A 57,671-nucleotide genomic window follows, 5' to 3' on the forward strand; every position below is an offset into this window, starting at 1 on the left:
ATCTAAGCGTGAAGCCCCCCTTAAGATGAGATATCCCGTGAGGAATCACATAAGACCCCTTAGAGACGATGAGGTAGATAGGGCAGAGGTGGAAGTGCGGTAACGCATGCAGCTGACTGTCACTAATAGGTCGAAGGCTTATCCAAAAGAAACGGAGAGCTGGTTGCAAAAGCAGCGTGAAGATGTTATAATCGGTATACAGTTTTGAAGGTATCACCTTCTTTAATCAATATTCATTGATTGATGGCCTAGTGGCTCAGTTGGTTAGAGCGCCGCCCTGTCACGGCGGAGGTCACGGGTTCGAGTCCCGTCTGGGTCGTTTTATATGGGATCTTAGCTCAGCTGGGAGAGCATCTGCCTTACAAGCAGAGGGTCACAGGTTCGAGCCCTGTAGGTCCCATTTAAATTCTAAAGCATTTTCAATATGCCGATGTGGCTCAATTGGCAGAGCAGCTGATTTGTAATCAGCAGGTTATCGGTTCGAGTCCGATCATCGGCTTTATGGATGGATTCCCGAGTGGCCAAAGGGGGCAGACTGTAAATCTGTTGGCTTCGCCTTCGAAGGTTCGAATCCTTCTCCATCCATTTAACTTCGGTTAATTAAATAACGCGGGGTGGAGCAGTCTGGAAGCTCGTCGGGCTCATAACCCGAAGGTCATAGGTTCAAATCCTGTCCCCGCTACTAAGATAGTAAATATCTTTTGCCCAGATAGCTCAGTTGGTAGAGCAGCGGACTGAAAATCCGCGTGTCACTGGTTCGATTCCGGTTCTGGGCATTTTCGTCTTTTTGGCGAAGATGGGATACTAGCTCAGTTGGTAGAGCACTTGACTTTTAATCAAGTTGTCGGGGGTTCGAATCCCCCGTGTCTCATTAGATGGGAAAACTCATTGCTTTTAGTGATGAGTTTTTTTATTGTATTCGTATAACTGTCTCACTTAAATTTAGAGGTCAAGCACACAGAAAGTGAGGTTGTTCTTATGAAACAAATCCAAATGAATCAATCTAAAAATTTATCTGTAGATGACGCTTATGATTTATTTATCAGGAAGTGTCGTGTCAAGAATTTATCCCAAGCATCTATTGTGTCATACGAGAATAAGATTCAGCCGTTTGTAGATTACTGTGAAGGTGGTCTTATCGGTGCGGTTACAATCGACACAGTGGATGGATTTACCAATCATCTTAAAACAGAACATAATGTGAATGATGTATCTGTCGTATCTTATTTACGGTCTGTGAGAGCATTTCTATATTATTGTATGGAATGTAACTACATGACCTCGTTCAAAATTCATCTTCCAAAAGCACAGAAGGACATTAAGGAAACTTACTCGAATGAACAGTTGGAGAAATTATTAGCCAAGCCAGACCTCAATAGTTGCTCTTTTACGGAGTTTAAGACATGGGTGTTTGAAAACTATATGCTTGCTACTGGAAATCGTCTCAGTACGGCTCTAAACGTCCATATCAAGGACATTGACTTTGATAATGGAATGATTATGTTGCGTAAGACAAAGAACCGTAGACAGCAGTTAATCCCACTCTCAGCGTCTTTATCTGAGATATTGAGAGAGTATCTTGATATTCGTGGTGGAAATCCTGATGATTTTCTCTTTTGTAATAACTATGGTGAGCAAGCCAGTAACAGAACATGGCAGACATTAGTGTATCGCTACAACATTAAGCATGGTGTCAATGTTACGAGCATCCATTCATTCCGACATACTTTCGCAAAGAACTGGATTCTCTCAGGTGGTGATATTGTAAGATTAAAGACCATCATGGGACACAGTAATATTGCAGTCACGAATGAATACCTTGCTATGTTTGGTCAGGATTTGCAGATGGATTTTGAGAAGTTCAATCCATTAGATAACTTGAAGAACAGAAACAGAGAACAAATTAGAATGTAAAGGAGAATAATGTTTATGAAGAAATGGATCAAGGCAGATAACGGCAGAGTAACACAGGTGATTGAATTTGATGATGGCTCAAAGATGGAACTGCCATTAGATAACAATGGTAACTTGAAATGGTTTGACGACAGCAAATTTGTGAAAAAAACCAAGTGATTTTCTAGGGTGACAACAACCCCCAATAAATCCCTACTGTTGTCCAAATATCGTGACAACGATAGGGATAAAAGTGGGGTAGTTGTGACACATATTAGTAGTAGATAAGAGTTAATAATAAACAAGTGATACCACTCGTTTTCAACGAGATGTTATTCTTTGGGTTTATTATTGTTTTGTTTTGGAAAGGAGAGATACATGAATTATGCGAATGTATTTGGTCGTACACAGAAGCAATTTGATATGACCATGAACAGAGAGAAGATTACAGTTACAGATTTCTTCAATTCAGATACCAAGTATGATGTATTCTTTCGCAGGAATCAGCGTAGTACCACACCGCAAGGTAAGGTTAGATTTTTCTATGCTCAGAGTACACCTATTGATATTGGAACTATTTTTGTATTAAACGGAAGTAATTTTATTGTTACATCTAAAGATGGAATTGAAAGCAATATATATTTTACTTCTCTTGCAGTGAAATGTGATACAACATTTGTTGTCCAATCAGAGAATAAGTATATAGATGTTCCTATGTCTGTTGTATCGGATAAATGGACTGTGGCACATGGAAGTGTATTCAGTATGGTCAATGGTGCTGTGGCTATGTTTACACAGGATAATCCCATTGCAAGAGGTATTGCAGTAGATAATAAATATTATGCCTTTGGTGGCTATTATAAGGTCGGTAATACATTCTTTAACAATGGACTGGCTTATTTCTATATGGAGCGTCAGACAATGCCACAGGACAATTATAAGACGGTATATACAGGTGTTACCACATTGGATATGAATGAGAGTACCACATATCAGTTGACCTATGTTGTGACCAACAATGGGAATGTTGTGGATAATCCATCTATAACATATTCATCTTCTGATGAAACTGTTGCGACTGTTAGTGATACTGGTCTTATGACATTGCTTAAAGAGGGTACAGTTGAGATTACTGCTAACTCATGCGTGACTACCATAACCGTTGTTAATACTGGTAGTGGATCAGATGTAAATTACACAATGAGCATATCAGCATCTACAGATACTATTAAGATTGGTGGCTCATATAAGTCGTTGAGTTGTCTGTTTACTGATAAAGATGGTCAGGATATAACAGAGACAACTATTGCCGATATGACAACTGCTGACTTTACATGGACTTGCTTCATTGGAGATACAGAGTTTACGAACAATACATCATTTATCACATGGAGAGCAGGAACTTCTACCAATGGCAAGAGAATTAAACTTGGTTCTGATTATAATTACATTGGAAAGACAATCACTATCAAGTGTACGGTCAACGGTGTAACAGCAGCAAAAGATTTTGAAATGACAGAGTAACCTATAACTTGGCGAAAAAGATTTATCTCTTACTTGATATTTTCATAGAATATGATATAATATCTATGTAAAGAACATAAGTTTTGTAAAAAGTTTACAAAAAAGGGTTAAGTTTTTTATAACTTGTGTCGATACATATTATGTAAGGGATAAATCTGATAGCCAAATACACAGAAAGCGAGGAAATAAATGATATTAGATAATGGCTTGAAGATTATGAGCATTGATGCTACGGACTTATTTAGAGTAGAAGTAGAATCAACAAAGAACAAAAAGGGCAAAGAGATTAAGGTTGCAAAAGAAATCGTACCTTCTGGATTATCTTCCTATTACGATTACTATGATGAATCAAAAGATGAAATTCTTCATCTGAGAAATCCCCAGTTATTCAAAATGAAATTAGATAGCAGTATGGCACTGGATGAATTAGGTCGAGTGATTGCAGACAGACGAATGACAAAGACAGCATTTTTCAATGTCAGAAGAAAGTTAGCAACAGACCAAGTAGTATACTTAACATTCAAATATTCTTCATTTAGAAGTACACTTAAAGATGATAAGGATGATAAGGGCAAGGTCAAGAAGTACAGGGTAGACGGAAAGACAAAAGAAACCATCAGATATATGATATATGATAAGGAAGATTTCTCTTTCAAGATTGACGATATTGAATATGTTAGATGGTGTCGATCAGGAAGTGCTTCAAGACAAGGTAAATGTTTCTTCATCAACAAGGAACTGGTTCACACAATGAACCTGTTTACGGATTGCGGTATCAATCCTAAGAAGAGAAGAATCAATCTTGCATCATTTGAAGCGTACAGAGCATTGTTGTTATCACATAAAACAGCAAACTTAGATATTCGCCCGGAGAACATACTTCTTATCAAGGATGTAAAATCAGTATTCAAAGATAAGGTAATGTATGTGGGACTTAAAGATAAGAAACTCTTCACAGAAGAAAAAGAAATGACGATTGAAAACAAAATATGGGATGGACAATCACTGATTGATAAATCTCTGATGGGTGACTACCAAGACAAAGGAATGTTACTTCTTCGTCACAAATTCTTCAAATCTTGTTGCTTTAACAGCAATATTCAGCAGTGGTTCAAAGATAACCACATCACAGATGTTTCCCAGTTAAACGGAATTACAACAGCAAAGAGAATCGAGGACATCAAATTTATTACTACTCGAAGCAGTATTAAATATTGTAAATTCGGAGATACCGAGAGTTGGTTCTATGATTGGTTGAAACAAATTTCTAAGAAAAATATCCCATTTGGAATAGTAAAATATGAAAAGCCGACCAAATACTTTGGCGGTAAGTTAGTAAGAACACACTATCAGATTTTAAACACCTTACAGATTACAAAGAATAAAATCACAGAATTATTACAACAGACATTAGATTATATCGAACTGCTCAGGAAAGATCCACTTGCAATGTATCACTATTGCGAAGCAACCTCAGATGATGAGGACAGCGACTTAATGATGAATGTAAAAGCAGATGTAATTTACAGAATGATGAAACTGAATATGTCCTTCAAGGACACAAAACTTTACAAACATCTTGCGAAGAATGTAATTGAGAGCATCAGAGCAGATATTAAGTGTGGCAGGATTCTTGTCAATGGTAACTACTCAACGGTCTTAGGAAATCCAATTGAAATGCTTCAGGAGTCAATCGGAAAGTACGAGCCAGAGACAACAATAGTTGGTAAAGGAAACATTATATCAACAGCGTTCCCACAGAAACAGTTACTTGCTTGCAGAAGTCCACATATCACAATGGGAAATATTTATCTCCCACATAACACTGAGAACCATTTGGTTACAACCTACATCAATATGACAGACAACATTATGGTAATCAATTCAGTAGGTGAGAATGTTTTACAGAGAGCAAATTCAATGGACTTCGACAGTGATCAGATGATGATTGTTGACAACGATATAATGATTGATGCAGCCGTTAAGAATTATGATAAGTTCTTAGTTCCGACAACAGATATTGAACCTGATCCGAAGGAAGAGGAATACACGGCAAAGAATCTTGCAAAGTTGGATTATGAAAGCAGTGAAAATCTTATAGGTCAGATTGTTAATCTTTCACAGGTCTTGAACTCAAAATTGTGGCACGAGATGAATAAAGAAGAACCGAATCAAAGTTATATTGATAGATTGTATAAGGATGTATGTCAGTTATCTATAATGTCAGGTCTTGAAATTGATAAGGCAAAGAAAACACTGATTGTAGATAACAAAAATGAGTTGAAAGAAATCAGAGAACGATACAAAAGCAAAGAAGATGGCAAAATCGGTTATCCAATGTTCTTTAAGGAACTTGGTAAGAAAGGAAATTACGACAGCAAAAAGACATATATCTTCTATAATACAACACTTGATATGATTGGTGATGAGATTGCATACAAGACAATGACAGTTGAGGGTACAGAAAAGGCACTGCATAAAATCCTGAGAAAGCCAGATATTAAATCAAGAGATGTAGACAAAGATAAGATTAAGGCGGTCTTGGAATTATGCAAGCAAAGAGCCAAAGACGATAAGAAATTAGGAGTTGAGAAAACTCAGTTGGGTAAGAGTGAATACAACCGCATGAGAAAGCAGACCATTGAAAACTTTTTGGAAGATTTGGCAGAGATAAAGATGAACCAAGCAACACTTTACACATTGCTTACAAGCGAGGATGCAGAGAAATATGAGGACTATATCTTACAGGGATTATTGGAACTGAAATCATCTACATTGAAGAAACTGGTTAAGACAGATGATACAACACCAACACTTGTAGAAGATGCAGCAGGAGACATTGAGATATACGGAATAAAGCATAAAAAATCGGAAGTGGCATAAAAACCACTTCCTTTTATTTTGCAAAAAAACTGCACGATTATTACCGAATTAAATTCGAAAACCCTTGAAAAATAAGGCATTCCGAAGTCATTACAATGGGTGTAATATGGAGAGAAAAATTGCGTTTTGGGCATAAAAAACACACCAACAATCCTATGAATACATTGGTGTTCTTGTCATTAAATTTCTTTCCTATGGAAAAGCATAAGAAACTTTTACAAATGCTATTATAGCAGGATAGAAAGTCAATGTCAACGATTTTCTAAATTTTTTATGCAACAAAATTTCTAGTATCTAACATAGTAATCATTTATTTATGGGACGGTGTTCTATCGTCCCTTCCTCCTCCAGTTTATAACGGTCGAAAAAACGGCACGTTAAAATATATCAAAAGTTTTTATGGGGCAGCCACACGAACTAAATTTAACTTAGGGCGTACCGACTGCAACAAGAAAGGATTAAAAGATGGATATTAAAGAATTGAATTTAACAGATGAGCAGATGGCTCTTGTGTCTAAATATGTTCAGTCAGAAACAGATAAGGTGCGTACAGATTACAGTGCGAAACTTAAAACTGCCAATGATGAGATTGCAAGATTAAAGCCAGTTGAGAAATCTGATGCAGAGAAAGCATTAGAGGAAAGAATTTCTGCTCTCGAAAGTAAAGAGAAAGAACTTGCTAATAAGGAAAAGTCAATGACGCTTGCAAGCAAATTAAAAGAGAAAGAACTTCCAGAAGGATTAGCACAGTTCTTAAATGTCGGTGAGGACATGGATAAGACCATAGAAGAGGTAGGTGCATTGTTCGGTAACTACTTTCTCAACGGATCAAACAAACCATCAAATCACCAGACCTCAAAAGGAATTACAAGGGAAGATTTTAAGAAGATGGGATATGCAGAGAGGGCAAAACTTTATGCAGAGAATCCTTCACTTTATCAAGCATTGAATAAATAGGTGGTGATGACCACTTATTCAATGGGAAAGGTGGTCTAATGGACGTAAATACAATTCAAACATTGATTACTTCTGTTGGCTTTCCTATTGTCTGTGTACTTGCTTTAGGATGGTTTATCTATAAAGCATTTGAGAAGTTCACAGCACAGTCAGAGAAGCGTGAGGAAAAACTTTACACTGTTCTGGCTAATGCACAGGAAACCAATGAAAGATTATCAAAGACAAACGCTGAGTTTGTGACGGTATTGAATACATACAAATCTGACCTTGAAGAGATTAAGTCAGATGTGTCGGAAATTAAAGAAAATATGAAAGGTTAAAATGGTGAAAATTTATGAGTACAATTAACACTAATGTTATTGTGCCTGATGTATATTCTGCTCTCGTAAGAGAAAAGATTACAGGCAAGTGCAAGGTAGCACAGTTCCTTGTAAACTTAGGAGAACTCCACGGCAAAGTCGGTGAGACATTAACTATGCCTAAGTGGGGTTATATCGGAGATGCTAAGGATTGGGACATCAATACTCCTATGGATGTAACACAGATGAAGCAGACATCTACAACTGCTACAATCAAAGCAATCCAGGCACCAGCCGTAAAAGTTGCAGATTATGATTCTGAGGTTGAACTTGGTAACGCTATCAATGAAGCAGCAGAGCAGCAGGCAATCGCAGTTGGTAGAAAATATGATACTGATGCTATTGCAGAGGCATTAAAGTCCCCACTTAAATATAAGTTAGGTGCTAAGAACACTGTAACACAGGACGAGATGATTGCTATTCTCGGTCTTTACGGTGACGACAGAGACAGTGCAGATTTTGATGCTATCGTTATCTCATCTCTCTTTGCACCATCTTTCTACAAGATGGATATGTTCACTTCTCGTGAGAGAACAATGACAAAGGATGGTAACGGTATAGCAGTAAACGGAGTGATTGGTGAATTTCTCAACATTCCAGTTGTTTTATCTGACCGTCTCTATGATACAACAAACACAGAGGGATTTATTCTTGTAATGAAGAAGAACGCTATCTCTTACATTCCAAAAGAGAATCCATTCGCAGAAGCAGAAAGAAATGCAGGTCTCAGACAGACAACAATTTACTTATCTCAGTTCTATGCAATGTCATTAACTGATGATACAGCAATCGTTGTTGCTAAGACAGTATTACCTACAGGTAAATAAAATACACATAAAAAGAAAACCAAAAGAAAGTAAAGTTTCATTTGGAATAATTTGAATAATTATGGGGTGACTTATATGTGTATAGGTCGTCCCATTTTTTGTAGAAAGTGAGGGATAAAATGCTCAGTGGAGAACAGTTAAAATTCCTGAGATATTATAATGGTAAGACACAACAGCAAGTCGCTGATTGGTGCAATGTATCAAGAAGATATATCATTATGGTTGAACAGAATGAAGAAAGATTATCAGAGGAAACATATAACGCTTTTATCAACTGCATCTATGGCATTGGAAAGCCACTGCCAAAAGAACCAAGACCAAATCAGACCAGTAAAAAGAAGAAGTCAGGTGATGACTAATGGGACTGTTCAGTAGAATATTTGGCGGTAAGTCCATTAGGTCTGCTGCAACTTCCGCATCATTTCTCGGTGCATATCGTGAAGCAGGTGGACAATCTTATTCAGGTGGTGGATGGGGCTTAGACCGATTCAACAGTATCATAGATGCTCACTCTTCCATAGACGATATGATTGAGGAATGGGGACTTGCTGATGAAGGTTGTCGGTATCAGTCATTAGATGGATATTCTAATCCGTACACACAAGCGTATAGAGAAGAAAGAGAACGTGCAGAAGAAGAAGTAGAGGTTCTTGCAATGTTCGGAGAAGAAATAGATGTGGAACTTCTCATTGATTGGGACACTGTAGAAGAGAACGCTTATGAGTATGCAGAAGAACTTGCACAAGCATGGTTAGATGGAGATGAATGGATTCCAGAAGAGATTATGGACTGGGCTTGGTACGATTTATCAGACCATAATATGTAAGGGAGAACACAATGACAGGGAAAGAATTTCGCAGATGGCGAAGAAGTTTAGAAATCTCTCAACAAGTGGTAGCCGATTATGCGGAATGTAACAAGTCAACTATCTGTCGTTGGGAGAAAGAACAAATCAAAATATATCCAGACCTATATCAGAAGGTAATGGATTTCTATAAAAATCATAAATAATCTTACGCACAAATCTGTGCGAACAAATCACAAGAACAAAAGTCGGAAATGTATGAATAGGACATGGCGACTATAAAACAAAGGAAGTAACCAAAAAACGGTAGAAAGGCAAGGTGAAATAATTTGCAGAAAGAACGCAAGTATTTCATCTTCATTATGATTAACTGTCTGAGCGAATTATTTCGCCCAGATGGTGAACGTAATGAACGTGGAATATTTAAGTAAAGTACCTGAGTGGTATAAGAGTAATGAAAAATTTGATTTAGTATTGAGTGATGATATTGATTCACTCACAACAGTTGCAGTTGTACAGAGTGTACACCCAAACTGGAATGTAGAATACTTCTATGATTTCGATAATATCTATGCAAGTCCAGATGCTTATTTCAAGGAAAATAAATCACGCACAAGAGTATGGTGTGATGTAGCGTTTTGTAGAAATGAAATGGCATTTGACAATCATATCAGCAGGAAAGATATAGACGACCATGTAAATCCTCGTTGTATCAATCCGAACATCTTAGCAAGCGTATCTAATTATGGCTATACAAATAAGTATGCAGGATCAACTGCTCTACTTGTTTGGTCTTTATACAATATCCCGTTACCAAAAACAGAAGAAGGAAAGATGATGCTGCTTTGTATCGACAGCACCTTCAAAGGATTTTATTCAAGCACATTCAAAGAGAGAAACAGATTCTTTCTTTGTGATGTATTGGATTTACCAGAATTATATGAAGTAGAGAAGCGTCACAACATTAAAGAATTTTATCAGTTAATGGACAAGTATGGACTGTCTCAGAAGATAGATACAACAGCGAGACAAAACAGATTGAATCAAAGTTAGATGTCGCCACAATCAGCGAGAAGTTGGGAATAGATATATCTCTTCCAACAAAACAATATGACCATTGGAGAAGTTTTGAACAGAAACAGGTCAATATGTGCGGTGTGAAATCCATAAAAGATTTAGAGAGAGGATTGGTCACACTGGCTTTTACATTCAGAAATGTAGCAAAGTATTCCGTTTTGAAAAAGACGGCTTAATTGAAAACTAAATAGAGAATATATAAGTGGGTGGCTACATTACAGTCACCCTATAACAAAAGAAAGGACACAGAAAGATGAACGAATATTTATTAGAAATGCAGTTGTCCACAGAGGACAATTTATCAGATGAAGAACTTATGATTATGAACTCGTACCAGAAGGTACGCACTAACAGAAAAAAGAAAATTCAAAAGGAGAATATTACAAATGGAAAAGAACACAATTATTATCTTTACTGCTAATAAGGCAAGAGAGTTATTAAAGGATGGATTTAAGGTGGTTGATATTAAACCTGACAAAACAGATTCAGATGGAAAGAGAAGCGTATTTGTATTTGAATATGCAGATGGAATTTTAGACAAGATTAAGAAAACAAAATAATAAAACCAGAGATGGGAACTCGTGCAAACGAGTCCTATCACTTATCTACTACTAATTCCTTATCTACTAATAATATGTGTCACAGATGATGCCATTTTACCTGTCCTGTTGTCAGTAGATTTGGACAACCATACACATAAAAAGGGCATAGTTGTCGCCCTAGAAAAACACATAAAAAGGAGCATAAAAAATGAGATTATTTTTAGAAGAAAATTTGGTTACAGGAAACACATTAACACCTGATGGAGTGCTTGCATACATAGCACTGAGAAAGATGATGGATGAGAATATCTTCTTGAAGTCATTGGAGATTACAGAGGACTGTGTATCTATCAACAGAATGGCTTATACACTTGTTGGTGTAAGTGAGAAATATCCTAAAGCATTTACGGATGCATTGCAGCGTGGAATATACGAACTTGATGCCGTGGACAGGATTAAGATAGTGCAGTCATTTGGTAAAGGAATTGAGTTCGTATTGGATATAAAGAATTTATACTTTGATACTTCAAAGGAAGGACAGCATTTTGTCATGGTATCATCTGATGAGGTTGAGAGGATTCTGACACATGATGCAGATATGAAGAAGAAAATATCCATACTGAAATATTATGTGGCTCTTGTCAGTTCATTTGATTGGTCTGCCAATATGAAATGTAAGGATGGTATGCCTAATCTTCAAGGTAAGATTGGTCACATGACACAGGATTATGTTGGTGGTCTTGCCGGAATATCCGGGCGAACTTGTCAGAGATACAATGTGGTCTTAGAGGACGAGATGAAGATGATATACATTTATAGAAGTAACGACAAGATTAAAGAGGATGATTCTTTAAGACAGATTACCAACTGCTACAGTCGTTATGAGGACAAAGATTTATGTGAAATGTATGCATCTGACTTTGAGGATAAGATGGGATATAAGCATAGAATTGTCAGAACCAAAAAGAATAAGGAACAGGCAGATAATAACAGACGATTGGCTCAGATTTATAATCGTATCTGTGAAGGATATGGAGATTCATATGATGAAGATACAATCCGCAAGGTGTACAAATATGTAACCAATAAGAATAAGACCGTTATTGATGAGATAGATAAGAAGCAGTCACAGGAATATATGTCATCATCTGACAAGGATTATGTTAAGAATTTACAGTCCCAGATTAGAGACACACTTATCTTTGAGCAGTTCGATTATCTTAATGAGGATTCCCAAGATGGGAACTCAGATGAAGATATTTGGGGCGAGATTGATGCTATCGAAAACGGCTATACAGTTGAAGAAATATTAGAAATGCCTACTGCATCTGATGTGGTAGCGTAACCAGTTGGGGTGTCGGTAATGCCGACATCCTTTTTGGTTCGCCAAAATTGGCGAGTGGATTTCCACTCTTATGTGGAACAGATTAACTTAGAAAGTGAGGACATAAAATGAAAACATTTGAAGAATTAACTTATTTTGTAGACACAAAAGAATATATGAAAGCATACAACAAGGTTGCAGAATCTATTGATAATGCTGAGTTGGATAAAGCAAAGAATTATTTATCTCTCTTGAAATTAAGAGAGCAGGAATTGATTAAACGCATGGATTATGAACTCAGAACTGAGCGTGAAATGATTGCAAGTGGGATTGGATTAAAGGAAGGTGAATACTAATGACAAAGGAAAAGACAATTATGCAAGCATTAACAGAGGTTGTTCCTAACTATCTTGCGTCATATCTTTGTTGGTATTACTCTGATCCGAATAAAAGAATCAGTTGGGAAGAACTCTGTAAATCTGATGCTAACTTTAGAAGTAAAAGCGGTGAGAATAAAACAGAAGATTTTGCGGAGCAGAATTGGCTCATTCGTGATGATGTTCAGAAAGCAATGATTATCTATTTACAGTATATGAAGCGTTATAACTTTATGAAGCGTTATCAGGAGATGAATAAGAAAGCATTAAGCGGTGACGTGAATAGTGCTAAATATGTTGATGAGATGGATAAGATTCTGGATAAGATGAGTGTGGATAAGAATACAGAGAGTGAGATTGACAGATTGCTTGAGGGGGTGACAATCAATGGAAATTAGTTTAGCCAATGCCAAGAAGTTAAATTGGCTGTGGCAGGATGAACATGAGATTGAATGGATTGAAACCTTTGTCAAGATTATTGATAAATCTGGTAAAACAGTTCCGTTCAAATTAACACCTGAGCAGAAAGCATTTATTAACGGACTGGCTCACAAAAATGTGATTTCAAAAAGCAGACAATTGGGTCTGAGTGTATGTTGTGCTGGCATTTCCATCAGAAGATGTGTGTGTCATCCCAATACAACCTGTGTACTTATATCACACTCTCAGGAGAGTACCAATAAAGTATTCGGCAAGTTGAAGCAAATGTTCTATTCTCTTCCTGATTGTATAAGACCAGAATTGTTGACCAATAACAGACAGGAATTATCTTTTGTGAATGGTAGCAGAATATCATGTCAGACAGCAGGGAACAAAGATTTGTGCCGTGGAGACACGATTAACGGAGTTTTGCATATGTCTGAGTATGCAATGTGGAAGAATCAGGAAGGACAGATGCAGTCACTTATGCAAGCAGTAACCGAATCTGCGACCTGCATAATTGAAAGCACGACAAAGGGCTTCAACTCCTTCACAAGTACATATATGCAAGCAAGGAATGGTGAGAATGATTTCAAGCCATTCTTTTTTAATTGGATAAATGGATCATCTTTATTCATTCCTCAGTACAAGTTGGCGGTCAAGTCGTGGAAAGCGAGACACAATGGCAAGATGCTCACGGAAGATGAGTATGATGAGGAAGAAAAATCTCTTGCTAAGTTGGGTATGACACCTGAACAGGCAGTATGGAGAAGAGGAAAAATATCTGAGTCCTCATTAGATGCTTTCCATGAAGAATTTCCAAGCACATTTGAAGAGAGTTGTATTGTAAGCGGTTCATCTGTATTTGATAACAATAAGGTTATCAGATTGCAGCAAGCAATAGTGCAGCAGAACATCAAGCCATTATCACTTGATAAGATAGTTGGGATTCCCCAAGTATTACGACCTCATGTATCTAATCGCAATCTGAAGGTGTGGCAGATTCCCAAAAAGGGAATACGCTATGTTCTCGGCTGTGATGTTGCTGAAGGTCTTGGCGGTAAGAGAGATAGTTCTACTATTTATGTATCGGATAAGGATGGTGTACAGGTTGCGGAGTTCAAGTCCAATAAGGTAAAGCCATACGAATTTGCGGATATAATTGATGCAATGGGTAGATGGTACAATAAAGGATTGCTCGTGGTGGAGAAAGCATCAGGCGGTCACAGTTGTATTGAGAGATTAAGATACGACAAGAAATATATGAATATGTACAAATATAAGTGCTATGACGAGTTCAAGAGAACCATTTGGAAGGTTGGATTTGATACCAACAACAAGACCAAGAGTATTGCGGTCAATGATATGCGTGAGTGGTTCGATAAGGGGCTAATTGACATACAGAGCAATGATTTACTGGAAGAAATGAAAACATTCGTTGCAGAGGATAACGGAGCATTTAATGCCGTTGTGGGTTCACATGACGACCTTGTGAGTGCTTGTTGGTTATGTATTGCAGGAATGAAATCTGCTTTCTGGTATCCGTTTTAGAAAGGAGAGACAATGGACAGATTAGATTATTATATTGAGAAACAATATGGCAATGATCCTAAGTGGTTTGAAGAGGAAATCATTCAGGGCAGCCATGCACAGAGGATAAGTAATGTTATTGCCAATAGAGATTATTTAAGTGGCAGACATAAGGTTTTACTGCGTCAGGACAGCCAATATAAGGGCAAGACATTAGTTGTTAATAAAACAGTGATTAACTATGCTAAGACCGTTATTAAGTTCCATAATACATTTTTATTAGGACATCCGACTGCTTTATCCTGCAATGATGAACATACACTGAATACATTTAATGACATCTATAAATTAGGACAGTATGCTACTGTTGATTATGAGATTATAGACCGTGTAAATAAGTTTGGTGACGCATATGAAGCAATCTATGTGGACAATGGAACGATTAAGAGTAAGGTGCTTGATAATGCTTGCAGTTATCCTGTATATGACGATATGGGTGAGTATATTGCCTTTATAGAGCATTGGACAGACGCATATACGGCTATTTCATTCTGGAATGTATATTATCCTACCTATGTTGAACATTGGGACAATGAGGGTGGAGAAATGCGTTTAACATCAACAGATAACAGTGTTGGTCTGCCTATCCATTATCATAATTTCAATGATGAGGATTATAACTTCGGTGTGGCTTTATTGAATGATATTAAGCCGATTATGGACGCATTAGAAGATGTTATGGCTAAGATGAGTGACAGTATCTATGTGAATGTAATGAATCCTATGCCTGTGGCTATTGGACAACGTATAGAGAGTTCTATTCCTGCTGATGCAGTTGGTTATGTAATGAACCTTGATGTGGGTGATTTCAAGTATGCTAATTGCTCATTGGATTATAACTCAATCAAGTTGTATCTGGATAATATGAAGCAGTTTCTTAATGATGTGGCTTGTATGCCATCTGTATTAGGTTCTAGCACTAATATTGCGAATATCTCAGAAGTTAGTATGCAAATCTTACTGATGATGGCAAGTGTGTATGCTGATGAGAATAAGAAATGGCTCAATATTGGATTCCAGAAACGATTTGAGATGTTCAAAAAGATACTTGGTATGCAGGGAATTAAGGTGGATAGTGATGTAGAAGTCATTTACAATGTGGCTATGCCTGTTGCATCTACTGAAATGATTGCTAATCTGAAAACACTTCAAGAGATGGGAGCAATTAGTAAGGAAACAATTATGGAAAAGACCGAATATGTCAGTGATGTAGAGGTTGAAAAGAAGCGTTTGAGTGGTGAAAATGTTTCACAAGATGTTTCACAGAAGGTTGATAATCCTAGTAAAAAAGTAGAGATTAAATAAATGTTTCACGGAATGTTTCACGAGTGAAGTAAAATTAGCGTCTATATGTGGTATTTCAACATAAATATGCACACTATATATAGACGCATTTTGCTTTACAGACCACTAGGTTTAGTGGCTAAACGCATCAAAACTGGACAAATTGACAAATCCAATAATAAATTCGGTCTGATTTGCGATATGACACTGTACTGTGCTAAAGTAATCTGAATTGTAGATACATCAGACACAATTCCATATCCATCAGGCAGAAAAGAGTGGATAATAGTGTAGTATTGTACACTGTTCAAAACTGGTGCTACGGTATTTCCACATTTTTCCGTGGGATTAGGGGTATCAGATGGGGATATAATCAGAAGAAATCTCGATTTCCTTGGCTTACATTCACTTGACTATCAATCAAGTGAGCGTTTTAGGGGTGATTTGAGCCGATTTTGGGGTTAAATGTGACCAGATGTAGGGTGATAGAGCCGATAATGTGGCTGTACGAATCCATTGTGCAATATGTACAAATGGGTGAATGGATGTTCGTTGTGCAATACGGAGAAAATATAGTACTATTTTTGTGCAAAGTGACGGAACGATTCAGAGCAAATTTATTTAAAGATTTGTGAATTTCTGAAAAAACTTCAAAACAATTCGGTTTATTGTCAGACAATTCAAATGTTAAATTTTTGTGAATTTTTTGCGTTACCCCTTGACTTCAAAAATTTTTTTCCTTAATCAGAAAAATCCCCACAGAGCAATTTTAGGGTACACATTATCTGTGTAACCTGACACAACCTAAGTCGGCATATCGCCCCCTTTAGGATATGGGGATAATTCAAATCCGAAAGTTTCGGAATTGCCAGAGCCGAATTATTCGGTTCTGCCAAAAGAAAAAATTTTTACTTTGCCAAAAACATCAAACGACCATCAAGGTTTACCAAATTTGGTGTAAGTCCAAAATAAAATAAGATGCCCGAACAGGACACCTTACTTTCTCAACTTATCTACTAACTGTGAAACAAGTTCCACGGATTCATCATCAAGACCAGTAACATCCACATTTCTCTTATCAGTAATTCCTAAGAGATAATCTGTAGATACATGGAATATACGAGCCAACTTTATCAATGCTTCATATGAAGGATAACGGCTACCTGATTCATAGGAAGATACAGCACTTATGGCTAATCCTATTCTATCTGCTACTTGCTTTTGAGTTAATTTCTTCTCAGTTCTGAGAGATCGTAGTTTTTCTCCCATATTCACCAACTGTATCACCTACTTTCACTGATAGTGTATCAATTAGTGTTTCCATATTGGTGAAATGAATTTCTATATTACGGAAATTTTTATTGAAAATGCCTACAGTTAATGGTACAATTTAACTAGAATGTCTAGGATATTAGTACAAAACTATTCATATACCGAAAGGGGATAGGATTTATGAGGAAGAAATTTGTAGCAATTATGTTTACTGTAGCAGCATTATCATTAGTTGGTTGCAGTAGTAATGATGATTCTGCGTCAAACAGTTCATATGATGATTCATATACTACCAATGACGACACTGATAGTGATTCATCATATTCAAGTAGTTCGTCTTATGATGATTCTGATAGTGACTATAGTTCATCGTATAGTAGTGGTTCATCTAGCAGTAGTTCGTCAAGTTCCATTGAACATTACTGTGATGCTAGTGGATGTACAAAAGAAGGTACGAAAGCGGTTACTGGCTTATCTGGGGCAACAGAGTATTATTGTCAGGAACACTATGATGAGATGCAAAGTATTATAGGTGATATGGAAGAAGATGTTGGAAGTGGCTCTTATTCTACACATAAATGTGAGGAATGTTCAAAAGAGGGTACACATGAACTTACAGGATTAGATGGTAGTCCTGAGTATTATTGTACAGAGCATTACAATGAACTTGTGGACATTGTAAATAGTTTATACGGAGATTAAGGAGGAATTTATTATGGCTAATAATAATGGCAATGGTGGCAACGGATTAACATTCTGGGGAATGGTAGGTGCAATTCTTGTTGCTTTAGTGATATTTAGTTTAATCGGATAATGAAAAGAAAAAATATATGTCTCATTGCAATTACTCTTGCGTTATATCTGATAAATCAGTTCATAAAGACAAGAATCACCATCGAACCTGTGAAATGGTTTCTGTCATGTTATTTTAATGATACAATCGGTGGAATAACCTTTATGGCATATTGTGGTATAATGCTTGAAGTTTTTCATAGAAAGATGATGAAATTGTGGCAAATACTATTATTGATGGCTTGTTGTGGATTCTTTTGGGAATATATAACACCGCTTTATAGGAATACAATTTCTGATCCATGGGATATTTTGGCTTATGTATGTGGCGGTTTTATCTACTGGCTCATAATAAGGAAGGAACAAATAGAATAAACAAAACCTAAGAGGATGCGGATTTTTTTCGTATCCTTTTTTATTGCATATAATAATGAAAGGAGACACACATGAAAGTATTAGATAGATTAAAGATGGAGTTATCCAATCAACAGTATTTCTCTGATGAGCAATACATTCAGTTCCTTACAGAGAACTCATTAACTCAGACAGATGAATATGATAAATCAACAATGCAGAAGTCATTACTGTTCACTGTTGTTGATGTACTTGAAGCCGTTACAAATGATATAGATTTAATGACAGGTATCAGTACAGAGTTCTCAAACATTGGACAAGCGTATGAGTTCTTAGAAGCAAGAATACAACAGGTGAAAGATAAGATTGCAGCCATTCCAGATGAGAATGAGGACTATAATTGTTTCTCACTGATGTATACTAGGGATAGAATTTAGCAGTTGACACAGATGGATTTTTAGTGTATTCTATGGATAAGTCACAGATAGTTATACGAATTATCAATAAAAAAGTTATATGAGTTTCTTGATTACAAGGGAGTTGCTTACAGTTGGTAGAGCACTTGACTTTTAATCAAGTTGTCGGGGGTTCGAATCCCCCGTGTCTCACTTTATTAAGCTTACTGCATTTTGTAGTAGGTTTTTTTATTTATACGGAAATTTAAAGCCGGCGTATTGGTATACTTCTATATCAATATGCCGGCTATTTTTATGGTATAGAAAAATGCTCGTAATGTAGAATGAAGTCAACGAGAATTGCGAAGCAATTCTTGGAGGGCAAAACCAGCGGTTTGCCCTTTTTATAGTATAGGAAAATTGATATTTATCTAAGAAATGATATATGGAATATTTGACAGAGAGTTGATAGCATATTAGTAGTGAGAAATACGAAAGCTTGATATGAATGCTTTCGCACTTGAATGGGACCTACAGAGCTCGAAGCAGAAAAGATGGAGGAATCGTGTGATGAACATGGAACAGAAGTCGAAACGGTTGGAACGCGGAGCAGGGATATTATTACCAATCAGCAGTTTACCGTCTCCGTATGGAATTGGATCACTGGGGCAGGAGGCATACTATTTTGTGGATCAACTGAAAGAAGCGGGTCAGCGGTATTGGCAGGTATTGCCGGTGGGACCGACGAGCTTTGGGGATAGTCCATATCAGTCCTTTTCGACATTTGCGGGGAATCCGTATTTTATTGATCTGGATATGCTGCAAGAAGAAGGTCTGCTGAAGAAGGAAGAGATTCTCAGTATTGACTGGGGTAAGCTGGCATATGATGTGGACTACCAGAAGATGTATGTGAATCGGTTTGGTATATTAAAGAAGGCATTTCTGCGGTGGCAGGAGAAAAATGCGGAGCGAAAAGATGAAAGTGTAGATATAAGGAAGAAAATAAGTGAAAAAACAGATCTGTCCAATTATCGGGACTGTATGAACCTGTCCGATTATCAGGACTTTGTGGATAAAAATAGGGACTGGCTGGAGGATTATAGTCTTTTTATGTCGTGCAAAGATTATTTCGGTGGAGTTGAATGGCTGTCCTGGAATGAGGACATACGATTCCGTGAGAAATCTGCACTGGAATATTACAGGCAGCTTCTGAAAGAGAAGATTGAGTTCTGGTGTTTTGTGCAATATAAGTTTTTTGAGCAGTGGAGTGCGTTGAAGGAATATGCAAATGGCAAAGGAATACAGATCATAGGAGATATTCCGATTTATGTAGCACTGGACAGTGCAGATGTGTGGGCAAATCCCGGACAATATCAATTGGATGAAACGCTTCATCCGGTGGATGTAGCAGGATGCCCGCCGGATGCATTTTCGGATTATGGACAGAAGTGGGGCAATCCAATCTATGACTGGAAGGTTATGGAAAAGGATCACTTCCGTTGGTGGAAAAAGCGTATCCGGGCGGCAGGCAGTATGTATGATGTGGTGCGGATCGATCATTTTATTGGAATTGTGAGATATTATGCGATTCCGGCAGATGGTGTGCCTGTGGATGGAGCATTTCGCGAGGGACCGGGAGCGAAGCTGATAGAGGCAATTGATGAATCAATCGGTGATGCAAAGGTGATCGCGGAGGATCTTGGTGTGGTTGTTCCGGGAGTGCGCAAGCTGCTTGAGCAAAGTGGTTATCCGGGGATGAAGATTTTGGAATTTGCGTTTGACGGAAACAGGGAGAATGAATATCTGCCGCATAATTATGAAAGAAATTGTGTTGTGTATAGCGGGACACATGATAATGAAACACTGCTGGGATATTTCGATTCACTGCCGGAAAAGGGATATACATATCTGCAGGACTATACCGGTGTGAAGAAGAGGGAGGAGTTGGCGGATGCCGTGATCCGTTTGGCTTACCAGAGTGTGGCAGATACGGTGATCCTTCAGATGCAGGACATTCTGAAAAAGGATAACGATGCCAGGATGAATCTTCCGTCGACAATTGGTCAGAACTGGCGCTGGCGGTTGAAGAAAGAAGAATTTGGAGAGAAGCAGATTGCTTTTCTTGCAAAACTGGCGGATATCTATCATAGATAAAAGGAAACACAAATAAAAGAGAAAAGATAGAATTTATCTTAGAAAATAACGATAAAGGAAAATATAAACAAGGGGAAATACTAATTTAAAGTAAAATTATAGGTTTTATATTACCAATATAGTTAAAAGAAAATACAAATATAAAACAATAAGAAAAATTAGAAGTAAATTAAAAACCAACTAGCAAAACATTATAATCAGGAGGAGAAAAATGTTAGAGAAATTTGTAGAGGATCGTTACCGGAAGAGTTTGAAGGAATGCAGCAATGAGGAAATTTATGTGGCACTTCTGGAGCTTGTGAAACAGCAGGCACAGGGGAAGGAAAGTCCTGCAAAGAAAAAGAAGGTTTATTATATTTCGGCAGAATTCTTGATTGGAAAATTATTGTCGAATAATCTCATTAATCTCGGACTTTTTGATACAGTGAAAAAGGAACTGGAGGAAAATGGAAAGAGTATTTATGAGATTGAGGAGATTGAGCCGGAGCCTTCATTGGGAAACGGAGGACTGGGACGTCTGGCAGCATGTTTCCTTGATTCTATTGCAACGTTGGGGATTCCGGGAGATGGTATTGGTATTAACTATCATCTGGGACTTTTCAGACAGGCATTTGAGAAGAATCTGCAGAAGGAGTATCCGAATCCATGGATTGAGAAGGAGAGCTGGCTGACCAAAAGAGAGAAAAGCTATACCGTAGAATTTCGTGATCATGTTGTGAAAGCGTCTCTGTACGATATTGCGGTCACAGGCTATGAGAACAGAACAAATCAGCTTCATTTGTTTGATATTGACAGTGTGGAGGAGAAGATTACCGAGGATGGAATTTCTTTTGATAAAGAGGATATCGAGCGTAATCTGACATTGTTCCTGTACCCGGATGACAGCGATGAGAAGGGACAGCTTCTTAGAATTTACCAGCAGTATTTTATGGTATCAGCGGGAGCACAGCTCATCCTGGAGGAGTGTGAGGCGAGAGGCTGCAATCTCCATGATCTGCCGGAGTATGCGGCAATCCAGATTAATGATACACATCCGACAATGGTGATCCCGGAGCTGATAAGACTACTTCTGATCCGTGGTATCTGCATTGAGGAGGCAATGGAGATCGTTGCGAAGACATGTGCCTACACGAATCACACGATCCTTGCCGAGGCGTTGGAAAAATGGCCGGTTGATTATCTGAAAAAGGTTGTACCGCAGCTTCTTCCAATCATACATATTCTGGATAATGAGGCGAAAAAGAAATATCCGGATGAGGCGGTAGCAATTATAGACAAGGAAAATCGTGTTCATATGGCACACATAGATATGCACTATGGATATAGTATAAACGGTGTGGCGTATCTGCATACGGAGATTTTGAAGAACAGTGAATTGAAGCCGTTTTATGAGATTTATCCGGAGAAATTTAATAATAAGACGAATGGTATTACATTCCGCCGCTGGCTGCTTCATTGCAATGAGGAGCTTGCTTCATGGATCGAGGGGCTGATCGGCAGCGGTTTCAAAAAGGATGCGATGGAGCTTAAAAAACTGCTTTCTTATCAGAAGGATACGAAGGTGCTGGAGAGTCTGCTTGCGGTAAAGGCAGAGAAAAAGAAACAGTTGAAGGAATATTTGCTTCGGACACAGGGCGTGGAGATCGACGAAAACTCCATCTATGATATTCAGGTGAAGCGTCTTCATGAATATAAGCGTCAGCAGTTAAATGCATTATATATTATCCATAAATATTTGGAGATCAAGCGTGGCGTGATCCCGGAGAAGCCGGTTACCGTGATCTTCGGAGCAAAGGCAGCTCCGGCGTATGTGATCGCAAAGGATATCATTCATCTGATCCTGTGCCTGCAAGAGCTGATCAATAGTGATGAGCAGGTTAGTCAGCATCTCCGTGTGGTGATGGTGGAGAATTATAATGTGAGCAAAGCGGCACAGCTCATTCCGGCGTGTGATATTTCTGAGCAGATTTCGCTTGCGTCGAAAGAGGCGAGCGGTACAGGTAATATGAAGTTTATGCTGAACGGTGCACTGACGCTGGGAACCATGGATGGCGCAAATGTGGAGATTGCAGAGCTTGTCGGAAAGGAAAATATTTATATTTTCGGTGAGGACAGTGAGACGGTCATTCAGAGATATGCGGATGGAAGCTATGTGTCAAAGGATTATTATGAAAAGGATGCGAAGTTAAAGGAGGCTGTTGATTTTATTGTCGGAGAAGAAATGATGGCAGTAGGAGATAAAGAACATCTGACGCGTCTGTATAATGAGCTGTTAAATAAAGACTGGTTCATGACTTTCCCTGATTTTGAGGATTATATTGCGACAAGAGAGCGGGCATATCAGGAATATAATGACCGTATGGCATGGGCGGAGAAGATGCTGGTAAATATCGCAAAGGCAGGATTCTTCTCATCAGATCGTACAATTGCACAGTATGAAAAGGAGATCTGGAAGACGGGGACTTTGTAAAAGTAAAGTGGAAACAAGGAAAAAAGAGTCCCAAAAGACGGACTTTGCAGAAAGCAAAGTGTAATAGTAGAAAATCGAGATTAAGAAAGAGCTTCCGGAAAGCAAAGTATAAGAATAGAAAATCGAGATCAAGAAAGAGCTTCCGGAAAGCAAAGTATAAGAATAGAAAATCGAGATTAAGAAAGAGCTTCTGGAAAGCAAAGTATAAGAATAGAAAATCGAGATCATGAAAGAAGAAAATTCAGGGAGCAAGGGATAAAAAGGAATAACAAAGTTCTAAAAAAGGGACTTCGTATAACTAAAATAGAAGTGATTAAAATAATAAAAGAAATAATGTACTCTCTTCCGGCAGAAATGCCGGGAGGGGGTTATTTCGCATTTTATGAGATTATGAGAAAGTTTGTGTTTGGGTTTCGGGAGAGTGTGTGGTAAACTAGAGAAGGACAGAAGCAGATATTGCGGAAATGAGGTTGGCTATGATTCGGATATTGATCGTTGATGATGAAAAGATAGAGAGAAATGGAATAAAGTTTTTGTTGAAGCAGCTTCATATGGAGGCGCAGATCCGGGAGGCTGTGAACGGTGTGAAGGCGTTGGAAGCCCTTGAGGAGGAGCCGGCGGATATTCTGCTTACAGATATTAAAATGCCTTTTATGGACGGTCTTACGCTGGCAGAGAACGTGGTGGAGAAGTATCCACAGACGAAGATGGTGATCTTCAGTGGATATGGCGAGTTTGAGTATGCCAGGAAGGCGATGAAGTCCGGCGTAAACAGCTATATTTTAAAGCCGGTGGATCCGGAAGAGTTTCGCAGTACCATGGAAAAAGTTCTGCAGGAAATTGAGGGAGAACGGCTGGAGGACGAGCGCAAGGAGAAGAACCGAAATTTTGTGAAGGAGCATGTGATATTATCGCTTTTGAATGGGGCGGCACCGGAGGATTTGGCGAAAAGTCTGGGAGATATGGGCAGCCTGGAATATGTGCAGGATTTTCGGAATATGATGCTGCTGGAATTTGACCGGGAATTTTTCGGGAGGACCGGACTTGATTTTCAGGAAAATCTGCGCGAAGAAATGAATGAGCCATTCCTTTATCTGAATATGAATCCACAGCAGGGAATCATACTTCTGGAGCGTTCTATTGAGATCGAGGCGAGACGGGAGATGGCGCAGAAACTGCAGGATACTATTGAAAAGAAATATGGGGATAGGTGCTATATTGCCGTGAGCAGAGAGTTTGAACATCCTGTCAGACTGGCAGAGGAGATGGAACGTCTGGAACTTCTCATGGAGAATAAATTTTATGCACCGCAGGACCGGGTATTTTGTGAGGAGGAGCAGTCAGAAGCCAATCTTTCGGAGATTGATGATGACACTTTGATGAAGCAGATCCGTCAGGATATCAAGGTGAAGGATATGGTGGGACTTCGCCGTCATTTTGAAAGTCTGTGTGAGAAGTATCAGAGCAAAAAGAATTTTTCACAGATGTATGTGAAATTTATCTTTTCTAATTTATTGAAGGATATTTATGAAATTCTACCGCAGGAGAAATCGGTGGGACTGAATCAGGAGATTGACCGGCTGTACCGTACGAATGATTTTCAGGAGGTCACAGAACTTCTCAATGAGGGTATCCGTCTTTTGGAACAGAGCTTTGCAATCAATCCGCAGATGGAGCATCGGGAGATAGAGACGGTGAAGCAGTATATTTATGCACATTACGATGAGGAGCTTTCCGTGGATATGCTGGCGGAGCAGGTATTTCTGGCACCAAGCTATCTGAGCCATATTTTTAAGAAGGAGACGGGGCAGAATCTTAGTAAGTTTATCAAGGCGCTGCGTATGGAAAAGGCGAAGGAAATGCTGGAGCAGACACATAACAAGATCGTCAACATCAGCTACGCGGTGGGGTATCCGAATGTGTCGTATTTCTGTCAGAGCTTCCGCGAGTATTATGGGGTAAGTCCACAGAAATACAGGAATCAGTAAAACTGCGCAGCGATAATTATTAAGAGAAAAATAAAATTGTGCAGGGTTAAATCACCAACAGCAATTAGTAAATTAATACAAGTTTAAATCAGCTATAAATTTATAGAAATCAGTAAAATAAACAATGTCATGCGAGATGGCACCAGAACGGGGAAATATATGAAACACAGGATCGGTCAATGGTTTAAAAATGCCAAAATACAAAAGAAAATAATGATCATATATATCTGTATCGGAACGATACCTATTCTGCTTTTGGGACTCTTTGCGTCCGGACAGGAGAGAAAAACGTTGATGGAGAGGGAGCACCGTAACATTGAAGATTCGGTGTCGCAGGGGGCATCGCAGTTAAAGTCACAGATTCTTGTTTATAATAATCTGTCCGATTATATTGCGTTTAACCAGCCGATTTCCGATGTGCTGATCGGTGATTATGACAATATATTTTCCATGTATGAGCAGTACACGGCAACGGTAGATCCGGTACTTTCTTCTTTGAAATATTTTAATCCGAATATCAATCAGATCACGATCTATCTGGATAAAAATATTGTGAAGCATGATACAATGGTGGATTCGCTGCAGACGATCGAGGGTGAAAAATGGTACAGACAAAATGAGTCTTCTCTGAGCCAGAAGGTAAAATGGATCATCGATGCAGAGAATAAAACATCGTTTTCGGCGAGAACCATGCCAATCATGGAGCAGAATAAGCAGAAGGGAATCCTGTATCTGGATGTAAATTATGATTCGTTATTTGCAGGCTTTGATGATATTTCAAGAGACAGCTACGGCCTTTATATTGTTGACAAGAAGGGAAATGTGTTATTTGAGAAGGATACCTTTTCGGAGAATACGGCTTCGAAAAATAATACAAAAACGACAGCAAAGAAATCGCAAGAAAAGAGATTATCTTTTCCTGCTCTGAAAAAGAAAATGGAGGCGCAGGAGAACGGAAAGAAAAGCAATTATCTGATCGTTTCCGCAGATGCGGGGGTGGATGACTGGAAGATCATTGTCTATCAGCCACAGAAAATGATGGCGAGAGAGATTCAGACGCTGCTTGTGCTTGTCATGGGAATTATCGCGGTATGTATCATCACATCGGTGGTGGCATCCTTGGCATTTTCGCGGTTCGTGGTGCGCGATATCAAACGTCTGCGTGACAATATGCAGGCGGTTGAGGAAGGCAATATGGAGCTGATGGTTACCAGCGACGCCGGAGATGAGGTCGGCAGTCTGATCCGTGGCTTCGGAAGTATGCTCGGAGAAATCAACCGGCTGATCCATGAGGTGTATGAGAGTAAGCTGACGCAGAGAAAGTCGGAAATGACAGCACTTCAGGCGCAGATCAATCCGCATTTCCTGTATAATTCGCTTTCTCTGATCAACTGGAAGGCGCTCGAGGCAGGGCAGCAGGATATCAGTAAGATCACGCTGGCGCTTTCTTCGTTTTACCGGACATCGCTCAACCGTGGCAAGAATGTTCTGACAATTGAGAAGGAAATTGAGAACATGAAGTCGTATCTGGAGATCCAGCTTTGCATGCACGATAATGATTTTGATGTGATCATGGACATTGATGAGGAGATTCTGCCATACCAGACTCTGAACCTTTTGCTGCAGCCGCTTGTGGAAAATGCGATTGATCACGGTATTGACCTGAAGGAGGACGGCAGAGGTTATATTAAGATCATCGGGCGGAAAGATGCCGAAAATATTTACCTGACGGTGGAGGATAACGGCGTTGGAATTGAGCCGGAGATATTATCCTCAATTCTGGAATTTAAGACAAAGGGATACGGTGTGCGGAATGTCAATCAGAGGATCCGTTTGTATTATGGGGAGGAATATTGTCTGCGGATCGAGAGTGAAGTAGGAAAAGGAACAAGGTGTACGATAAATATTCCACAGAAATCAAATGATCCTGCGGATGGAACATCCTAAAATCAAATCTTGTCATTTTATGGCATATACGCTATTATAGATTTGATATTATTATAAGTTGGAACCAGGTGTTCACAATAAAAGAAAAGAGGAGAAAAAGATGGATAAGGTTATTTTAGCCTACTCAGGCGGACTTGACACAACTGCAGTTATTCCATGGTTAAAGGAAACATACGGCTATGAGGTTGTTTGCTGCTGTATCGACTGTGGACAGGGTGAGGAGCTCGATGGATTAGAGGAGCGTGCAAAGCTTTCCGGAGCATCCAAGCTTTATATTGAAGATGTTGTTGATGATCTTTGCGAGAACTACATCATGCCTTGTGTACAGGCTGGTGCTGTTTACGAACATAAATATCTCATGGGAACTGCTATGGCAAGACCTACGATCGCTGCAAAGCTGGTAGAGATCGCCCGCAAGGAAAATGCTGTTGCTATCTGCCACGGTGCAACCGGTAAGGGTAACGATCAGATTCGTTTTGAGCTTGGTATCAAGGCACTCGCTCCGGATATCAAGGTAATCGCTCCATGGCGTGATGACAGATGGGGTATGGATTCCCGTGAGGCAGAGATTGAGTATTGTAAGGCACACGGCATTGATCTTCCGTTCGGAACAGATCAGTCCTACAGCCGTGACAGAAATATCTGGCATATCAGCCATGAGGGACTTGAACTTGAGGATCCTGCTCAGGCACCAAACTATGATCATATGCTTGTTCTTGGCGTTACACCGGAGAAGGCACCGGATGAGGATGTAGAGCTTTCTATTTCCTTCGAGAAGGGTGTTCCTACTGCTCTGAACGGCAAGAAGATGAAGGTTGCTGATATCATCCGTGAACTGAATACGATCGGTGGAAAGCATGGTATCGGTATTGTTGATATCGTTGAGAACCGCGTTGTTGGTATGAAGAGCCGTGGTGTATATGAGACTCCGGGTGGAACTATTCTTATGGAAGCTCATCAGCAGCTTGAGGAGCTTGTTCTTGACCGTGATACGATCGCACTTAAGTTAGAGCTTGGCAGCAAGCTTGCAAGCATTGTATATGAAGGAAAGTGGTTTACACCGGTTCGTGAAGCAATCTCCGCATTTGTAGATGTTACACAGCAGTATGTGACAGGCGAAGTTAAGCTTCGTCTCTACAAGGGCAATATCATCAAGAACGGAACAACTTCTCCATATTCTCTTTACAGTGAGTCACTGGCATCCTTCACAACAGGTGATATGTATGATCATCATGATGCAGAGGGATTCATCACATTGTGGGGTCTTCCACTGAAGGTTCGTGCAATGAGAATGAACGAGTTAAAGAAGGATAAGACGAAATAATTATCTGTTGAATATTTGCAGAAAGATAAACAGCTCAGATTTTTTAAAAATCTGAGCTGTAATTTTTTACTTTAAAAGCTCGCGGATCATTTCCGCCGTATAGGTGACGCAGACCATCTTCTCTGCCTCGATACGGTACAGTGCGTTTGCAGCAATGTGTTCTGCCGCCTGCTCGATATCGCGGATGCCGGAGGTATCCTTGAAAATCTCCATTACTTCATCTAATGCCTCATCGGTGATCACGATCTCCTCGCTGCGAAGTCCGATTCTCTTTAATACCTTTGGCATTGCAAAACGTGTGAAGATCACACGCTTCTCTTCCAGGCTGTAGTCCGGCAGCTCGATCACGGCAAAACGTGACATTAAAGGTGCGCTGATCGCATCCTTGTCGTTGGCGGTTGCAATCGGATAAACACCTGTTGTCGGAATATTACATTCGATGTAATTGTCCGTAAATCCGAGATTGTCCAAAAGAGTCAGCAGTACGTCCGCCGGATTTCCATTGCCTTTGCCGGCAGATGCCTTGTCAAGCTCGTTAATGATAAACAAGAGGTTGGAGCTTTCTGCATTCGCAAATGCTTCCATGATCAGACCGGGCTTTGCATTTGCGTAAATTCGGGAGCTTCCGGTAAGCTGCTCCGGATCGTTGATCGAACTCATCTCCAGTGTCGTCCAGGACATTTTCAGGATCTTTGCCACGGCATAGGCAATCTGGGATTTACCGGTACCGGCAGGACCGATCAGAAGGATACCGTATGCCGGCAGTGTATGGGTACGGTTGATCTGAATGATCGTTTCAATGATACGCTGCTTTACGTTGTCAAGTCCGTACAACTCTTCATCCAGGATTCTTCTAGCCTCGACCGGATCGATCGGCTGGAAATCCGTATTCTTCCATTGGATATTTAACATGATCGAAAGTGCGCGCTGTGCGTGGCGTCGTTCCTCCGGTGTCACCTCGGTAGACTTGGCTACGGCAAGATTACGTCTCGCCCAGAGACGGATATTGTCTGGCAGTGTGCTTCCTGCGCACATCAGATAATCGGTGATGCTCTGGATGCTTGTCAGCTTCATATCATCCGAATCCTCGATCTGATCGAAATCAACAACCTCCTTGGACGGAGCATCACTCTGCAAAAGGCGCTCGATCATAAACTGCAGGAATCCATTCTCGCCGGAAAGCTTTGTTCCTCTCATTGCCACGCCGGTTTCGTAAATTTTATAAACGGCATAGCCCTTATCGGTGCCGGCACCGGAAAGCTTCACCATGATATGATTCTCACCGAGCCATTTGACCAACTTCTCAAAACGTGCATCGATCTGAAGAATGTCATGTGATGTCTTCTCATCGTCACAGACAAATGCGGTTCCCTTGGTGGGAGCGGTAAACATACCGGAAGCATGATGTGAGAGCTTCTCCTCTCCATTGTCCAAAAGCATAATCGGATGGGAAGCATCCGGCACTCTTTCGCTGGAGTATACCAACTCGTATGTCTTCTCTGCCTTTACGGCATCTTTCTTTTCTTGGTTAAAATCAAAAACAGGCATCTCGTAACCTCTCTTTTCTATATTGTGATGTAGGGGCAAAGGTATCTGTCCCTAAGCTGATGCCATGGACTGCTATGTGATCTTCGCAATCCTGCATCAAAATTATAGGATGAAATGAAAAAATTAGCAACTGCTAATTTTGAATTACACACCATAAATACAATTCATAGAAAAAATGATATTCGCAATAAAAAGAACTAAATTCGCAATATATTTGATTGTTAGAAAAAGACGGAAATGTTAAACTCAAACTAAATATGAAATATATATGGGGTTCGTGCGGAAACAGACTTTTGCACGTAAATTTGTTTTTATGGTTTTGAACATGTGGGTGCATTGAAAGGGACAGGTGTTTTTATGAAAAAATGGCAGAAGATTTTGATTGGTGTAATTGTTGTCTGTGTTGCTTTGATCGCAGCGAATGGACTGACAATGAAGGGATTTTGTTATACGCTCAGTTATCCGGGTGGAGAGATGATATTTATGGAAAAAGGTCATTGTTATGTGGGGCTTCCGGGTTCCAAGAAAAGCGAGGAACTTTCCGGAGTAAGCTATACCGGCAGACCGCAGAAGCTGTCAGACACCAAGGATGTATCGGATACTTATAAAACTGTTTTGTGGACATTTGTTTCCGTGGATCAGGGAAGATGGGTTGGTGTCCATTTTCTGAACCGCAGCTTTCTCGTGCAGACCAGTGGATTTACAAAGGCAGAGAAAAAGTCTCTGGATCATTATAAGTATGTTGCGGGAAAACCTTATTTTGTATTTAAAAATAATGGAAGTTCGTGGGATTATCCGGAAGAATATCAGGAAAAAGCAAAAGAAAATCTGTTACAAAAACCTTCGAAATAAATCTGAATATTTTGTGGCAAAAAGCCATTCCAAAAACGTTCTGAATATTTTTACGGCGGAAAGCCTTTCAAAACGTAAGGAATTCTTAATCCCTTTGCCGGCGATTCCATGCTATCATGAAATTACGATAAATTGATATATGAAATGTTTCGTTGAATATATCAGAGGAGGGATTTCATGAAAAGATCGAACGTGAAAAAGGGAATTATAGCAGCGGTTGTTCTGTGCCTTGTATTTCTGCTGGGGGCAGTTGTGGTGCAGAATATGCCGGATCGTCGGACAAAGCGGTCCACGAAACAGACCGGTACAGGGAAAGAAAACGATTCGTCGGAAAGTCAGCACAGTTTTAGTGGGCTGTCGACTTATATTATGGGAGAGGCGTACGGAAGTTGTGGTATGTATTACAGCTCGGATAACGGTGCTCTGTATTATCTGGATGCGGCAAGCGGTAAGGAGTCGATCGTATGTACAAAGACAAACTGCGAGCATAAAATGGACAGCATGAAACCATCCGGCTGTGAGGCTGATTTTAACCATGTCGCAGCATTTGTTCCGAGTGGAGAGAGACTTTATTACATACCGGCGGATCCACTGGGAGAAAATACGCCGATGGAAATCTGGAAACAGGATCTGACGGGTGGCAATCAGAAAAAGATTTTGTCTCTCAAGGGAAAAGAAAATACAGGAATGATCATTCAGGGGATGCTGTGCGATGGCATGCATATGGTGGTCGGATTTATAGAGTATGGCCGTTATACCAAAAAGGGAAAATATGTTGAATATGGATCCTTTGACCAGAAGAGCGGTCTGTATGTTATCAATATGAACGACTGGAGCTATCAGTGTATTTATCTGAAGGAAGGATCTTCGGAGGATGGCATGTTAGGAAAAAATGCATGTCCGACCATTTCTACAATGTCTATGGGAACAGAAAGGGTATGGGCATACTATACTTACTATGATTCAGGATTTGATCCAAAGAAATATAATAAAATGACGGATAAAAACCGGATCAAGTATATGAGTAAACATTCGCATTTGATGCGGGGCGATTTTTCTTTGTCGGATGTATCGCTGTACACTATCATTCCGCAGGATGGCAATCACAGTAATACGTTTTACGGAAACTGGTGTTATGATCAGGATTATTCCGGAAATTTGCTTGCAACGAATCTGCCGACTGGCGACAGTTATCATATCTACAGTTCTCCTGCAACGGAAAAGCACAGGGAATGTGACAGTGGATATCGGGGAGTTGTAACAACAGAAAACAGCATTTTTTATGTGGTATGGAATAAAAAGAGGGAAAAGTATGACTGGTATCGTTATGACAGAAAAACAACGAAGAAGACGTGTATTGCGTCTCCGGCTGTAGACTGTCATCCGCAGGGTGTTGCAGGAGATTATATTTATGGGGATCTATTCTGGAGCGATGATCATATGGAACGCTGTGCGATTCCAATCAAGGAGCTGGAAAAGGGAAAATATCAGTTCCCGGAGAAATCAAAGGAAGAGGCGGCAGCAGATCAGAATAAAGAAAATATTGATCCGGACGATACGGTGATCTGGGGTGTGAATGATAATAATCTGCCATCGGATGAAGCCGTTAAGGAGATCAACAGTTATTTAAAGAAAAAGGGGTATGATTTTAAGGTTGCTTTCACAAATGTACAGGATTCGGATATTGACAATATTGCAAAGCAGCATCCGGAGATTGATATTCTGCAGGCACCGGCAAACCATGCAACGGATAATCAGGCGGCAGCAACATTGAAGTCCGGTTATTTTGAACCATTGACCTCGTTTTTGTCGGCCGATGGAAAGAAGCTGAAGGCACAGTTTAGCAAGCTTGACTGGAAAAAGGTTGAGGTTAACCGCGAGATTTATTCTGTCCCAAATTCGAATCAGACTTATGAAGGAATCTATATTGCTTACAGCAATAAATTGAAAAATAAAGCATCAGCCGGCGATGCAGATACGCTGGAAAAGGTCGGAAAGATCCTTACCAATGCAAATGTAAAGAGCGTGAAATATCCGGTGATCCTGCAATCCAATTTGGCGGGAGGAAACCTGTCCGATTTTACGGACAGTGATTACTGCCTCGGTCTTGCGCTGAACCGCAACAGCAAAAAGCCTTCCCTGTGGTATGAAGATAAGAGTGTTCGTGCCGTATATCAGACATTTAATGAATGGTATAAGAAGGGATGGCTCTCAGAAAAAAACAAACTTTACGATCAGGAAAATACGAATAAGAATGTTAAGAAAATAGAGACGGCACTGAAAAAGGGAGACTGGCTGGTAACGATCGGATACGGTCCATGCAGTGAGGAAATAAAGAAGCAGTCGGCTTATGTGGTACGTCCAAAGCACATTGTATTTTCAAATTGTAATATGTCTACCGGTGTGGCGGCTGCGTCTAACTGCAAGGATCAGGCAGAGACATTTCTGATGCTGGCATACACGGATCAGACGATCGCGGATCTGATGCTGTATGATATCCGGAAGGGAAATTATCAGGTGAAAAATAATGTAGTCTGTGATTATTCAAAGGATTATGCATTAAGTGTGATCTGGAGAAGAACGGATTTTGGAAATCAGATCGCAGCGACACAACTTGACACGGATGTGGAGTCTGCGACACATCGTAAGAAATATCTGCAGTCCTACAATGCTGCGGCATCTCCGCTGATTGGCTTCCAGCCGGATACGGACGGATATGAGGGCGACCTTGAGGTATATATACCGGCACTGCAGAAGGGGGAAGATATCTGGCAGGCGAAGAACTTTGATGATGAGTATGACGGTCTGATGGGCAGAATTTCGATGCGGAAGATAAATAAGTTCTGTTCTGAGGTCGCAAAACAGATCAACGCATGGAAGTAAGGAGTCGTCCGGTATGTGGAGAGAACATAAAAAGCTGTGGAAAAAAAGAACGGTAGCTGCATTTGTGGTGGCGGGACTTTTGTTAAATCTGTTCCTGATCCTGCGGAGTGAATACGGTCGTGATAGATGGACGGAGGCAACCGTATCCTGCTATCGCAGTGTGTACCGTGAGATAAAGAATATGCAGCCGGAAAAGGCAAAGCGTTATCTGGAGAAAAAGTCGAATAACCAGAATGTGGATTATCTGCGTCGCATTGGTTACAGTGAACTGCAGGATGAGACTTCCCATGCCGGCAGCTATGATGATTATCTGGATGCGAGAGAGCAGGACTATTCGCAAAGTGAAGTGTTTGACGCATTTCGAAAGACCAGCAAATATGACAGGAAGGACGCCGCAAAGGTAATGGAGAAGCTGCGCAGGTTTCGGGGGAAAACGCTGGCGGTTGTGCCTTCCAGAGGCTGGCATATTATCTTTCTGTTCTTTCAAACGGATATCGCCGGGCTGATGGTCCTTTTTGCGGCGGCAGCAATCAGCTTTATGCAGGAGAAGGAGCGGGGAGAATATGTCTTTATCCGCACAATGAAACGGGGAAGAGGACCATTTATCCTTCAAAAGGCAGTGGCGCTGATGATGTTCACGGCGGAGGTGCTTTTGCTCTTATATCTGGAAAATATACTGGTGGCGTGGAGACTTTACGGATTGGGGGATCTGCATGCATGTTTGCAGTCCGTAAGCGGCTTTATCGGCACCGGCGTGAAGGCGGAGCTTGGACAGAGCATTGTCCTGTTTTTGGGACTCAAACTTCTGGCGTATTTTCTGGTGATGCTTGTGATCCTGTTTCTGATGACGGTCTGCGGAACACACAGAAGCTGTTTGTCAGCTTTGCAGGGGTCCTTGGGATAAGCAGTGTGTTGTATTGGGGGATACCGGAGAACAGCTGGCTGTCGGTTTTTAAGTATGTTAATATCATGGGATTTCTGCATACGGGGGATATGATGGCAGTATATCGGAATATTGGTCTGTACGGTTTTCCGGTCAGTTATATTACCGTCAGTATTGTTGTCTGTGTGATCGCGGGAGCACTCTTGCTTGCGGCAACCGTGTTAATCTTTAGTGAGCAGAAGATCACGTCCCGTGCCGGACATCGCATTCTGCCAAAGGGGAAACGGCAGAGAAAGATTCGCAGTTATCGTTTATTTTACGGGGAAACAAAAAAGATACTGCATTATCAACATATGCTTCTGTTTGTCGCAGGATTTGCGGTTTTGATTCTGTGGAATTATAAGCCGGTTACCATGCTGTATAATGACGACTCGGATGTCTATTATAAGCAATATGTCGATCAGGTGTCCGGACCGTATACAAAGGCATCGGCGGCAAAGATCCGGGAATGGCAGCAGGAACGGCTTGAGATGGACAAAAAGATTCACGATGAAAAGCATCAGTCCTCCTCGAGGCGGTTCGGTCACGGATCGAGTATGGATACACCAAGGAACGAAATAAGACGAAAGGATTTATGTCACTGCTCAGTCATTTAAACTACAGCTACAGCATACCGGGCGGCGGTCTTTATTATGAGAGAGGCTATGAGCAGCTGACCGGTTATGAGGAGGCATGGAAACGGGATGCACTGCTGGCGCTGGAGAGTGTGCTTATGGTGATCCTGGCGGTGGCAGGCATCTATTCGATCGAGTATAACACGGGAATGATGCGGCTGCTGAAAACGACACCTCTCGGGAGGAAGGATCTGCGAAGTGCGAAGCTGTGGATCGGCGCCGGACTTGTTACTGTGATCTTCGCAATGGTGTACGGCAGCGAACTTTATCGTATATTAAGTGCATTCGGGACGAAGGGCTGGAACTGCTCGGTTGCCTGCATGTCCCATATTCCGATGAAGCTGTCGGGACTGACGGTGGCGGATTATCTGATCTTGATCTTGGCGATGCGTTACATTGGTCTTTTGCTGTTGATGGTCTGCATTTATCTGATCTGCCGGCGCGCCAAAAGCTTTATCATGACAATGGTATATTCGGCTGCTGTATTTGCAGTGCCGCTGGTTTTGTATCTGAGTGGAGTGCAGATTCTGCGTTATATTTTGTTAAATCCGCTGCTTCTGGGAAATATATTTTAGAGGAAAGGTGTGTAAGCATATGGAGATCAGGATATCTCATCTGACAAAACGGTTTGGAGATAAAACAGCACTGGACGATGTGAGTCTTACGCTGGATGCGGGCGTGCATGCACTGCTTGGACCGAACGGAGCGGGCAAAAGCACGCTGATCAATATATTGACGGACAGCATTGAGCGGGACAAGGGGGAGGTTCTGTACAACGATTATGAGATCACGTCGCTGGGAGCAAAGTACAGGGAGCTTCTCGGATATATGCCACAGCAGCAGAGACTGTATGATAATTATACGGCGGAGGAGTTCTTAAAATATATGGCGGCAGTCAAGGGGATCGCACCTGCCGGGCGAGGGAGCAGATTGCGGAGCTTTTGAAGGTGGTAAATTTGTGGGAGGTCCGCCGCAAAAAGGTGGGTGGCTTTTCCGGCGGTATGAAGCAGCGTGTTCTGCTGGCGCAGGCACTTCTGGGAGAGCCTCGCATTCTGATCCTTGATGAGCCGACGGCGGGACTGGATCCAAGTGAGCGTATCAATATCCGGAATTATATTGCCACGGTGGCGCAGAAAATGATCGTGCTTTTTGCCACGCATGTTGTGAGCGATATTGAATGTATTGCGAAGGATGTGATCATGATCCGGGACGGAAGGATCTGTAAAACGGGGACGCCGATGGAGCTGATCGACGGCATGCAGGGAAAGGTGGGCGAGCTGCCGTGTAAGCTGGAGGATCTGGAGCAGCTTCAGACAAAATACTGTGTCGGAAATGTTTATCAGAGACGGGAGGGACTTCGTGTGCGCATCGTGGGGGATGAACTGCCGGAGGAGGCTTTGCCGGTCAAGGACAGTATTGATCTGGAAGACGTGTATATGTATCATGTCATGAATTCATAAAACAACATATAACACGAAAATCTTGTATGTTTCTAAAATACCTTATATTTACCCAAAACTTGCCAGCTTTTATAATGAATTTATCACATAAATACAGCAGGAATGAACCTGCTGCATGGAAAAAGAATGAGGAGGAATTCGTTATGAGAGCGAAAAAATTATGTGCGTTATTGCTGACAACAGCAATGGTTACATCGGTTTTTACCGGGTGTGGTAAAACATCTTCAACAGGAGACAAGGCAAGCTCGGCTGATGCCGGAAGCAGTGCCAAGACAGAGACAAAGGATGTGAAACTGACGGTATGGGGACCGCAGGAGGATCAGGCAAAAATGAAGGGCTACAAAGATGGTATCCTGAAGGCAATGTGTGATTCCTTTAATGAAGAGCATCCGGAGTGGAATATTACATTTGAGTATGGCGTATGCTCCGAGGGAGATGCCAAGGACGTTGTGACAAAGGATGTGGATGCGGCAGCGGATGTTTATATGTACGCAAATGACCAGATTCCAACATTAGTTGAAGCAGGTGCTCTTTCAAAGCTTGGAGGAACGACAGTTGATGAGATCAACGAGAACAACGAAAAGGCAATGATCGACTCCGTAATATATGATGGCAGTGTGTACGGAATTCCGTACACATCAAATACATGGTTCATGTACTATGACAAGAGCAAGTTCAGCGAGGACGAGGTAAAATCTCTCGATAAGATGATGTCCAAGGATCTTGGAAATGGCGTTACAAACTTTGCATTCCCACTGGACAACAGCTGGTACATTGAAGCGTTCTACTATGCTGCAGGCGGCACACTCTTCGGAGACGGAACTGACGCATCTGCAGGCTGCGACTGGGACAGCGACGCCGGTGTGGCAGCAACAAAGTACATGGTAAATCTTGCAAAGAACAAGAAGTTCTCCTGTGAGAAGGACGGAAGCAGTATTGCGAAATTTAAGGACGGCAAGCTGGGAGCATACTGTAGTGGTTCCTGGGATGCAAAGGCAATTAAGGAAGCACTTGGAAAGAATTTTGCAGCTGTACAGCTTCCAACTGTGACAATTAACGGACAGGAAGGTCAGATGAAGTCCTTCGCCGGAAGTAAGGCAATTGGTGTGAACCCGAAATGCGAGAATCAGGATGTGGCAGTTGCACTTGCACGTTACCTTGCAGGCGAAGAGTGTCAGAAGATCCGTTTTGAATCAAGAGGAATTGCTCCGATCAATAAAACACTTGCAGCTGATTCTGCTGTAACAAAGGATATTGTGATCAAGGCACAGGCAAATGAGATTGCCAATGCGGCAGTTGTACAGCCACTTCTCTCTGAGATGGGAAGCTACTGGACACCGGCAGAGACGATGGGTAAAGAAATCGTTCAGGGCGATGTAACAGAGGCAAATGCAGAGAAGAAGACAAAGGAAATGGTAAAGGGTATCCTGAGCAACGGTCTGTAAAGATTACATTTCCGGTAATATCCGTGCTGCAGTAAAAAGCGGCCGGAGGATTAGTAAGGGATAAAGGAGAAATGTCCTATGGCAAATATGATGGATCATGCAAAGGTCATTTCCGTGAAAAATGCACTGAGGCATGGGGATATATTTACCCGTCTCAGTGCGGTTATCATGGGGGCCGGCAATATATGCAGAAAGCAGATCGTCAAGGGTCTGTTATATCTGGCAGCAGAGATTCTGTTTATTGCCTTTATGGTTGTGAGTGGAGTTGGACTGCTTGGCGGTCTTACGACGCTTGGCACTAATGAAGGCGGGGAAGTATTTAATGAAGCGGCACAGGTGTATGAGTATACTTCCGGTGATAATTCCATGTTGATACTGCTTTATGGAATTTTGGCGATCATTGCAGTCATCGCATTTGTGCTTTTGTGGAGATCCTCTCTGAAATCGGCATATCAGGCACAGCTTTTACAGCAGGAAGGCAAAGCAGTTCCGAATTTTCGCCAGGATCTGGCGGCTCTGCTTGATCAGAACCTGCATAAGACACTGCTTGCCGGACCAATCGTCTGTATTATTGCGTTTACAATACTTCCGCTTGTATTTATGGCGTCGATCGCATTTACAAATTACGACAGAAATCATCAGCCACCCGGAAAATTATTTGACTGGGTTGGTTTCAGCAACTTTGGAAAACTTTTAGACAGCTCCAGCGGACTTGGAACAGCATTCTGGCATGTGCTTGGCTGGACGATCGTCTGGGCGGTTTTTGCAACATTTTTGAATTACATACTGGGAATGATCCTCGCCATTGTGATCAATCGTCAAGACACAAAGTGGAAGAGTATGTGGAGATTTATCTTTGTATTGTCCATTGCAATTCCTCAGTTTGTATCACTTCTGGTCATTAGAACCATGCTGCAGCCGGAGGGCTCGATCAATGTTCTTCTCAAACAGCTTGGGCTGATCCAGAAAAGTCTTCCTTTCTGGACCGACGTTACCTGGGCAAGAATTACGATCATTGTGGTAAACCTGTGGGTCGGTGTTCCGTATACAATGCTTCAGGTGACCGGTATCCTTCAGAATATTCCGGCGGATCTTTATGAGGCTGCCAGAGTGGATGGTGCCAATGCGGTGGTCCAGTTTTTCAAGATCACACTTCCGTATATGCTGTTTGTGACAACGCCATACCTGATCACACAGTTTATCGGAAACATCAATAACTTTAATGTCATTTATCTGTTGACAAAGGGTGCTCCGGCAGCACTAAGCTACAACAACGGAACCGCCGGTAAGACCGATCTTTTAGTGACCTGGCTGTATAAGCTGACCATGGACTTTAAGGATTACAATTATGCTGCGGTTATCTCGATCATGGTATTTATACTGTCGGCTGTATTCTCCCTGTGGGCGTACCACAAGACAGGGGCATTAAAGAATGAGGAGGGATTCCAATAATGAATAAGTACCGCATTCGAAAGAAATTTACGAATTTTATAGTGCATGCGTGTCTGACCATTCTGGCATTGATCTGGATTTTTCCTCTGTTCTGGGTGATCATGACATCCTTCCGGGCAGGAAAGGGCTCCTACTCCAGCACTTTCTTTCCGGATAAGCTGACACTCAATAACTATGTGTCCCTTTTTACGGACACAGATGTATTTAATTTTCCACAGTGGTTTTTGAATACGCTGGTGGTTGCGATCTTTTCCTGTATTTTGTCTACGTTTTTCATTGTATCAATTGCTTATGTGACTTCAAGGCTCCGCTTTAAGTCCAGAAAGCTCCTCCTGAATGTGGCATTGGTTCTTGGAATGTTTCCGGGATTTATGGCAATGATCGCAATTTACTATATTTTGAAGGGAATCGGCATGACGCAGGGCGTCTTAAAGCTTGTATCGCTTGTGCTTGTGTATGCCGGAGGCTCCGGTATCCTGCAGTTCTATGTGGCGAAGGGATTTTTCGATACGATCCCGCGCAGCATCGATGAGGCAGCGTATATTGACGGAGCCACGAAATGGAATGTGTTCCGGCGGATCACGATCCCATTATCAAAGTCCATTATTGTGTATACGGTGCTGACCTCGTTTATCGCTCCATGGATCGACTTCGTGCTGGCGAAGGTCATCATCGGTACGGATGCCAAGTATTACACCGTGGCGATCGGACTTTGGAACATGCTGGAAAAGGAAAACATTTACCAGTGGTATACCCGGTTTGCCGCCGGTGCGGTTTGTGTATCCATCCCAATTGCTGTATTGTTCCTGTTTATGCAGCGTTGTTACACAGACGGACTGACCGGAGCGGTGAAGGGGTAAATGTAAAGAGAATTTCCGGAGCTGCGGAAAGACTACTATGATAACATAAACAGCCTCTATGAATGAACACGATATTGCAGATTTCCATATGATGGGAAATGTAATATCGTGTTTTAATATTAAAATAATGTGTAAATAATACACATTTAATAATTGACCGATGTGTAAAGAGTGTGTATAATATAAGCAGATAGGGAGGAGGAATGTGAATGAAGCAAAGAGATTTAGTGAAAAAGCTGGAAAGCGCAGGGTTTGAGTTTGTACGTCATGGTAGAAACCATGATATATATCAAAGAGGTGACGATGAAGAAAAAATTCCGAGACACCGAGAACTTAATGAGCGGTTGGCAAAAGCAATATTGAAAAAGTGGGGATTATAAGAATATTATCTTAGTATATAAATTATTATTGGAGGTTGATAATATGAAGGTGACATATCCAGTGATTTTTACAGATGTTGATACAAATATTTTGATTGAGGTACCGGATCTTGGAATATTGACAGAGGCTAATGAAGAGGGAAAACCTAAAGGCACTATGGCTGATGCAATGATGATGGCGAGAGATGCGATAGGTCTAAGCTGTACACTGCGGAGGATGAGGGGAAGAAAGTTAAACAACCTTCTGTTATGTCTGAAATAGATATTTCCAAAGGAACATTTTCAGAAGAAGGGAAGAGTATTCTTTCACTGGTAGATGTGGATCTGGTTGTGTATCGAAACAGATTGGACAATAAAGCGGTAAGGCGAAATGTGACCCTTCCGAATTGGTTAAATCAGGAGGCTGAAAAGTCTCATTTAAATGTATCTAAGGTTTTGCAGGAAGCACTTATGGCGAAGTTAGGAGTTTCAAGATAGTGATAAAAAATATATTAAAGAGGATGATGGCGTTGTCTCTGGCGGGCTGCCTTGTTCTGACCGGCTGCAATAAACAGCAGACCGAGAAGACAGATACGGCGGAACATACACAGGAATGGAAGACCGCAGAGACAACACCGTTTGGAAGGTACCCGGAGGAGGTCATATATACGCTCGGGAAAATGACCGGAATGAACAATTCCAATTTGCCGAAGGGGGATACCTACGAGGATAATGGTTATACCAGATATCTGAAGAAACAGCTGAATATTCAGAATAAGGATGTCTTTGAGGCGGGCGAAAACGATAATTATCAGGAAACCGTGTCGATGACGATCGCATCCAGGGAACTGCCGGATGTGATGGTGGTCAATGATATGGATATGCTGCAGCTTCTGGTGGACAATGGTTTGATTGAGGATCTGACACAGGTGTATGAGGATTGTACCAGCAGCAGGATCAAGGATATTTATAACAGCTATGGCAGTGAGATTCTGGATAATGTAACGTTCAACGGTAAGCTGATGGCATTGCCGGAGACAAATATTGACGATGGACCAAGCCTTTGCTGGCTGCGCAAGGACTGGATGGACAAGCTGGATCTGGCTGCGCCGGAGACGGTGGAGGATGTGGAGAACATTGTCCATGAATTCGTACAGAAGGATCCGGGTGGCAATGGAAAAGGAGAGACGGTGGGGCTTGTCTGTGACGATGAGCTGACCGGTGGCTGCGGTTACAGCTATGAGTATCAGAACGATATTATTTTTGCAAGCTTCGGGGCATTTCCAAAGCAGTGGATCTACAACAAGGACGGTGAAGTTGTGTATGGATCCGTGCAAAATGAGGCGAAGGCGGCGCTTGGAAAGCTGCGGCAAATGTATCAGCAGGGAACATTAGACAATAATTTTCTGATGCGGGAGAGCAGTAATATTATTGAGCTGATCGTGTCGGGCAGATGTGGATCCTTTTTTGGGCCGTGGTGGTCGCCGAATAATCCGCTGATGTCTGCAATGCAGGAGAATCCGAATGCGGAGTGGCAGCCGTATCTGATCCAGACGGACAAGGATGGTCGGACCTCCTTTGCCTCACAGAATCCAAACGATAAGTATGTAGTGGTCCGCAAGGGGTACAAGCATCCGGAGATCGTTATGAAGATTGTCAGTGTGCTTTTTGATGATCTGAGATATGACGAAGAAGATGTCCGTGAAATGGAACGTTATTATCAGGATAATGTAGATCCGACGGCACGTCCTCTGGCAATCAATGTGGATTACAAGGATGCCCTGATGCGGTGCTATGATTCCTTGAAGGATGCGATCCAGGGCAGGAAAAAGCTTGAAGATCTGGGACTTCTGGAGGGAGCGTATTATATTTCCTGCAGTAAATATATTGACCGGAAGAAGGATACTTCCGCACAGAAATCCTGGGAGGACTGGGCGGCATATGCATCTCGAATGACGGCATGCTCTGTCCTTAGAAAGGGACAGACCAGACAAGTGAAGTCGCTGTTCTTTGGAGAGACGAAGACGATGAAGAGCAACTGGTGGCGGCTTGAAGAACTGGAAAAGAAAGCATATCTTGAGATTGTTACCGGACAGAAGCCGTTGTCGTATTTCGATGAGTTTGTAAAGGAATGGAACCGCCAGGGTGGCGAGAAGATCCGTGGGGAGGTCGCACAGGAGCTTAAGGGGAAATGATGAAGCTGCAAAGTACAAAAGACCTGCGGAAGGAATATCATGGAAGAGGACGGCGATATAAGAATGACCGCAAAAGGATGTTGTGGAACTAAGCAGTGGTGGGAATGACTGCAGGAGGGAGAATTACAGTGCAGACGGAAAATAAAAATACAGAGGCAATCTTAGTGCTGGAGCGGCAGATCTACAATTATCAGCGGGCGAATGCTGAACTGCAGACGAGTTTGGGAGAACGTTCGCTCATGCAGAAATATGGTCTGTATCTGCTGTTAGTTGGCTGGTTTCTTGCTCTGGAATTTATGAAAAACTGGATGGGATTTTTTGTTGAAATCACGGATGTGGCTTATATTCCGATCGTGATTGTTTTCGCAGTACTTCTTGTGCTGGAATACCGTCGCGACAAAAGGCGGCGGGAGAAGATGGAACAGATTAAGGAGAACAGGCACAGATGCAATGAACTCCGGCAGCAGATTGAGACACTCCGAGGGAGAATGTGATCAGTATTGAAAAAATGCACATGTTGCGGTATAGTGTGCTGGGATATGGTTAGGAAAGGCATAGGTTACAGAGATGATGGAGAATATAGAGATTACATTACAGGAATTGCGCAAATGGCGTCCGGACGAGTATCGTCTGGTGGACGTCCGGGATGAAATGTCATTTTCCTATGGACATCTGCCGGGGGCAGAGCATGTGCCGGAGCAGCAGATATCAGACGGCTGGGTGCCGCCGGAGGATGGCAGGAAGACGGTGCTCTATTGCAAAAAGGGCGAGACAAGTCTCGAGGCTGCGGGATTTCTGCAGGAGAAGGGGCATATGGTATACAGCCTGAAGGGCGGATATCTGGCATGGCTGATGGGTACGATGGAAGAAGAGAATGAAAAGGATGAGAAGGAGGAGACGCCGTTTTACCTGGAGGTAGAACAGAGCATCCGCAAACGTTTCAAGAAAAAGATCTGGTGCCGGTTCACCAAAGCAATCAATGATTATGAGCTGGTGAAGGAGGGCGATAAGATTGCGGTCTGCATTTCCGGCGGCAAGGACTCCATGCTGATGGCGAAGCTTTTTCAGGAGCTGAAGCGTCATCACAAGTTCCCGTTTGAGGTTGTATTTCTGGTGATGGATCCGGGATACAGTCCGGAGAATCGCAAGGTGATCGAGAATAATGCCAGGAGACTGAATATACCGATTACAATTTTTGAGTCAAATATATTTGAGGCGGTATTTCATGTGGAGAAATCACCGTGTTATCTCTGTGCGAGAATGCGCCGCGGCTATCTGTACAGCAAGGCAAAAGAGCTTGGCTGCAACAAGATTGCGCTGGGACATCATTATGATGATGTGATCGAAACGATTCTGATGGGAATGCTTTACGGAGCGCAGATGCAAACGATGATGCCAAAGCTTCACAGCTCTAATTTCGAGGGAATGGAGCTGATCCGTCCGCTTTATCTGATCCGTGAGGACGATATTAAGGCGTGGCGTGATGCGAATGGACTTCATTTCATTCAGTGTGCATGCAAATTCACGGATACCTGCTCTTCCTGCGATAAGGATGGACAGAGCAATTCCAAGAGGCTGGAGATCAAAAAACTCATTCGTGAACTGAAGAAAACAAATCCTTTTGTCGAGGGCAATATCTTTAAGAGTGTGGAGAATGTAAATCTCAGTACGATAATCGCCTATAAAAAGGATGGCGTGAAGCATCATTTTCTGGAAACTTACGATGATAAGCAATCTTAGAAATGTAAGTTATGTGCAATATTTAAGATAAGGAGTCTTAACGTTGATCTATTTATTTACTGCGTTGTACCCGGAAGCGAAGCCACTGATCCGTGTATTTTCGCTGAAAAGAGTGCAGGACGGGCTTCCGTTTGATGTGTACGAAAATGCGGACACATCTATCCGGCTTGTGATCAGTGGAACAGGAATGTGCGCTGCGGCATCTGCGACAGCGGCTGTGTTTGGCAGATATAGGGCAGCAAACGAGGATCATCTGATCAATATCGGAACGTGTGCCGGGGAAGTTGGTACGGACGAGATGTCCGGCAAAGCATATCTGTGTCATAAGCTCACTGACCGAAATACGGGACACACTTATTATCCGGATATGCTGTATCATCATGCGTTTGCAGAGGCACAGCTCATCACAGAGCCGGTCGTATGGAGGGGGACAGAAGATTCAGAAGCGTTGAGACAGAAAGCGGAGTCTGCCGTTGACGGAGACACAGCAGAGTCTGTCGCGGACGGAGATCTGTTGTCACAAAGCAGAGAGCGTGCGGCAAACCGGGAAGCCGTTGTGCTTCACGATATGGAGGGTGCCGCAATCTATCAGGCAGGCTCATACTGGCTGGGACCACATCAGATGAGCTTTATTAAGGTGATTTCCGATCATGGAACCGACCAGAGGATAACTCCGCAGACATTAGAACAGGCGGTGGAAAACGCACTGGATGCGATCAAAGACTATGTATCAAATATCGGACAGATCATAGCGCAGAACCGGAGGAATAAGGAATGGGAGACAGAATGCAGCCGGCAGACAGAGAGACTTTGTGAGGAGCTTCACTGTTCGCAGACAATGCGTCTGGCGGTCATTCAGTGTGTCAGATATTGGACACTTGCAGGTATTGATCATAACAGTCTGTTAGAGCAGATGAGAGCGGACGGAGAGCTTCCCTGCCGGGACCGCAGAGAGGGGAAGAAGCGTTTTGATGAGCTTAAAAAGAGATTATTATAATAAAGCATTTTCCCATATATATGTGGAGGAGGCGGTGGCAGAGTATCCGAGAACATGCGAAATTCTCCAAAAATTTCCGGAGGCAGTGCAGATACCGATCCACCATTATAAGGACGTTTTCTGTCGGAAAAGACAGGATATTGCAGGTCAGGAGGAGCATCCGATGCTGATCGTTGCCGCCAAGGAGGGAAGGCTGATCTATGAGGGAGCGCCGGTCTGCCAGAGCTTTGGCAATGAATATTCTATTATACCTCCTGTGTAATGAACTGTATTTATAATTGCGAATATTGTTATCTGAAGGGAATGTATCCGTCGGGCAACCTGGTAATATTTGTCAATATTGAAGATATTTTTGCAGAACTGGAGGAAATACTGGCGAAGCATGATGTGTACCTGTGTGTTTCCTATGATACGGATCTGATGGCTTTGGAAGACCTGACAGGCTTTGTCCGTGCATGGAATGATTTCGTGCGGACTCATCCGGGGCTTCGCATCGAGATAAGGACGAAATGCGGTCGGACCGATTTATGGGACAGATTGGTTCCAAACGAAAATGTGATCTTTTCTTTTACACTTTCGCCGGAGTGGATCCGGAAGGAGTGCGAGCACGGTACTGCCGCTTTAAGAGAAAGAATCCGCTGTGCGGCAAAGGCGATAGAAACCGGATTTCCGGTACGCCTGTGTTTTGACCCGATCATTTATTGTCCGGACTGGCAGAGGCAGTATGATGCAATGCTTGATCAGGTGGCCGGTCAGATTGATATGAGTCAGGTGTGGGATGTCAGTGTGGGGTCATTCCGGATATCACAGGACTATATGAAGAAGCTGCGGCGCAGCCAGAGAGACAGTGCGGTAGTGCAGTTTCCGTTTGTGAATGATGGAGGTGTGTACCATTATCCGGACAGACTGATGAATGAGATGGAGCAGCATGTGGTGGACCGGATCAGAGAATGGATTCCGGAGGAGAAGATCTTTCGGTGGAAGGAATAGAGATTGGCAATAGATGGAAAGGATTTCAGGTGGAAGGAATAGGTAACGGCTGGAGAAGATCTTTCGGCGGAAGGAACAGTGATTGATAACAGACGGAGAAAGGGAAGAAATAGCAGTATGAGGGATCAGGTGAAGAAAAGAGCGATCGTGACAGGAGCATCCTCCGGCATCGGCAAAGAGATCAGCGGAGTGCTGGTGGAGATGGGATACGAGGTGTATGGCTTTGGACGAAGCTTTTCGGATGAGGAGCCGGACCAAATTGACACAAAGCGAGATCTGACGGGAAAAATCTGTACGGAAAATGGGACAGATGCGCAGAACGAAGAAAAGGGAATGCTTCACCGGATCGTCTGTGATCTGCTCGATACGCAGGAGCTAGAAAGACAGATTAAGCAGATCCGCCGGCAGGGAGGCGTTCAGCTTCTGGTGAATAATGCCGGTGTGGGTTATTATGGACTTCATGAAGAATTAAATACGCAGAAGATACAGAAGCTGGTCCGCACAAATCTTGAAGTGCCGATGGTTTTGACGAGTCTGTTACTGAGGAATCTGAAGAAATGTGCCGGGACGATCATTAATATTTCCTCGGTGACGGCACAGCTAAACAATCCGCACGGATGCGCCTATGGGGCGACAAAGGCGGGGCTCAGCAGTTTTTCACGCAGCTTGTTTGATGAGGTGCGCAAGTATGGCGTGCGTGTTGTGACGATCCAGCCGGACATGACGAAAACGGAGCTGTACCGAAATGCGGACTTTGCTCAGGGAGAGGAGGAAGCTTCGTATCTTCTTCCGGAGGAGATCGCAGAGACGGTACGGGATATTCTCTACATGAGAGAGGGTGCGGTCGTGACAGAGATCACACTGCGCCCGCAGCTTCACCGGATCCGGAGAAAATGATCCGGTGATATCGGAAAGAGAAGTGGAAATGATTGCAATAAATGGAAGAATCATCAAAAGAAAGGAAAGGTGATCAATATGAAAATAAATCAACTTAGGACTGCTTTTGCGGCAGTTTTGTTTGGATTGGTTCTGATCCTTGGAGGTCAGAGTGCAAAAGCAGAAACGAAGGATGTTTCCGGTACAGCAAGATATGATCATGCATTTCAGGTGCTGGAGCTGGTAAATCAGGAGCGTGCAAAGGTTGGCGCAGAGCCGCTTGAGATGGATGAAGAGCTTTTGTCGGCAGCAATGCTCCGAGCGGCAGAGACGGTTGTAAACTTTAATCATACAAGACCAAACGGTGAGCGCTGTTTCACCGCCAGCAGCAAGATGTCCGGTGAAAATATTGCAATGGGAGGCAACGTACTTTGCGGCACACCGGCGCAGGTGATGGAACTGTGGATGCATTCGTCCGGACACAAGGCGAACATTTTAAATACCGGCTTTCAATCAATCGGAGTTGGCTGTATTGTTACCTCATCCGGTACATACTGGGTACAGTGCTTTGGTCGTGGTACAACGCAGAGCGTAACGCAGCCTGATAACAAAGAGGTTACTTACCAGGTGGCATTAGATACATCATCAAAAACGACATTGGTTGGCGATACCTCCGGTGGAATCGAAAGTACTCCGACTGCCACGCCCGCACCATCCACAGAAGAAGTGCCGGATACGGGAAATTTCCACTGGTCTGTTGGAATTTTTAAACATATTTTTACCGTAACATGGAATAAACCCGGATCGATCAAGGGATGTCAGATTCAGATTTCCAATAAGAAGAATTTCAAACAGAAGCAGACATTTTCGCCAAAGCAGTCACAGACGAAGCAGGTGATCCGCAAATATAAAGGAAAGAAATTGAAAGCCGGAAAAGATTATTTTATCCGTGTGCGTGCTTATACCGTAAGCAACGGAAAGAAGGTCTATGGACAATGGACCCGTTTGAGATGCCTGGCTTAAAGAGATAATATGCGGGATGCCGGAGTAGAAAGTAAGATTATAAAGAGAATAAAAAATCTTTAAGAGAGATTAAAAACAGGGTGACGTTTTCAAGATGAAAAATGAAACGTCACCCTTGTTATGTGTACAAAAACACACAAAATATAACAGAAAATCACGAAAATGAGAAATGTTGCATCAATCGTTCGGATTTTCGGCAGAAAAAACTTGAATGAAAAGGGCTTTGTGTGCGACAATAAAAGAAATCAGAATTGACCGAGCTCTTTGAGCGAGGGATACTTCTTGTCCGAAGGGCAAGAAGGTGTAACTGAGAAAACTTAGAACAATCGGTATTTGCAGGAGCAGTTTGTGACATCCCGGAACAGGAGGAGCATTTATGAAGGCTATTACAGATCGCAGAAGTATACGGAAATATAAGGATATCCCGCTGGAGGAGGAGAAGATTAACGATATTCTTCGGGCGGCGCTTTTGGCACCTTCCGCCAAGAACAGACAGCCGTGGAAGTTTATTGTGTATCAGGGAGAAGCGAAAAAACGGCTGGTGGCAGCCATGGAGAAAGGAATTAAGCGGGAGCAAAGCGGAATTACCGATCTGCCGGGTTTGCCTATGGTCTGCCGGACGCGGCTCATACGCTGGAGATCATGAAGGCTGTTCCGGTGCTGGTGGCAGTTTTAAATACGAATGGCGGCACATTTTATGAGGAGATCGGCGCGGAGCAGAGAATCGTGGAAAGCTGCGATTCGCTCTCGATCGGCGCAGCCGTGGAAAATATGCTTTTGCGGGCGACGGAGCTTGGTGTCGGCTCTCTGTGGATCGCCAACACCTGCTTTGCATATAATGAGCTGGTTCAGGAGATCGGAACGAAGGATCAGCTTACCGGCGTTGTGGCACTGGGGTACGGGGACGAGGCTCCGGCACCGCGGCCAAGAAAGGCGTGGGATGACGTGGTGGAGTACCGGTCGTAATCTGCGGAACGTGTGAGATGGCAAGGAGAATGGGCACACCTGTGCATCTGTAAAAAATCCACTGTCGGTGCGGTATTTTCATTGACGCTGTTTGTGAAATAGAGTAGAATATTTAAGGATATTAAAGCGAAATGCAACAGAAAATATAAACTAACAAATTAACACAGGAGGAGTAAACATCATGATGAGTCAGGAAATACCTTACAAAATTTACCTGAGTGAGGAGGAAATGCCGAAGCAGTGGTATAACGTTCGTGCGGACATGAAAAATAAGCCGGCACCGCTTTTAAATCCGGCAACCCACGAGCCAATGACACTGGCAGAGCTGGAGCATGTATTCTGTACAGAGCTTGCTAAGCAGGAGCTTGACGATACGACACCATATTTCGATATTCCGGATGAGATCCTTGGATTCTACCGCATGTATCGTCCGTCACCGCTGGTGCGTGCATACTGCCTGGAGAAGAAGCTCGATACACCGGCAAAGATTTATTACAAATTTGAGGGTAATAACACAAGCGGCAGCCATAAGTTAAACTCTGCCATTGCGCAGGCATATTATGCAAAGCAGCAGGGCTTAAAGGGTGTTACCACAGAGACCGGAGCAGGTCAGTGGGGAACTGCACTTTCTATGGCATGCTCTTATTTTGATCTGGATTGTAAGGTATATATGGTAAAATGCTCTTACGAGCAGAAGCCGTTCCGTCGTGAGGTAATGCGTACCTACGGTGCAAGCGTGACACCGTCTCCTTCTATGGATACAGAGGTTGGCCGCAAGATCCTTGCAGAGCATCCGGGAACAACAGGAAGTCTTGGATGTGCAATTTCTGAGGCGGTTGAAGTAGCAACTAATACAGAGGGTTACCGTTATGTTCTGGGAAGCGTGCTTTCCCAGGTACTTCTCCATCAGACAGTGATCGGTCTGGAGACAAAGGCTGCCCTTGACAAATACGACATTACTCCGGACATCATTATCGGATGCGCCGGTGGCGGATCAAACCTCGGTGGTCTTGTATCTCCGTTTATCGGCGAGATGCTCCGCGGCGAGAAGAAGTATCAGGTGATCGCTGTCGAGCCTGCATCCTGCCCGAGTCTGACAAGAGGTAAGTATGCATATGACTTCTGTGATACCGGAAAGGTTTGTCCTCTTGCAAAGATGTATACACTTGGAAGCGGATTTATTCCTTCACCAAACCATGCCGGTGGTCTTCGTTATCATGGTATGAGCTCCGTTCTTTCACAGCTTTATGCAGATGGTCTTATGGAGGCGCGTTCTGTTGAGCAGACATCCGTATTTAAGGCAGCAGAGCAGTTTGCAAGAGTTGAGGGTATTCTTCCTGCACCGGAGAGCAGCCATGCGATCAAGGTTGCGATCGATGAGGCAATGAAGTGCAAGGAGACCGGCGAGGAGAAGACGATCGTATTTGGCCTGACCGGTACCGGATATTTCGATATGTACGCATACGAGAGCTTCCATGATGGCACGATGAAGGATTATATCCCTACGGATGAGGATCTTGAGCCTGGTTTTGCAAGTCTTCCGAAAATGTAATGAATAAATGATGTGGCTTCAGACATCATTCAAAAAATGTTGATCACAAGTCCCTGCAGACGGTGTTGTCTGTGGGGATTTTGATGATTTTTCAAGCATTTTCCAGTCATATCTTCCAATCAATCTCCGCAAAATAAATGTGGGGGTGATAAAATGCTTTTGGATGTGGCAAGTGGCGGATTTGCACTTAGTCTTGCGCTGACAAATCGCACAGATCTTGTGTCGGAGGACATGAATCCGGAGGAACGCCGTGAGGCGTTGGAGAAGATCCGTAGCAGGCAGCTGGAGCAGGAGGTAGGTATTCTTGTCAATCAGATCGGAAAGATGGATCAGCCGCCGGGCTAAAGGGTTGCATGACTTTTAAACTGTAAGAATGGGTAAAACGAAAGGGCTTCTTTTCGTCAGTGGAAATTACTGTCGGAAGGAGGCTTTTTTCCGTTTCTCAAAAACATGGGTGAAAACGTTTCAAAGAGAACAGGAAACTCCGGATTTTGATGCAGAAGAAAACGGCTCAAAACGGGTAGAATCATTGACTTTTGGCGTGTAATATGATAGATTTAATTTATGTTATTGGGTCTTTTGGAGAGTTAAATTATGCAGACATAATCTGCAGAAATGGAGATGGGCATGGACTATACAAAATTAACGAATCAGGATCTGGAACAGTTGATCGAGCAGAAGGATATGGAAGCAACCTGCGAGATGGCGGACAGATGCTTGAATGGTACATATGGGGTAGAACAGAATTTAAACCGGGCATATCAGCTTTATCACAGAGCGGAGAGCAAGGGAAGCAGGCGTGCATATGTCGGTTTGGCATATATGTATGAGAATGGCATTCTATTTGGGCAGAACATTGAACTTGCCAAGAAGTATTATGAGATGGCGGGCGTTCAAAAGACGGAGTTTGCCGAGGTGCAGGAACGGAAAAAGCACTATGTGGAGATGGAATCCGGACCAAGAGAGCCGGTTCGGGTTGGCGTGGATGGACGGATCATTAACCAGATCATCAATGAGGCAGTTGGCGCGAATGATGTGGTGGAGGATGAGTCCAGACAGCATATGATGGAGATGGCTGTGAGCCGTGCACAGGAGGCGGCAGAAGCAGCGCGTATGGCAGCGGTTAAGGCACAGGAGGCAGCCGCAGCAGCAGACAAGGCAGCAGAGTATGCCAAAAAAGCCTGTCTGTAGACATGGAGGACTAAATGAAAAAGTATCGGGGAGCATCGGGAAAAATATATACCATCAATCCGGAGCCGATCGCAAAGGGTGGAGAGGGAACGATATGTGCCGTAGAAGGTGCTGATGATATCGTTGCCAAGGTATATAAACAGGAAAAAAGAACAAAGCGGCGTTTGGAAAAGCTTTCTCTGATGATTCGCTATCAATTGACTGATATTCAGCGTAAGCAGGTCACATGGCCGCTGGACGTTATCTATGAAGAGTCAGGATTTGCGGGTTATATCATGCCGAGACTCCACAGTGCGGAGGATTTTACGGTCGTATGTGGTGCCGGAATTGAGGAGATTAATCTGGAGGACCGTTTATTTATCGGATACAATATCTGTGCCGCTGTAGATACCGTACATAGCTTTGGTCAGGTCTGTGGAGATCTGAACCCTCAGAATATCTGTGTCAATCTGGATACATCAGATCCGGCAGAGGCACTTATGGTAACGCTGGTGGATACAGATTCGTATCATATTGTGAACGGACAGATGATGTACCGCTGCGAGGTTGGTCAGGCGAATTATATTCCGCCGGAGCTTCAGAAACGTTTATACGGAGGACAGAGTTTGTCATCTATGCCACTTCCGACATACAGCAAGGAGACAGACCGTTTTGCACTGGCAGTCAATCTGTTCTCTCTGTTTATGAACGGATGTCATCCGTTTGCGTGTGCGATCGATCCGGAAGAGGCAGATACGATAGACGAATCATTGGATATTCCACAGCCATCGGACAATATCCGCAAGGGATTTTCTCCGTTTTTCTACAAGAAAAAGGGAATTACATATCCGACATATGCGCCGGACTTTACATTCCTGCCGGAGAGTTTTCAGAGATTGTTCTACCGGACATTTGTGGATGGTTACAAGGATCCTACCGTGCGTGCCAGCGCCAGTGAGTGGATGCAGGTCATCATGGAGGTTTTACAGAATAAGGATTATATTAAGTGTCCGAACGGTCATATCTTTTTCATTAATAAGAAGGTGGAATGCCCGTACTGCGAGATGATACGAAAGCATCAGGAGAGACAGCGCAAGGTGCAGGCAGAGGCAGCAGCCGAGGCGAGACGGATCGCAGCAAGCCAGCCGATCCATCCGAAGGAGCATATGGCAGAGAATTATATGGATACAAGACCAAAGGAGCCATCCTTTATTGAGTCACATCTGGTATTCATTGTATACGGAGTTATTATATTGTTTATTGTTCTGTTTGTTGTATGGTATTTCAACAGCTAATAGAATGTAATATACAGGGGTTATAATGAAAAGGAATCAGGAGGAAGGAAAATGAGCGAACAGATCACGAAGGAGCAATTGTTTGGGGGAATTGCAGCACCGAGCGAACCACATATGGCATGTGTACTTCTGCTGGATATTTCCAGCTCCATGAAGGGTGCACCGATTCAGAGTCTGAATGAGGCAATTGCAAAATTTAAACAGCAGGTATGCCAGGATCCACTTGCCAGAAAGCGTGTGGAGGTGGCAATCGTAACATTCGAGACACATGTGGAGATCGTCAGTGATTTTATGCCGATTGATCAGATGCCAACGATCACATTGGAGCCGGGCGGACAGACGCATATGGCAGAGGCGATCCAGGTAGCGATCGATCTTGTTAAGAAGCGTACCCGTGAGTATCAGGGTGTCGGAGTTCCTTGCTTTAAGCCATGGATATTTATGATCACAGACGGTGTTTCCATGTCAACAAAGGAGGCAATGCAGGAGCTGCAGCCCGCATTCACGAAGAGGAGTCCAAGGGGAGTAACGGACGCCTTAAGTTCTGGGCACTTGGTGTGGATGATTATGATAAGGAAGAGCTGTTCCAGCTGACAGATCGTGTTATTGAGCTGAAGCAGCATGAATTTACCGGTATTTTTGACTGGCTGGTGGACAGCATGAGTGCTATTTCCAAGAGTCAGGTAGGAGACAGGATAGAGCTGGATAATCTGCCAGAGGGTGCTGGCATGGCAGCGGATATCGAAGAGAGGGACGTTAGCGAATGGTAGAATCCCATCTTTGATGGGTGAAGGGGCGTATGACATGTTAAGCTATGGATTTTCTATCAAAGGAAAAGCACATATTAAAACAGGTGTTGTATGTCAGGATGCCAATATGCATGGGGAGATTGCTCCCGGACTGTATATCGGTGTTGCTGCAGATGGGGTTGGCAGTGCACGTCATTCAGATATTGCTTCCGGGCTGGCAACGGAAAAGCTGGTAAAATATTTGGAGAATCATATTCAAAGTGATTATTCGGTGGAAGAGAAGATGGCATGTCTCAAGGCGGGATACCGCTATGCGGAGAAGGCAATCGAGGAGTATGTCAAAGACTGTGATGATATGCTGAATGAATATGATACCACTCTTCATGTGGTACTCTACGATGGCAGAACGGTGATCTATGGTCATGCCGGAGATGGAGGAATTTTGGTTCGGACAATGTCCGGAGAGACAAAGGTAGTCACGTTTCCACAGAAGGGCTCGGACGGTGTGTCGGTCATGCCGCTGCGGGCGGGTGAGAAGTCGTGGAAATTTGGATGCTTTCCGGAGAGAGTGGCAGCAGTTATGCTGGTGACCGATGGTATGCTGGAACGAGTTGTTCTTCCGCATTTGTTGAATCTTCCGACGACCAGAGAGGAGATTCAGAATCCTGACAGACGTAAGACGAATGTATACCTGAGTGCGACAGAATTTTTTATGAATCCGTACTGTGTATTGGGTAATAAGAATCTTCAGGATCCGATCGATCTGTATCATTACTATATCAATGGGGAGTTTCTTGATCCGGAGCAGGACTGGAAGCTGTATTTGGATTGCATGCACCGGGGTTATGAAAGTCTGTATGATGCAGCGACAGCGGACAGGATCTGCGAAACGATGACGGCGAGTGTGCCGTTATGGAATATCGAGGACACGACAGACGACAAGACAGTCGTGTGTCTGATCAATGAGGATGCGAAGATTGATGTTCCGTCGCCGGAGTATTTTCATGAGCCGGACTGGGCGAAGCTGCGAAAGCATTATGAGCATTTACTTTATCCGGCAGGCTTTGGAGGAGAGCTGTCGGCGGACGAACAGCCGCAGGCGGAGGATCATGCCGGAGACGATGGCAAAAGCAGCAAGAAGGGCGGTTTTTTCAAATCCGTTTTTCGTAAATAAATTAAGACAATAGTATAAAGAGTAATGGAATCCCGGATGGTTATTGCTGTCCGGGATTTTTGCGACAGGAAGCGGCGTAAGCTATTGTATTTTGAAAAAATGCGAGTATAATATAAGCCGAAAAAGACAAATGATATCGGATTAGAGCATTTGCCAAAAATAAAAAGAAAAGAGTGATATTATGTCTTCTATGCTTAAAAAGATTCCAAGAGAAACAGAGGTGGAGGAGGTATTTGAGAAAATCCTTCAGTCACCGGAGGCATGCGAGCGGTTGGAGGAAACCTTTTATGACCGCTTTTCGGATGAGAATATCTCTCCGGATACGAGATCACAGCATTTTGCAAGAGCACTTTTTTCGGCATATGAGGAGCAGGACATCAGTGCGCTTTTGCTGGAAATCTGCCAGAGGAGTATGTTTGATCTGCTGAGGGAGGCATATCTGATCCCGAAGCGTTTCCACGGAAAGGCTGGGGATAATCCGGTGCTGCTGACCGATGCAGAGGGCAACATGCTTGAGACATCTGCCCGCAGAATTTCTTCACATGAGTGGAATAAATATCAGGAGATTCTGAAGAATCATACCTGTGCTCCGCGGTCAAAGATCTATCTTGCGGATGGTTATGATATTGTCCGTCGGTATAAGAATAATCTGGAGATTGAAGAGGATTTTGTAAATCCGAAGCGCGGCATACTGATCCTTTACGCACTTCCGGACACTGCGGCACTCGGAATGAGCGAGGCGCAGGCGTATGCCATCATATGGGATGCTTTTCAGCAGATTCAAAAATGCGCACTTTCCGCAATGGTTTACTATGGACAGGAAACCGGAGTGAAGAATGAACGCAAATACGATGAGATCGGTGTTCTTCTGCCGATCAGCCAGTTTGAGAAGAAAATACTGCACCATTTGACGGAAATAGACGGTATTGTTCTGGCAGGCAGGGAAGCACTGATGAGGAAAGCCGGCAAAGACAGTCTGGAGTTATGAGTGCAGGATCAGGTCTTTCAGCTTTCTGGCAGCGCTGTTTAGTGGTCGTTTGATATCAGAAACCATACAGACGTAACGGCATGGGATGGTTTCCTGCAGATGGATCGGGATCACTTCGTGGTTTTGAATGGCAGGAATTGCCATGGATTCCGGAATGAATGCGAGCCCAAGATCGGATTTCACAAGAGGCAGAACCTGATCGGTTGTGGCGGCTTCTGTGTCCGGTTCCAGCTCCAGACCGTGTGACAGAAACAATTGATGATAAAAGGCAAAAGTCATCGTTTCCCTGCCCAGACAGATAAAAGGATAATTTTTCAGCTCTGCGAGTGTCAGAGTCTGACTGCTCAGTGCAGTGAATGTTTTGCCGCCGACAAGAACCTCCCGGAAGGATTCCAGCCTTATCTCCTTCAAGGGAGGTTTTGCTGTTGTAGGAGTGGTGACTATGGCAAAGTCGATCTCACCGTTTTTGACGGAATGAACTGCCTGGGGGGTGGAATGGTTATAAATCTTAAGCCGTATATTTGGATATGTCATATGGAAATGCTTCAGCCGCTCCAGCAGATAAATACTCAGTGCAGTCTCGCTGGCACCGATGGAAATGCTGCCATGCTCCAGACCGGTGCTATCCGTAAGCTCCTCCTCTGCAAGCTGTAATTGTGCCATGGCTGCAGAAACCCGGGTGTAAAGCCGTTCCCCTTCCGGGGTCAGGCGGACGCCACGGTTTGTACGGATGAAAAGCGTGCATCGAATCTCGCTTTCCAGACAATTCATGGCGCGGGTAATGTTAGGCTGGCTGTTGCCAAGTACATGTGCTGCTTTGGTGAGATTGCCGTATTTGGCAACGTAATAAAAAATCTTATAATACTCAAAATTGATGTTCATAGAAGTCTCCGTTTCTGATATATCAAATAATAATGTCAATCATATCAATAATAGCTTTTACATATTTCTATAAGGTCAGTATAATGAGTGACGAAGAAAA

Annotated in this window: 56 protein-coding genes, 7 tRNA genes and 1 rRNA gene; 61 read left to right on the forward strand and 3 right to left on the reverse strand. The window is 42.7% G+C overall.

Features of this window, described 5'->3' with window-relative positions:
* From DXA20_RS01630 to DXA20_RS01740, 24 genes are all read left to right on the forward strand, one after another.
* Window positions 1-146: ribosomal RNA gene (locus tag DXA20_RS01630) — 23S ribosomal RNA — on the forward strand; the annotation flags it as partial.
* Window positions 147-245: 99 nt separating this feature from the next.
* Window positions 246-319 (forward strand) — tRNA-Asp (locus tag DXA20_RS01635).
* 8 nt (window positions 320-327) lie between these two features.
* Window positions 328-400: transfer RNA gene (locus DXA20_RS01640), tRNA-Val, on the forward strand.
* A 26-nt stretch (window positions 401-426) separates the two neighbouring features.
* A tRNA-Thr gene (locus DXA20_RS01645) sits at window positions 427-499 on the forward strand.
* Between the two features lie 4 nt (window positions 500-503).
* Window positions 504-585, forward strand: a tRNA-Tyr gene (locus DXA20_RS01650).
* A gap of 23 nt (window positions 586-608) precedes the next feature.
* A tRNA-Met gene (locus DXA20_RS01655) sits at window positions 609-682 on the forward strand.
* A 21-nt stretch (window positions 683-703) separates the two neighbouring features.
* Window positions 704-776: transfer RNA gene (locus DXA20_RS01660), tRNA-Phe, on the forward strand.
* Window positions 777-798: 22 nt separating this feature from the next.
* Window positions 799-871, forward strand: a tRNA-Lys gene (locus tag DXA20_RS01665).
* A gap of 107 nt (window positions 872-978) precedes the next feature.
* Window positions 979-1,914, forward strand: coding sequence for a tyrosine-type recombinase/integrase (locus tag DXA20_RS01670; RefSeq protein WP_118559041.1), 936 nt, complete (start codon window positions 979-981; stop codon window positions 1,912-1,914).
* A gap of 15 nt (window positions 1,915-1,929) precedes the next feature.
* Window positions 1,930-2,073 (forward strand): hypothetical protein, encoded by a 144-nt coding sequence (locus DXA20_RS16060; protein WP_158577090.1) that lies wholly within the window; start codon window positions 1,930-1,932, stop codon window positions 2,071-2,073.
* A 198-nt stretch (window positions 2,074-2,271) separates the two neighbouring features.
* On the forward strand, window positions 2,272-3,417 hold the full coding sequence (locus DXA20_RS01675; protein ID WP_118559042.1) for an Ig-like domain-containing protein: 1,146 nt from the start codon (window positions 2,272-2,274) through the stop codon (window positions 3,415-3,417).
* A gap of 189 nt (window positions 3,418-3,606) precedes the next feature.
* Window positions 3,607-6,300: a hypothetical protein gene (locus DXA20_RS01680; protein ID WP_118559043.1), complete on the forward strand. Its 2,694-nt coding sequence runs from the start codon at window positions 3,607-3,609 to the stop codon at window positions 6,298-6,300.
* 465 nt (window positions 6,301-6,765) lie between these two features.
* A complete protein-coding gene (locus tag DXA20_RS01685) occupies window positions 6,766-7,257 on the forward strand; it encodes a capsid assembly scaffolding protein Gp46 family protein (protein WP_118559044.1) in 492 nt (163 codons plus the stop codon).
* A 38-nt stretch (window positions 7,258-7,295) separates the two neighbouring features.
* On the forward strand, window positions 7,296-7,577 hold the full coding sequence (locus tag DXA20_RS01690) for a hypothetical protein (protein WP_118559045.1): 282 nt from the start codon (window positions 7,296-7,298) through the stop codon (window positions 7,575-7,577).
* A 14-nt stretch (window positions 7,578-7,591) separates the two neighbouring features.
* On the forward strand, window positions 7,592-8,443 hold the full coding sequence (locus tag DXA20_RS01695; protein WP_118559046.1) for a hypothetical protein: 852 nt from the start codon (window positions 7,592-7,594) through the stop codon (window positions 8,441-8,443).
* Window positions 8,444-8,562: 119 nt separating this feature from the next.
* The gene (locus DXA20_RS01700; RefSeq protein WP_118559047.1) at window positions 8,563-8,802 is read left to right on the forward strand and encodes a helix-turn-helix transcriptional regulator; all 240 of its coding nucleotides are present in this window, start codon (window positions 8,563-8,565) and stop codon (window positions 8,800-8,802) included.
* Entirely contained in the window at window positions 8,802-9,269 is a 468-nt protein-coding gene (locus DXA20_RS01705) for a hypothetical protein (protein WP_118559048.1), read from the forward strand. Before DXA20_RS01700 ends, DXA20_RS01705 begins: the two co-directional genes overlap by 1 nt.
* A gap of 387 nt (window positions 9,270-9,656) precedes the next feature.
* On the forward strand, window positions 9,657-10,301 hold the full coding sequence (locus DXA20_RS01715) for a hypothetical protein (RefSeq protein ID WP_118559050.1): 645 nt from the start codon (window positions 9,657-9,659) through the stop codon (window positions 10,299-10,301).
* Window positions 10,302-10,711: 410 nt separating this feature from the next.
* Complete coding sequence (locus DXA20_RS16315; protein WP_199877038.1) at window positions 10,712-10,885, forward strand: hypothetical protein; 174 nt, start codon at window positions 10,712-10,714, stop codon at window positions 10,883-10,885.
* Between the two features lie 190 nt (window positions 10,886-11,075).
* On the forward strand, window positions 11,076-12,212 hold the full coding sequence (locus DXA20_RS01720) for a hypothetical protein (protein ID WP_118559051.1): 1,137 nt from the start codon (window positions 11,076-11,078) through the stop codon (window positions 12,210-12,212).
* A 107-nt stretch (window positions 12,213-12,319) separates the two neighbouring features.
* Window positions 12,320-12,547 carry a hypothetical protein gene (locus DXA20_RS01725; RefSeq protein ID WP_118559052.1) on the forward strand — a complete coding sequence of 76 codons (228 nt, stop codon included), beginning with the start codon at window positions 12,320-12,322 and terminating at the stop codon, window positions 12,545-12,547.
* 20 nt (window positions 12,548-12,567) lie between these two features.
* Entirely contained in the window at window positions 12,568-12,966 is a 399-nt protein-coding gene (locus DXA20_RS01730) for a hypothetical protein (RefSeq protein ID WP_147403664.1), read from the forward strand.
* Window positions 12,956-14,539 carry a phage terminase large subunit family protein gene (locus DXA20_RS01735; protein ID WP_118559054.1) on the forward strand — a complete coding sequence of 528 codons (1,584 nt, stop codon included), beginning with the start codon at window positions 12,956-12,958 and terminating at the stop codon, window positions 14,537-14,539. The genes DXA20_RS01730 and DXA20_RS01735 overlap by 11 nt, the downstream gene beginning before the upstream one ends.
* Window positions 14,540-14,551: 12 nt before the next feature.
* Window positions 14,552-15,883 (forward strand): phage portal protein, encoded by a 1,332-nt coding sequence (locus DXA20_RS01740; protein ID WP_118559055.1) that lies wholly within the window; start codon window positions 14,552-14,554, stop codon window positions 15,881-15,883.
* Between the two features lie 975 nt (window positions 15,884-16,858).
* Here the strand turns inward: DXA20_RS01740 and DXA20_RS01745 are convergent.
* Complete coding sequence (locus DXA20_RS01745) at window positions 16,859-17,131, reverse strand: helix-turn-helix domain-containing protein (protein WP_155176663.1); 273 nt, start codon at window positions 17,129-17,131, stop codon at window positions 16,859-16,861.
* A 183-nt stretch (window positions 17,132-17,314) separates the two neighbouring features.
* Here DXA20_RS01745 and DXA20_RS15975 point away from each other — a divergent pair, with 183 nt between their 5' ends.
* The 7 genes from DXA20_RS15975 (at window position 17,315) to DXA20_RS01785 (ending at window position 28,558) form a co-directional block, all read left to right on the forward strand.
* Window positions 17,315-17,836, forward strand: a complete 522-nt coding sequence (locus DXA20_RS15975; RefSeq protein WP_147403665.1) for a hypothetical protein — start codon at window positions 17,315-17,317, stop codon at window positions 17,834-17,836.
* Between the two features lie 536 nt (window positions 17,837-18,372).
* Window positions 18,373-18,717 (forward strand): hypothetical protein, encoded by a 345-nt coding sequence (locus DXA20_RS01755; RefSeq protein ID WP_118559058.1) that lies wholly within the window; start codon window positions 18,373-18,375, stop codon window positions 18,715-18,717.
* A gap of 528 nt (window positions 18,718-19,245) precedes the next feature.
* Window positions 19,246-20,829 carry a 4-alpha-glucanotransferase gene (gene malQ, locus DXA20_RS01765; protein WP_243100489.1) on the forward strand — a complete coding sequence of 528 codons (1,584 nt, stop codon included), beginning with the start codon at window positions 19,246-19,248 and terminating at the stop codon, window positions 20,827-20,829.
* 211 nt (window positions 20,830-21,040) lie between these two features.
* A complete protein-coding gene (gene glgP, locus DXA20_RS01770) occupies window positions 21,041-23,299 on the forward strand; it encodes a glycogen/starch/alpha-glucan family phosphorylase (protein ID WP_118559059.1) in 2,259 nt (752 codons plus the stop codon).
* A gap of 476 nt (window positions 23,300-23,775) precedes the next feature.
* On the forward strand, window positions 23,776-25,287 hold the full coding sequence (locus tag DXA20_RS01775) for a response regulator transcription factor (RefSeq protein WP_118559060.1): 1,512 nt from the start codon (window positions 23,776-23,778) through the stop codon (window positions 25,285-25,287).
* Window positions 25,288-25,500: 213 nt separating this feature from the next.
* The gene (locus DXA20_RS01780; protein ID WP_158577091.1) at window positions 25,501-27,234 is read left to right on the forward strand and encodes a cache domain-containing sensor histidine kinase; all 1,734 of its coding nucleotides are present in this window, start codon (window positions 25,501-25,503) and stop codon (window positions 27,232-27,234) included.
* A 100-nt stretch (window positions 27,235-27,334) separates the two neighbouring features.
* A complete protein-coding gene (locus DXA20_RS01785) occupies window positions 27,335-28,558 on the forward strand; it encodes an argininosuccinate synthase (protein ID WP_022305514.1) in 1,224 nt (407 codons plus the stop codon).
* Window positions 28,559-28,624: 66 nt separating this feature from the next.
* Here the strand turns inward: DXA20_RS01785 and DXA20_RS01790 are convergent, their stop codons facing one another.
* Complete coding sequence (locus DXA20_RS01790; protein WP_118559062.1) at window positions 28,625-30,106, reverse strand: AAA family ATPase; 1,482 nt, start codon at window positions 30,104-30,106, stop codon at window positions 28,625-28,627.
* 357 nt (window positions 30,107-30,463) lie between these two features.
* Between DXA20_RS01790 and DXA20_RS01795 the strand changes: the two genes are divergently transcribed.
* The 30 genes from DXA20_RS01795 (at window position 30,464) to DXA20_RS01930 (ending at window position 56,689) form a co-directional block, all read left to right on the forward strand.
* Entirely contained in the window at window positions 30,464-30,958 is a 495-nt protein-coding gene (locus DXA20_RS01795) for a hypothetical protein (RefSeq protein ID WP_118559063.1), read from the forward strand.
* A 177-nt stretch (window positions 30,959-31,135) separates the two neighbouring features.
* A complete protein-coding gene (locus DXA20_RS01800; protein ID WP_118559064.1) occupies window positions 31,136-33,841 on the forward strand; it encodes a hypothetical protein in 2,706 nt (901 codons plus the stop codon).
* Between the two features lie 13 nt (window positions 33,842-33,854).
* Window positions 33,855-34,745 carry a hypothetical protein gene (locus tag DXA20_RS01805; protein ID WP_118559065.1) on the forward strand — a complete coding sequence of 297 codons (891 nt, stop codon included), beginning with the start codon at window positions 33,855-33,857 and terminating at the stop codon, window positions 34,743-34,745.
* Window positions 34,746-34,753: 8 nt separating this feature from the next.
* Window positions 34,754-35,380: a hypothetical protein gene (locus DXA20_RS01810; RefSeq protein ID WP_147403666.1), complete on the forward strand. Its 627-nt coding sequence runs from the start codon at window positions 34,754-34,756 to the stop codon at window positions 35,378-35,380.
* Entirely contained in the window at window positions 35,359-35,973 is a 615-nt protein-coding gene (locus DXA20_RS01815; protein WP_118559067.1) for a hypothetical protein, read from the forward strand. Before DXA20_RS01810 ends, DXA20_RS01815 begins: the two co-directional genes overlap by 22 nt.
* Before the next feature lie 19 nt (window positions 35,974-35,992).
* Window positions 35,993-36,343, forward strand: coding sequence for an ATP-binding cassette domain-containing protein (locus DXA20_RS17040; protein WP_118559068.1), 351 nt, complete (start codon window positions 35,993-35,995; stop codon window positions 36,341-36,343).
* A gap of 2 nt (window positions 36,344-36,345) precedes the next feature.
* Window positions 36,346-36,858, forward strand: a complete 513-nt coding sequence (locus DXA20_RS17045; protein ID WP_279222342.1) for an ATP-binding cassette domain-containing protein — start codon at window positions 36,346-36,348, stop codon at window positions 36,856-36,858.
* Between the two features lie 143 nt (window positions 36,859-37,001).
* Complete coding sequence (locus tag DXA20_RS01830; protein WP_118559070.1) at window positions 37,002-38,303, forward strand: extracellular solute-binding protein; 1,302 nt, start codon at window positions 37,002-37,004, stop codon at window positions 38,301-38,303.
* Between the two features lie 78 nt (window positions 38,304-38,381).
* Complete coding sequence (locus tag DXA20_RS01835; RefSeq protein WP_118559071.1) at window positions 38,382-39,755, forward strand: carbohydrate ABC transporter permease; 1,374 nt, start codon at window positions 38,382-38,384, stop codon at window positions 39,753-39,755.
* Window positions 39,755-40,615, forward strand: coding sequence for a sugar ABC transporter permease (locus tag DXA20_RS01840; protein ID WP_022305506.1), 861 nt, complete (start codon window positions 39,755-39,757; stop codon window positions 40,613-40,615). The genes DXA20_RS01835 and DXA20_RS01840 overlap by 1 nt, the downstream gene beginning before the upstream one ends.
* A gap of 209 nt (window positions 40,616-40,824) precedes the next feature.
* A complete protein-coding gene (locus DXA20_RS01845; protein ID WP_118559072.1) occupies window positions 40,825-40,995 on the forward strand; it encodes a type II toxin-antitoxin system HicA family toxin in 171 nt (56 codons plus the stop codon).
* A gap of 43 nt (window positions 40,996-41,038) precedes the next feature.
* Entirely contained in the window at window positions 41,039-41,257 is a 219-nt protein-coding gene (locus DXA20_RS17360; protein WP_330420564.1) for a type II toxin-antitoxin system HicB family antitoxin, read from the forward strand.
* Window positions 41,258-41,471: 214 nt separating this feature from the next.
* Window positions 41,472-43,169: an extracellular solute-binding protein gene (locus DXA20_RS01855; protein WP_243100490.1), complete on the forward strand. Its 1,698-nt coding sequence runs from the start codon at window positions 41,472-41,474 to the stop codon at window positions 43,167-43,169.
* 128 nt (window positions 43,170-43,297) lie between these two features.
* Window positions 43,298-43,663: a hypothetical protein gene (locus DXA20_RS01860; protein ID WP_118559074.1), complete on the forward strand. Its 366-nt coding sequence runs from the start codon at window positions 43,298-43,300 to the stop codon at window positions 43,661-43,663.
* Between the two features lie 73 nt (window positions 43,664-43,736).
* Entirely contained in the window at window positions 43,737-44,909 is a 1,173-nt protein-coding gene (locus DXA20_RS01865; RefSeq protein WP_118559075.1) for an ATP-binding protein, read from the forward strand.
* A 43-nt stretch (window positions 44,910-44,952) separates the two neighbouring features.
* A complete protein-coding gene (locus tag DXA20_RS01870; protein ID WP_118559076.1) occupies window positions 44,953-45,906 on the forward strand; it encodes a hypothetical protein in 954 nt (317 codons plus the stop codon).
* Window positions 45,881-46,168, forward strand: a complete 288-nt coding sequence (locus DXA20_RS16560) for a hypothetical protein (protein WP_243100491.1) — start codon at window positions 45,881-45,883, stop codon at window positions 46,166-46,168. The genes DXA20_RS01870 and DXA20_RS16560 overlap by 26 nt, the downstream gene beginning before the upstream one ends.
* A gap of 41 nt (window positions 46,169-46,209) precedes the next feature.
* Window positions 46,210-46,896 (forward strand): SPL family radical SAM protein, encoded by a 687-nt coding sequence (locus DXA20_RS01875; RefSeq protein WP_243100492.1) that lies wholly within the window; start codon window positions 46,210-46,212, stop codon window positions 46,894-46,896.
* 117 nt (window positions 46,897-47,013) lie between these two features.
* Window positions 47,014-47,793, forward strand: a complete 780-nt coding sequence (locus DXA20_RS01880) for an SDR family oxidoreductase (RefSeq protein ID WP_118559077.1) — start codon at window positions 47,014-47,016, stop codon at window positions 47,791-47,793.
* 78 nt (window positions 47,794-47,871) lie between these two features.
* The gene (locus tag DXA20_RS01885; protein ID WP_118559078.1) at window positions 47,872-48,795 is read left to right on the forward strand and encodes a CAP domain-containing protein; all 924 of its coding nucleotides are present in this window, start codon (window positions 47,872-47,874) and stop codon (window positions 48,793-48,795) included.
* 376 nt (window positions 48,796-49,171) lie between these two features.
* Complete coding sequence (locus tag DXA20_RS17050; protein ID WP_279222340.1) at window positions 49,172-49,441, forward strand: nitroreductase family protein; 270 nt, start codon at window positions 49,172-49,174, stop codon at window positions 49,439-49,441.
* The gene (locus DXA20_RS17055) at window positions 49,438-49,761 is read left to right on the forward strand and encodes a nitroreductase family protein (protein WP_279222341.1); all 324 of its coding nucleotides are present in this window, start codon (window positions 49,438-49,440) and stop codon (window positions 49,759-49,761) included. Before DXA20_RS17050 ends, DXA20_RS17055 begins: the two co-directional genes overlap by 4 nt.
* Before the next feature lie 181 nt (window positions 49,762-49,942).
* On the forward strand, window positions 49,943-51,313 hold the full coding sequence (locus tag DXA20_RS01895) for a TrpB-like pyridoxal phosphate-dependent enzyme (protein ID WP_118559079.1): 1,371 nt from the start codon (window positions 49,943-49,945) through the stop codon (window positions 51,311-51,313).
* Window positions 51,314-51,466: 153 nt separating this feature from the next.
* Window positions 51,467-51,658, forward strand: a complete 192-nt coding sequence (locus tag DXA20_RS01900; protein WP_022305495.1) for a hypothetical protein — start codon at window positions 51,467-51,469, stop codon at window positions 51,656-51,658.
* Window positions 51,659-51,940: 282 nt separating this feature from the next.
* Window positions 51,941-52,504 carry a tetratricopeptide repeat protein gene (locus DXA20_RS01905; RefSeq protein ID WP_158577092.1) on the forward strand — a complete coding sequence of 188 codons (564 nt, stop codon included), beginning with the start codon at window positions 51,941-51,943 and terminating at the stop codon, window positions 52,502-52,504.
* 14 nt (window positions 52,505-52,518) lie between these two features.
* Entirely contained in the window at window positions 52,519-53,778 is a 1,260-nt protein-coding gene (locus DXA20_RS01910) for a hypothetical protein (protein WP_118559081.1), read from the forward strand.
* 51 nt (window positions 53,779-53,829) lie between these two features.
* Window positions 53,830-54,372, forward strand: a complete 543-nt coding sequence (locus tag DXA20_RS01915; protein WP_118559082.1) for a VWA domain-containing protein — start codon at window positions 53,830-53,832, stop codon at window positions 54,370-54,372.
* Window positions 54,336-54,548, forward strand: a complete 213-nt coding sequence (locus DXA20_RS01920) for a hypothetical protein (RefSeq protein WP_118559083.1) — start codon at window positions 54,336-54,338, stop codon at window positions 54,546-54,548. Before DXA20_RS01915 ends, DXA20_RS01920 begins: the two co-directional genes overlap by 37 nt.
* A 34-nt stretch (window positions 54,549-54,582) precedes the next feature.
* Entirely contained in the window at window positions 54,583-55,701 is a 1,119-nt protein-coding gene (locus DXA20_RS01925; protein ID WP_158577093.1) for a protein phosphatase 2C domain-containing protein, read from the forward strand.
* Between the two features lie 181 nt (window positions 55,702-55,882).
* Complete coding sequence (locus DXA20_RS01930) at window positions 55,883-56,689, forward strand: DUF4866 domain-containing protein (RefSeq protein WP_243100493.1); 807 nt, start codon at window positions 55,883-55,885, stop codon at window positions 56,687-56,689.
* Here the strand turns inward: DXA20_RS01930 and DXA20_RS01935 are convergent.
* Window positions 56,684-57,571 (reverse strand): LysR family transcriptional regulator, encoded by an 888-nt coding sequence (locus DXA20_RS01935; RefSeq protein WP_022305490.1) that lies wholly within the window; start codon window positions 57,569-57,571, stop codon window positions 56,684-56,686. The two genes, DXA20_RS01930 and DXA20_RS01935, sit on opposite strands and share 6 nt — an antisense overlap.
* Window positions 57,572-57,671 lie beyond the last annotated feature (100 nt).

This window comes from Roseburia sp. AM59-24XD, assembly GCF_003478445.1.
In the GTDB taxonomy this organism is placed as follows: Bacteria; Bacillota; Clostridia; order Lachnospirales; family Lachnospiraceae; genus Jutongia.

What these genes read in the sequence shown, in the direction of transcription:
- DXA20_RS01670 (WP_118559041.1), top strand. Translation starts at nt 979, where the DNA reads ATGAAACAAATCCAAATGAATCAATCTAAAAATTTATCTGTAGATGAC.
- DXA20_RS16060 (WP_158577090.1), top strand. Translation starts at nt 1,930, where the DNA reads ATGAAGAAATGGATCAAGGCAGATAACGGCAGAGTAACACAGGTGATT.
- DXA20_RS01675 (WP_118559042.1), top strand. Translation starts at nt 2,272, where the DNA reads ATGAATTATGCGAATGTATTTGGTCGTACACAGAAGCAATTTGATATG.
- DXA20_RS01680 (WP_118559043.1), top strand. Translation starts at nt 3,607, where the DNA reads ATGATATTAGATAATGGCTTGAAGATTATGAGCATTGATGCTACGGAC.
- DXA20_RS01685 (WP_118559044.1), top strand. Translation starts at nt 6,766, where the DNA reads ATGGATATTAAAGAATTGAATTTAACAGATGAGCAGATGGCTCTTGTG.
- DXA20_RS01690 (WP_118559045.1), top strand. Translation starts at nt 7,296, where the DNA reads ATGGACGTAAATACAATTCAAACATTGATTACTTCTGTTGGCTTTCCT.
- DXA20_RS01695 (WP_118559046.1), top strand. Translation starts at nt 7,592, where the DNA reads ATGAGTACAATTAACACTAATGTTATTGTGCCTGATGTATATTCTGCT.
- DXA20_RS01700 (WP_118559047.1), top strand. Translation starts at nt 8,563, where the DNA reads ATGCTCAGTGGAGAACAGTTAAAATTCCTGAGATATTATAATGGTAAG.
- DXA20_RS01705 (WP_118559048.1), top strand. Translation starts at nt 8,802, where the DNA reads ATGGGACTGTTCAGTAGAATATTTGGCGGTAAGTCCATTAGGTCTGCT.
- DXA20_RS01715 (WP_118559050.1), top strand. Translation starts at nt 9,657, where the DNA reads ATGAACGTGGAATATTTAAGTAAAGTACCTGAGTGGTATAAGAGTAAT.
- DXA20_RS16315 (WP_199877038.1), top strand. Translation starts at nt 10,712, where the DNA reads ATGGAAAAGAACACAATTATTATCTTTACTGCTAATAAGGCAAGAGAG.
- DXA20_RS01720 (WP_118559051.1), top strand. Translation starts at nt 11,076, where the DNA reads ATGAGATTATTTTTAGAAGAAAATTTGGTTACAGGAAACACATTAACA.
- DXA20_RS01725 (WP_118559052.1), top strand. Translation starts at nt 12,320, where the DNA reads ATGAAAACATTTGAAGAATTAACTTATTTTGTAGACACAAAAGAATAT.
- DXA20_RS01730 (WP_147403664.1), top strand. Translation starts at nt 12,568, where the DNA reads ATGCAAGCATTAACAGAGGTTGTTCCTAACTATCTTGCGTCATATCTT.
- DXA20_RS01735 (WP_118559054.1), top strand. Translation starts at nt 12,956, where the DNA reads ATGGAAATTAGTTTAGCCAATGCCAAGAAGTTAAATTGGCTGTGGCAG.
- DXA20_RS01740 (WP_118559055.1), top strand. Translation starts at nt 14,552, where the DNA reads ATGGACAGATTAGATTATTATATTGAGAAACAATATGGCAATGATCCT.
- DXA20_RS01745 (WP_155176663.1), bottom strand. Translation starts at nt 17,131, where the DNA reads ATGGGAGAAAAACTACGATCTCTCAGAACTGAGAAGAAATTAACTCAA.
- DXA20_RS15975 (WP_147403665.1), top strand. Translation starts at nt 17,315, where the DNA reads ATGAGGAAGAAATTTGTAGCAATTATGTTTACTGTAGCAGCATTATCA.
- DXA20_RS01755 (WP_118559058.1), top strand. Translation starts at nt 18,373, where the DNA reads ATGAAAGTATTAGATAGATTAAAGATGGAGTTATCCAATCAACAGTAT.
- malQ (WP_243100489.1), top strand. Translation starts at nt 19,246, where the DNA reads ATGAACATGGAACAGAAGTCGAAACGGTTGGAACGCGGAGCAGGGATA.
- glgP (WP_118559059.1), top strand. Translation starts at nt 21,041, where the DNA reads ATGTTAGAGAAATTTGTAGAGGATCGTTACCGGAAGAGTTTGAAGGAA.
- DXA20_RS01775 (WP_118559060.1), top strand. Translation starts at nt 23,776, where the DNA reads ATGATTCGGATATTGATCGTTGATGATGAAAAGATAGAGAGAAATGGA.
- DXA20_RS01780 (WP_158577091.1), top strand. Translation starts at nt 25,501, where the DNA reads ATGATCATATATATCTGTATCGGAACGATACCTATTCTGCTTTTGGGA.
- DXA20_RS01785 (WP_022305514.1), top strand. Translation starts at nt 27,335, where the DNA reads ATGGATAAGGTTATTTTAGCCTACTCAGGCGGACTTGACACAACTGCA.
- DXA20_RS01790 (WP_118559062.1), bottom strand. Translation starts at nt 30,106, where the DNA reads ATGCCTGTTTTTGATTTTAACCAAGAAAAGAAAGATGCCGTAAAGGCA.
- DXA20_RS01795 (WP_118559063.1), top strand. Translation starts at nt 30,464, where the DNA reads ATGAAAAAATGGCAGAAGATTTTGATTGGTGTAATTGTTGTCTGTGTT.
- DXA20_RS01800 (WP_118559064.1), top strand. Translation starts at nt 31,136, where the DNA reads ATGAAAAGATCGAACGTGAAAAAGGGAATTATAGCAGCGGTTGTTCTG.
- DXA20_RS01805 (WP_118559065.1), top strand. Translation starts at nt 33,855, where the DNA reads ATGTGGAGAGAACATAAAAAGCTGTGGAAAAAAAGAACGGTAGCTGCA.
- DXA20_RS01815 (WP_118559067.1), top strand. Translation starts at nt 35,359, where the DNA reads ATGTCACTGCTCAGTCATTTAAACTACAGCTACAGCATACCGGGCGGC.
- DXA20_RS17040 (WP_118559068.1), top strand. Translation starts at nt 35,993, where the DNA reads ATGGAGATCAGGATATCTCATCTGACAAAACGGTTTGGAGATAAAACA.
- DXA20_RS01830 (WP_118559070.1), top strand. Translation starts at nt 37,002, where the DNA reads ATGAGAGCGAAAAAATTATGTGCGTTATTGCTGACAACAGCAATGGTT.
- DXA20_RS01835 (WP_118559071.1), top strand. Translation starts at nt 38,382, where the DNA reads ATGGCAAATATGATGGATCATGCAAAGGTCATTTCCGTGAAAAATGCA.
- DXA20_RS01840 (WP_022305506.1), top strand. Translation starts at nt 39,755, where the DNA reads ATGAATAAGTACCGCATTCGAAAGAAATTTACGAATTTTATAGTGCAT.
- DXA20_RS01845 (WP_118559072.1), top strand. Translation starts at nt 40,825, where the DNA reads ATGAAGCAAAGAGATTTAGTGAAAAAGCTGGAAAGCGCAGGGTTTGAG.
- DXA20_RS17360 (WP_330420564.1), top strand. Translation starts at nt 41,039, where the DNA reads ATGAAGGTGACATATCCAGTGATTTTTACAGATGTTGATACAAATATT.
- DXA20_RS01865 (WP_118559075.1), top strand. Translation starts at nt 43,737, where the DNA reads ATGATGGAGAATATAGAGATTACATTACAGGAATTGCGCAAATGGCGT.
- DXA20_RS16560 (WP_243100491.1), top strand. Translation starts at nt 45,881, where the DNA reads ATGAGCTTAAAAAGAGATTATTATAATAAAGCATTTTCCCATATATAT.
- DXA20_RS01875 (WP_243100492.1), top strand. Translation starts at nt 46,210, where the DNA reads ATGTATCCGTCGGGCAACCTGGTAATATTTGTCAATATTGAAGATATT.
- DXA20_RS01880 (WP_118559077.1), top strand. Translation starts at nt 47,014, where the DNA reads ATGAGGGATCAGGTGAAGAAAAGAGCGATCGTGACAGGAGCATCCTCC.
- DXA20_RS01885 (WP_118559078.1), top strand. Translation starts at nt 47,872, where the DNA reads ATGAAAATAAATCAACTTAGGACTGCTTTTGCGGCAGTTTTGTTTGGA.
- DXA20_RS17050 (WP_279222340.1), top strand. Translation starts at nt 49,172, where the DNA reads ATGAAGGCTATTACAGATCGCAGAAGTATACGGAAATATAAGGATATC.
- DXA20_RS17055 (WP_279222341.1), top strand. Translation starts at nt 49,438, where the DNA reads ATGAAGGCTGTTCCGGTGCTGGTGGCAGTTTTAAATACGAATGGCGGC.
- DXA20_RS01895 (WP_118559079.1), top strand. Translation starts at nt 49,943, where the DNA reads ATGATGAGTCAGGAAATACCTTACAAAATTTACCTGAGTGAGGAGGAA.
- DXA20_RS01900 (WP_022305495.1), top strand. Translation starts at nt 51,467, where the DNA reads ATGCTTTTGGATGTGGCAAGTGGCGGATTTGCACTTAGTCTTGCGCTG.
- DXA20_RS01905 (WP_158577092.1), top strand. Translation starts at nt 51,941, where the DNA reads ATGGACTATACAAAATTAACGAATCAGGATCTGGAACAGTTGATCGAG.
- DXA20_RS01910 (WP_118559081.1), top strand. Translation starts at nt 52,519, where the DNA reads ATGAAAAAGTATCGGGGAGCATCGGGAAAAATATATACCATCAATCCG.
- DXA20_RS01915 (WP_118559082.1), top strand. Translation starts at nt 53,830, where the DNA reads ATGAGCGAACAGATCACGAAGGAGCAATTGTTTGGGGGAATTGCAGCA.
- DXA20_RS01925 (WP_158577093.1), top strand. Translation starts at nt 54,583, where the DNA reads ATGTTAAGCTATGGATTTTCTATCAAAGGAAAAGCACATATTAAAACA.
- DXA20_RS01930 (WP_243100493.1), top strand. Translation starts at nt 55,883, where the DNA reads ATGTCTTCTATGCTTAAAAAGATTCCAAGAGAAACAGAGGTGGAGGAG.
- DXA20_RS01935 (WP_022305490.1), bottom strand. Translation starts at nt 57,571, where the DNA reads ATGAACATCAATTTTGAGTATTATAAGATTTTTTATTACGTTGCCAAA.